The organism is Pseudomonas guariconensis, assembly GCF_900102675.1.
GTDB classification, from domain to species: Bacteria; Pseudomonadota; Gammaproteobacteria; order Pseudomonadales; family Pseudomonadaceae; genus Aquipseudomonas; species Aquipseudomonas guariconensis.
On the sequence record NZ_FMYX01000005.1, the window covers coordinates 279097 to 336173 of the forward strand.

General features: G+C 63.9%; 51 protein-coding genes (2 of these 51 only partly in view). 26 read left to right on the plus strand and 25 right to left on the minus strand.

Going from position 1 to position 57077, the window contains the following annotated elements; translation table 11 throughout:
* Positions 1-104, plus strand: partial view of a DUF2986 domain-containing protein gene (locus BLS27_RS11110; RefSeq protein WP_090344738.1) — the 3' portion only. Its footprint begins 70 nt before the window's first position; the window shows 104 of its 174 coding nt (coding positions 71-174); its start codon lies beyond the left edge, outside the window; its stop codon occupies positions 102-104.
* A 169-nt stretch (positions 105-273) separates the two neighbouring features.
* Here the strand turns inward: BLS27_RS11110 and BLS27_RS11115 are convergent, their stop codons facing one another.
* From BLS27_RS11115 to BLS27_RS11125, 3 genes are all read right to left on the minus strand, one after another.
* Positions 274-1656, minus strand: coding sequence for an APC family permease (locus BLS27_RS11115; RefSeq protein ID WP_090344740.1), 1383 nt, complete (start codon positions 1654-1656; stop codon positions 274-276).
* A gap of 750 nt (positions 1657-2406) precedes the next feature.
* Complete coding sequence (locus BLS27_RS11120) at positions 2407-2967, minus strand: P-loop NTPase family protein (RefSeq protein ID WP_090344742.1); 561 nt, start codon at positions 2965-2967, stop codon at positions 2407-2409.
* Between the two features lie 58 nt (positions 2968-3025).
* Positions 3026-3379 carry a hypothetical protein gene (locus tag BLS27_RS11125; RefSeq protein ID WP_090344744.1) on the minus strand — a complete coding sequence of 118 codons (354 nt, stop codon included), beginning with the start codon at positions 3377-3379 and terminating at the stop codon, positions 3026-3028.
* Positions 3380-3537: 158 nt separating this feature from the next.
* Here BLS27_RS11125 and BLS27_RS11130 point away from each other — a divergent pair, with 158 nt between their 5' ends.
* Positions 3538-3738, plus strand: coding sequence for a DUF1289 domain-containing protein (locus BLS27_RS11130; RefSeq protein ID WP_043207024.1), 201 nt, complete (start codon positions 3538-3540; stop codon positions 3736-3738).
* Positions 3739-3802: 64 nt separating this feature from the next.
* Here the strand turns inward: BLS27_RS11130 and BLS27_RS11135 are convergent, their stop codons facing one another.
* From BLS27_RS11135 to BLS27_RS11155, 5 genes are all read right to left on the minus strand, one after another.
* On the minus strand, positions 3803-5128 hold the full coding sequence (locus BLS27_RS11135) for an MFS transporter (protein ID WP_052352377.1): 1326 nt from the start codon (positions 5126-5128) through the stop codon (positions 3803-3805).
* Positions 5129-5277: 149 nt separating this feature from the next.
* Complete coding sequence (locus tag BLS27_RS11140; RefSeq protein ID WP_043207021.1) at positions 5278-5658, minus strand: RidA family protein; 381 nt, start codon at positions 5656-5658, stop codon at positions 5278-5280.
* A gap of 44 nt (positions 5659-5702) precedes the next feature.
* A complete protein-coding gene (locus BLS27_RS11145) occupies positions 5703-6800 on the minus strand; it encodes a PLP-dependent cysteine synthase family protein (RefSeq protein WP_090344746.1) in 1098 nt (365 codons plus the stop codon).
* A 105-nt stretch (positions 6801-6905) separates the two neighbouring features.
* The gene (locus tag BLS27_RS11150; protein ID WP_090344748.1) at positions 6906-8168 is read right to left on the minus strand and encodes a hydantoinase/carbamoylase family amidase; all 1263 of its coding nucleotides are present in this window, start codon (positions 8166-8168) and stop codon (positions 6906-6908) included.
* On the minus strand, positions 8165-8686 hold the full coding sequence (locus tag BLS27_RS11155) for an L-2-amino-thiazoline-4-carboxylic acid hydrolase (RefSeq protein ID WP_090344749.1): 522 nt from the start codon (positions 8684-8686) through the stop codon (positions 8165-8167). The genes BLS27_RS11150 and BLS27_RS11155 overlap by 4 nt, the downstream gene beginning before the upstream one ends.
* A gap of 169 nt (positions 8687-8855) precedes the next feature.
* Between BLS27_RS11155 and BLS27_RS11160 the strand changes: the two genes are divergently transcribed.
* Positions 8856-9707, plus strand: a complete 852-nt coding sequence (locus tag BLS27_RS11160) for a LysR family transcriptional regulator (RefSeq protein WP_052352375.1) — start codon at positions 8856-8858, stop codon at positions 9705-9707.
* Here BLS27_RS11160 and BLS27_RS11165 read toward each other — a convergent pair.
* Together BLS27_RS11165 and BLS27_RS11170 are read right to left on the minus strand one after the other, a co-directional pair.
* On the minus strand, positions 9704-10450 hold the full coding sequence (locus BLS27_RS11165) for a maleate cis-trans isomerase family protein (RefSeq protein WP_090344751.1): 747 nt from the start codon (positions 10448-10450) through the stop codon (positions 9704-9706). The two genes, BLS27_RS11160 and BLS27_RS11165, sit on opposite strands and share 4 nt — an antisense overlap.
* A gap of 200 nt (positions 10451-10650) precedes the next feature.
* Complete coding sequence (locus BLS27_RS11170; protein WP_090344753.1) at positions 10651-11124, minus strand: hypothetical protein; 474 nt, start codon at positions 11122-11124, stop codon at positions 10651-10653.
* Positions 11125-11297: 173 nt separating this feature from the next.
* Here BLS27_RS11170 and BLS27_RS11175 point away from each other — a divergent pair, with 173 nt between their 5' ends.
* Positions 11298-11732 (plus strand): anti-virulence regulator CigR family protein, encoded by a 435-nt coding sequence (locus BLS27_RS11175; RefSeq protein WP_090344755.1) that lies wholly within the window; start codon positions 11298-11300, stop codon positions 11730-11732.
* A gap of 33 nt (positions 11733-11765) precedes the next feature.
* On the opposite strand, the gene BLS27_RS11180 is transcribed toward BLS27_RS11175, so the two are convergent.
* Positions 11766-12548, minus strand: coding sequence for an AraC family transcriptional regulator (locus BLS27_RS11180; protein ID WP_167358091.1), 783 nt, complete (start codon positions 12546-12548; stop codon positions 11766-11768).
* A 92-nt stretch (positions 12549-12640) separates the two neighbouring features.
* Between BLS27_RS11180 and BLS27_RS11185 the strand changes: the two genes are divergently transcribed.
* Complete coding sequence (locus BLS27_RS11185) at positions 12641-13552, plus strand: ATP-binding protein (protein WP_090344759.1); 912 nt, start codon at positions 12641-12643, stop codon at positions 13550-13552.
* A gap of 18 nt (positions 13553-13570) precedes the next feature.
* Here BLS27_RS11185 and BLS27_RS11190 read toward each other — a convergent pair whose 3' ends face one another.
* Complete coding sequence (locus tag BLS27_RS11190) at positions 13571-13975, minus strand: hypothetical protein (RefSeq protein WP_043207010.1); 405 nt, start codon at positions 13973-13975, stop codon at positions 13571-13573.
* A 209-nt stretch (positions 13976-14184) separates the two neighbouring features.
* On the opposite strand from BLS27_RS11190, the gene BLS27_RS11195 reads away from it, so the two are divergent.
* From BLS27_RS11195 to BLS27_RS11230, 8 genes are all read left to right on the plus strand, one after another.
* Positions 14185-14655: a YMGG-like glycine zipper-containing protein gene (locus BLS27_RS11195; RefSeq protein ID WP_090344761.1), complete on the plus strand. Its 471-nt coding sequence runs from the start codon at positions 14185-14187 to the stop codon at positions 14653-14655.
* Positions 14656-14880: 225 nt separating this feature from the next.
* Positions 14881-16641 (plus strand): monovalent cation:proton antiporter-2 (CPA2) family protein, encoded by a 1761-nt coding sequence (locus BLS27_RS11200; protein ID WP_090344763.1) that lies wholly within the window; start codon positions 14881-14883, stop codon positions 16639-16641.
* A gap of 66 nt (positions 16642-16707) precedes the next feature.
* Complete coding sequence (locus tag BLS27_RS11205; RefSeq protein ID WP_043207007.1) at positions 16708-17805, plus strand: AI-2E family transporter; 1098 nt, start codon at positions 16708-16710, stop codon at positions 17803-17805.
* A gap of 13 nt (positions 17806-17818) precedes the next feature.
* Positions 17819-19336 carry an efflux transporter outer membrane subunit gene (locus BLS27_RS11210; RefSeq protein WP_090344765.1) on the plus strand — a complete coding sequence of 506 codons (1518 nt, stop codon included), beginning with the start codon at positions 17819-17821 and terminating at the stop codon, positions 19334-19336.
* Entirely contained in the window at positions 19333-20433 is a 1101-nt protein-coding gene (locus BLS27_RS11215; protein WP_090344768.1) for an HlyD family secretion protein, read from the plus strand. Before BLS27_RS11210 ends, BLS27_RS11215 begins: the two co-directional genes overlap by 4 nt.
* Positions 20423-21457 carry a DUF2955 domain-containing protein gene (locus BLS27_RS11220; RefSeq protein WP_043207000.1) on the plus strand — a complete coding sequence of 345 codons (1035 nt, stop codon included), beginning with the start codon at positions 20423-20425 and terminating at the stop codon, positions 21455-21457. The genes BLS27_RS11215 and BLS27_RS11220 overlap by 11 nt, the downstream gene beginning before the upstream one ends.
* A 41-nt stretch (positions 21458-21498) precedes the next feature.
* On the plus strand, positions 21499-22887 hold the full coding sequence (locus BLS27_RS11225; protein ID WP_090344770.1) for a DUF3300 domain-containing protein: 1389 nt from the start codon (positions 21499-21501) through the stop codon (positions 22885-22887).
* The gene (locus BLS27_RS11230) at positions 22884-23774 is read left to right on the plus strand and encodes a DUF2950 domain-containing protein (RefSeq protein ID WP_090344772.1); all 891 of its coding nucleotides are present in this window, start codon (positions 22884-22886) and stop codon (positions 23772-23774) included. The genes BLS27_RS11225 and BLS27_RS11230 overlap by 4 nt, the downstream gene beginning before the upstream one ends.
* Positions 23775-23998: 224 nt before the next feature.
* Here the strand turns inward: BLS27_RS11230 and BLS27_RS11235 are convergent, their stop codons facing one another.
* Positions 23999-24730 carry a TorF family putative porin gene (locus BLS27_RS11235; RefSeq protein WP_043206993.1) on the minus strand — a complete coding sequence of 244 codons (732 nt, stop codon included), beginning with the start codon at positions 24728-24730 and terminating at the stop codon, positions 23999-24001.
* A gap of 95 nt (positions 24731-24825) precedes the next feature.
* Entirely contained in the window at positions 24826-26571 is a 1746-nt protein-coding gene (locus tag BLS27_RS11240; RefSeq protein WP_043206992.1) for an amidohydrolase, read from the minus strand.
* A gap of 105 nt (positions 26572-26676) precedes the next feature.
* Between BLS27_RS11240 and BLS27_RS11245 the strand changes: the two genes are divergently transcribed.
* Entirely contained in the window at positions 26677-27594 is a 918-nt protein-coding gene (locus tag BLS27_RS11245; protein WP_090344775.1) for a LysR family transcriptional regulator, read from the plus strand.
* On the opposite strand, the gene BLS27_RS11250 is transcribed toward BLS27_RS11245, so the two are convergent.
* A complete protein-coding gene (locus BLS27_RS11250) occupies positions 27591-28772 on the minus strand; it encodes a GGDEF domain-containing protein (protein WP_090344777.1) in 1182 nt (393 codons plus the stop codon). The two genes, BLS27_RS11245 and BLS27_RS11250, sit on opposite strands and share 4 nt — an antisense overlap.
* A gap of 402 nt (positions 28773-29174) precedes the next feature.
* On the opposite strand from BLS27_RS11250, the gene BLS27_RS11255 reads away from it, so the two are divergent.
* On the plus strand, positions 29175-31373 hold the full coding sequence (locus BLS27_RS11255) for an OsmC domain/YcaO domain-containing protein (RefSeq protein ID WP_090344778.1): 2199 nt from the start codon (positions 29175-29177) through the stop codon (positions 31371-31373).
* Positions 31374-31558: 185 nt separating this feature from the next.
* Here the strand turns inward: BLS27_RS11255 and BLS27_RS11260 are convergent, their stop codons facing one another.
* From BLS27_RS11260 to BLS27_RS11285, 5 genes are all read right to left on the minus strand, one after another.
* Positions 31559-32914 carry a purine-cytosine permease family protein gene (locus BLS27_RS11260; RefSeq protein WP_090344780.1) on the minus strand — a complete coding sequence of 452 codons (1356 nt, stop codon included), beginning with the start codon at positions 32912-32914 and terminating at the stop codon, positions 31559-31561.
* Positions 32915-32930: 16 nt separating this feature from the next.
* A complete protein-coding gene (locus BLS27_RS11265; protein ID WP_070571620.1) occupies positions 32931-33605 on the minus strand; it encodes a cysteine hydrolase family protein in 675 nt (224 codons plus the stop codon).
* Positions 33606-34091: 486 nt separating this feature from the next.
* Positions 34092-34748 (minus strand): cupin domain-containing protein, encoded by a 657-nt coding sequence (locus BLS27_RS11275; RefSeq protein WP_232092083.1) that lies wholly within the window; start codon positions 34746-34748, stop codon positions 34092-34094.
* 93 nt (positions 34749-34841) lie between these two features.
* A complete protein-coding gene (locus tag BLS27_RS11280; RefSeq protein ID WP_090344786.1) occupies positions 34842-35471 on the minus strand; it encodes a hypothetical protein in 630 nt (209 codons plus the stop codon).
* Positions 35472-35563: 92 nt separating this feature from the next.
* Positions 35564-36427 carry a sensor domain-containing diguanylate cyclase gene (locus BLS27_RS11285; RefSeq protein ID WP_043206975.1) on the minus strand — a complete coding sequence of 288 codons (864 nt, stop codon included), beginning with the start codon at positions 36425-36427 and terminating at the stop codon, positions 35564-35566.
* A gap of 397 nt (positions 36428-36824) precedes the next feature.
* Here BLS27_RS11285 and BLS27_RS11290 point away from each other — a divergent pair, with 397 nt between their 5' ends.
* The 6 genes from BLS27_RS11290 (at position 36825) to BLS27_RS11315 (ending at position 43501) form a co-directional block, all read left to right on the plus strand.
* A complete protein-coding gene (locus tag BLS27_RS11290) occupies positions 36825-37124 on the plus strand; it encodes a hypothetical protein (RefSeq protein WP_090344789.1) in 300 nt (99 codons plus the stop codon).
* 246 nt (positions 37125-37370) lie between these two features.
* A complete protein-coding gene (locus BLS27_RS11295) occupies positions 37371-40202 on the plus strand; it encodes a xanthine dehydrogenase family protein molybdopterin-binding subunit (RefSeq protein WP_090344791.1) in 2832 nt (943 codons plus the stop codon).
* Positions 40195-40734, plus strand: coding sequence for a (2Fe-2S)-binding protein (locus tag BLS27_RS11300; protein WP_043206967.1), 540 nt, complete (start codon positions 40195-40197; stop codon positions 40732-40734). The genes BLS27_RS11295 and BLS27_RS11300 overlap by 8 nt, the downstream gene beginning before the upstream one ends.
* Positions 40735-40736: 2 nt before the next feature.
* Complete coding sequence (locus BLS27_RS11305) at positions 40737-41948, plus strand: cytochrome c (RefSeq protein ID WP_043206964.1); 1212 nt, start codon at positions 40737-40739, stop codon at positions 41946-41948.
* Between the two features lie 3 nt (positions 41949-41951).
* The gene (locus BLS27_RS11310; RefSeq protein WP_090344794.1) at positions 41952-42923 is read left to right on the plus strand and encodes an XdhC family protein; all 972 of its coding nucleotides are present in this window, start codon (positions 41952-41954) and stop codon (positions 42921-42923) included.
* The gene (locus tag BLS27_RS11315; protein ID WP_090344796.1) at positions 42920-43501 is read left to right on the plus strand and encodes a nucleotidyltransferase family protein; all 582 of its coding nucleotides are present in this window, start codon (positions 42920-42922) and stop codon (positions 43499-43501) included. The genes BLS27_RS11310 and BLS27_RS11315 overlap by 4 nt, the downstream gene beginning before the upstream one ends.
* Before the next feature lie 163 nt (positions 43502-43664).
* On the opposite strand, the gene BLS27_RS11320 is transcribed toward BLS27_RS11315, so the two are convergent.
* Together BLS27_RS11320 and BLS27_RS11325 are read right to left on the minus strand one after the other, a co-directional pair.
* Positions 43665-44951 (minus strand): Zn-dependent hydrolase, encoded by a 1287-nt coding sequence (locus BLS27_RS11320; RefSeq protein ID WP_090344798.1) that lies wholly within the window; start codon positions 44949-44951, stop codon positions 43665-43667.
* 47 nt (positions 44952-44998) lie between these two features.
* Positions 44999-46489, minus strand: a complete 1491-nt coding sequence (locus BLS27_RS11325; protein WP_090344800.1) for an NCS1 family nucleobase:cation symporter-1 — start codon at positions 46487-46489, stop codon at positions 44999-45001.
* A 540-nt stretch (positions 46490-47029) separates the two neighbouring features.
* On the opposite strand from BLS27_RS11325, the gene hydA reads away from it, so the two are divergent.
* The 3 genes from hydA (at position 47030) to preA (ending at position 51226) form a co-directional block, all read left to right on the plus strand.
* The gene (gene hydA, locus BLS27_RS11330) at positions 47030-48469 is read left to right on the plus strand and encodes a dihydropyrimidinase (protein WP_043206953.1); all 1440 of its coding nucleotides are present in this window, start codon (positions 47030-47032) and stop codon (positions 48467-48469) included.
* 114 nt (positions 48470-48583) lie between these two features.
* On the plus strand, positions 48584-49951 hold the full coding sequence (locus BLS27_RS11335) for an NAD(P)-dependent oxidoreductase (RefSeq protein WP_090344802.1): 1368 nt from the start codon (positions 48584-48586) through the stop codon (positions 49949-49951).
* Positions 49952-51226 carry an NAD-dependent dihydropyrimidine dehydrogenase subunit PreA gene (gene preA / locus BLS27_RS11340; protein WP_043206949.1) on the plus strand — a complete coding sequence of 425 codons (1275 nt, stop codon included), beginning with the start codon at positions 49952-49954 and terminating at the stop codon, positions 51224-51226. It abuts the gene before it with no gap.
* A gap of 145 nt (positions 51227-51371) precedes the next feature.
* Here preA and BLS27_RS11345 read toward each other — a convergent pair whose 3' ends face one another.
* Positions 51372-51992 (minus strand): TetR/AcrR family transcriptional regulator, encoded by a 621-nt coding sequence (locus BLS27_RS11345; protein WP_043206947.1) that lies wholly within the window; start codon positions 51990-51992, stop codon positions 51372-51374.
* A 223-nt stretch (positions 51993-52215) separates the two neighbouring features.
* On the opposite strand from BLS27_RS11345, the gene BLS27_RS11350 reads away from it, so the two are divergent.
* Positions 52216-55008: an amino acid adenylation domain-containing protein gene (locus tag BLS27_RS11350; protein ID WP_090344804.1), complete on the plus strand. Its 2793-nt coding sequence runs from the start codon at positions 52216-52218 to the stop codon at positions 55006-55008.
* A gap of 65 nt (positions 55009-55073) precedes the next feature.
* Positions 55074-55694: a LysE family translocator gene (locus BLS27_RS11355; protein WP_090344807.1), complete on the plus strand. Its 621-nt coding sequence runs from the start codon at positions 55074-55076 to the stop codon at positions 55692-55694.
* 12 nt (positions 55695-55706) lie between these two features.
* On the opposite strand, the gene BLS27_RS11360 is transcribed toward BLS27_RS11355, so the two are convergent.
* Complete coding sequence (locus BLS27_RS11360; protein ID WP_090344811.1) at positions 55707-57041, minus strand: ATP-binding protein; 1335 nt, start codon at positions 57039-57041, stop codon at positions 55707-55709.
* Positions 57038-57077, minus strand: partial view of a response regulator gene (locus tag BLS27_RS11365; protein ID WP_043206941.1) — the end only. 686 nt of this gene lie beyond the right edge of the window; only the last 40 of its 726 coding nucleotides appear in the window; the start codon falls outside the window, past its right edge — the gene reads right to left on this strand; its stop codon occupies positions 57038-57040. The genes BLS27_RS11360 and BLS27_RS11365 overlap by 4 nt, the downstream gene beginning before the upstream one ends.

Below are 57077 nucleotides of genomic sequence, written 5' to 3' on the forward strand. Positions count from 1 at the left end.
CGCGCAGCAACAAGCCCAAGTACATCAGCAAGGCCGAGCGGGAGAAGCTGGCCGCGCAGGCGGCGAGTGAATCAAGCGCAGAGATCGAGCAAGGCGCGCATTGATCACCGCCAGCGCTTCCTATCTTCGCAGCGGCGCCACCGACCGCTGCTGATGGCGAGCCAGGTGTTCAAGGCGACGCAGTGTACTTCCTTGTGGCTGGACCTGTTCGAAAGGCACGCCTCCTGCAGGCAAAGGGGCATCCATAGCCCCTGTGCCTCCATGTCTGCCGAATCAATCAGCCGCGATTTGCAGTTCCGGCAGCTTGACACGAAACGCCCGGGTGACCCCTAGCAGGCAGATGAATCCAAGCCCCATCCAGCCCAGGCCAATCATGAACGACATGCTCGACAGGCTGGTCCACAGCCAGATGGTGCTCAGGAACCCCAGCCCCGGAAGCATGCCGTACAACAGGTAGTTGCGCAGGCCACGCAGCTTCTGGCCGACCAGGTAGTGCTTGACCACCGCCAGGTTCACCGCCGAGAAGGCGAACAGTGCACCGAAGCTGATCATGTTGGCGACGGTATCAAGGGTGATGAACAGCGCGATCAGCGACAGAAGGCTGACCACCATGATGGCTGTGGCCGGCACCCGCTTCTTGGACACCAACTGGCCAAATGCGCGCGGCAGCACGCCGTCCCGGCCCATGGCGAACAGCACCCGTGACACGCTCGCCTGGGACACCATCGCCGAGGCGAAGCAACCTGCCACGTAGGTGGCCGTGAAGGCGCTCACCAGCAGTTCACCGCCCACCCGGCGCATGACGTCCACCGATGCGGAGTCGGGGTCGTGGAAAGTGCTCCACTGCGGAAACACCATCTGGGCACACCAGGACACCACCAGAAACAGCAGGCCACCGATCATTGTCACCGCCATGATCGCCTGGGGGATGCGACGTTGTGGGTTGGGGGTTTCCTCGGCCATGGTCGACACCGCGTCGAAGCCCAGGAACGACAAGCAAAGTACGGCTGCGCCGGTCATGATCAGCGGCACGCTGAAGCCTTCATGGTGGAAAGGCGCCAGCAGCGAAACAGGCCCCGCTTGCTGGTTCAGGTGACTGATCGACAGCGCGATGAAGACCACGATGAACACCAACTGGGCAACGATCAGCACCCAGTTGACACGGGTGATGGACTCGATGCCGATCAGGTTGAGGAAAGTCACCAGAGCGATGGAGCCGAGCGCCCATACCCACGCGGGGACTTCGGGGAAGTATTCGGACATGTAGATGCCGATCAACAGATAGCTCAGCAGCGGCAGGAAGATGTAGTCAAGCAGTAGGGTCCATCCGGCCATGAAGCCGAAGTAGGTGCCGAAGGCCTTGCGGGTGTAGGTGTACACCGAGCCGGAATAGGGGTGGGCCTGGACCATTCGTCCATAGCTGTAGGCAGTGAACAGCATGGCGACGAGCGTCAGTATGTAGGCGGTGGGCAGATGCCCTTGGGTCATTTGGGTGACCAGTCCGTAAGTGGTGAATACCGCCAGCGGCACCATGTAGGCTAAACCGAACAGCACTAGGGCGGTCAGGCTCATGGACTGGCGGAAACGACTTGATGAGGTGCTTTGCGACGGTGAATGGTGGGAGGAGGTATCGGCCGCATTTGTTGTTATATTCATTACTGACTCCTGAAAGTTCAGAGGCAAGGCACTGGCGGTATTTGGGTCGATCGTGACTTTGTGGGTACGTTTGTTATCTTTGTAAAAACCTCGGTGCGGGCACGTGATGACCTGCGTTGAAATAACGCATTCAGCACGTCCAAGAGTCGCTACGTTGAAACTTGCAGCTTCACAAGCGTTTTACGGCATGAGTGGGGCGACCTGCGGGCTCGAATGGCGCCAGGCCATGGCAGCGATATAAAACCGGGCCTTCGGAACGAGAGGAGCCGTAACACTGCAGGTCAATTCCTGTAGTTCATTAAGTAGGTGTAACTACTTAATACTTTCAAGGCCTTTATATTGCCATCGAACGGATATCGGATTTCGAATGACAACAGCGGCAATATTGCTCGATGACCACTAAATGCCTTGATCAAGAAAGCATGACAAGACAATCCCTGTTGGCCCAACGACGATCCTGTTTTCGACTTGGGGATTGAACGAGTCCGTTGTCCAACCAGGACTCAAGCTTCAGACGGTTTTGATCCACCTCTCATGGCCTGTCACTCCACCCCTGGAGTGTCAATTCTTCATATCGTCCGTGCTTGGCTATTTTTCCATGGCTGTGCGGAGGCCACCATCACCCTTTTGTGTGAGCTAGCGCTGGGCAGATACGGTCACAGGAGATACAGATTGAACAGGGCCCAGCACCACACCGCAGCGACTATTAATTGCACGGAAAATGCGCCGAACCTGAGCCCTGCAAGCACACTAGGGACGATCGTGTCGCGTTGGCTCCATCGCTCTCTGCAGGGTCGTGTCATCGAACCTTTCCAAGAAGCGGTCGATCTGCGTCTTGCCGCACAGATGCACGGTTGGAACCTGCGGCGCCACAGTCAGGCGGATGGCTTCAATCTCTGCGCGGTAGCTGTTATCGAACTGCCAGACGAATTTCAAGAACTCCAGAAACGCTTTGTCCAGGCGTTCCTTGCAGCCAACCGGCCGGTCGGCCCGGGGCCTGTCCAGCAGGCTGCGAACGATCACCCGGGCGAGGCAGATGAGTCGCGGGGTATCAAGCCAGATGACCAGGTCGGCTTGGGGCAGGCGCAGGTCGAAGGTGCGCCGTGCATAGTTGCCTTCACAGACCCAGGCGGGCGCGGCAACGGCATGGCGTACCCGTTCGCGAAACTGGTCGGCGTCGGGTTCTTCCCAGTTTGGTTCCCAGAACAACGTATCCAGGTGCACGACGCAAGCGCCGAGGCGTTTGCCCAGCGCCCGGGCCAATGTCGATTTGCCGCTGCCGGCGTTACCGAGTATCACAATCCGTTGCATGGGAAGACTTCCAGTCGCCAAATGAGGGGCGGCGATTTTGCGGATTTTGTGGGTGCTGTCAAGGCGAGAAGGGCCAGGCGCCCACGGCATAACTGGTGCGCGCATCGTTCGAGGCCTCATCGTTCAAGTGGCTGATGGCCGCGCTTTTCGCCTGGGCATCCACGAGCGCGGTCTGTCGATCCGAGAGCTGCTGGTTGGCCGTGAACAGGTTCGCCACCTGTTGCTCCAAGTGGTTCAGTGCATCCACAAGTACCTTCTTTTGCTCAAGCTCATCAGCCAGTTGGTGGGCGAGATCGCTCACCCGAGCGATTTGCTGCTCCTGCTCGGGGGTGACGTTCGCTGGCGAGGCAACGGTGAATCCGCTGAACACCGAAGACAGGCTGCAAAGCGCAATGCCAAAATACTTTTCCATCAGGTATCCAGAGCCTGTCACGGTGATGGGTCATCGATTCACGATGGGACCATGACAGGGCCAGGCGGCCAAGAAGATGAGTCTTAAAAGTGCCTTGGTGGGAACACCGAATGCCGGCGTGTTTGCAGTATCATGCGCGCCCGCGTTCGGAGCAGCCCATGGCCAAAGACATCGACAACCCCTGCGTCTCGCTTTGCCAGCTCAATGGCGAGCTGTGCGTGAGCTGTGGCAGAACCCGCGAAGAGATCCGCAAATGGCGCGGCATGAAGCGGCCGGAGAAGATGGCGACGGTGCAGCGTGCGGCGACGCGGTTGAAGGCCATCGTCAAGAAGGGCGCCAAGCGTCAGGCGCGTGACTGACCGGTGAATACCCTTGAGGGCTGCTCAGGGCAGCCCCAAGGGTATCGCCAGCGCACTTGAGCCTTTATCGCAACGCCTTGCCTTTGGTCTCCGGCGCCCAGGCCACTGTCACCAGCAGGCCCAGTAGCGGGAAGAGCGCCATCATGATCAAGGTCGCCGAGAAGCCGAACGCCTGCAGCAACGAGGGCAGCAGGTAGGTCACGCCTGCTGCCGATATCCGCGAGAAAGCCGCCGAGAAGCCGATCCCGGTCGCACGGACATGGGTGTCGAAAATCTCAGGCGGATAGACGAACTGAATGTTGTTGATCGCAGGCCCGATGAACATGTACGTCGCGAACAAGCCTACGACGACCCAGGTCGGCGCATGGGCGAACAGGCCCAGTGCCAGGAAGATCGCCAGTACCGCGACGAAGGTCCAGATGACGAATCCGCGACGGCTCATCCAGTGCACCAGGAACACCCCAAAGACCACCCCGGCGATCTGAATGGCGTTCAGCGACAGGTCGACCCGGTGATCGCCTTGCAGCCCCAGCGTTTCCAGCACCGGCACCATGAAGGTGAAGATGGCGAAGAAGGGGCCGACCTGACAGAACCAGAACAGGCCGGAGAACAAGGTGTGTTTCCAGGTGTCGCGCTTGAACAGCTCGCCCAGCGAGGCGCCCTTGGGGCTGACATCGACATCGGGAATCGCGTACTCGGCGCCGAAGTGCCGATCGACGATGGCCCGGGCCTCGGCGTCCCGTCCCTGTGCCTTGAGCCACATCGGTGTTTCCGGCAGCAGCAGGCGAAGCAGGTAGATGATGACCGCTGGAATCACACTCGAACCCAACAGCATTCGCCAGTTATCACCGTCGTAGAAGGCGCCGATGATGAAGGCGGCGGTAAAGCCGATTTGCCAGGCGATGGTGAAGCAGCCAAGCAAGGCCCCGCGGTTCTTGCGTCGGGAAAACTCGGCCAGGACCGTGGAGCCGACGGCGTACTCGACGCCGATTGCCAGCCCTAGAAGCAAGCGGATGACCACCAGTTGCCAGATGTCCTGCACGAAGAACTGGCACACCGACAGGACAATGAACGCCGCCAGGTTCCAGGAGAACACTGGTCGACGTCCGTAACGGTCGGCGAAGTTGCCGAACACCAGACCGCCGATGAATACACCGATCAACGCACTGCAGGCAATCAGGCCTTGGCTCGTTGCGGTCAGCAGCAGTTCGTTCTTGGCCAGCGCCAGCGCAGGGCCGACGATTCCCAGGATGTAGCCATCCAGCGCAGCGCCGCCCAGACAGGCGAGCGCGGCGATGACATGGATGGGCATCAGGCGCGCCTCATCCAGCAAACGTTGACCGGACGTGCTGCTTGCTTCGCGTGGACTCGAAGCGATTGGCATACCCATAAAAGCCTCCGCAATCTCTCGTTGTAATTATTGATGTGCGCAGACGGTCCCCCCGCCGTGGCGGGCGCCTGCATGACGCGTGCTGGGTCTATGTGGCGGTGCGATACCGGGGCCGTCGGAAGCAAAGACCTCAGGCCCCGGCAGTGGGACTAGGGAAGGGCGATCACCGCCTCGATCTCGACCTGGGCGCCTTTGGGCAGGGCCTTGACCTCATAACAGGCGCGCGCTGGACAAGGCGCTGAGAAGAACTCGGCATAGGCCCCATTGACCAAGGCGAACGCACTCAGGTCGGTGACAAGCAGCGTCGTCTTGACCGTGTACTTCAAGGAGGTGCCGGCCTCGTGCGCGATGGCGGCAATGTTCTCCAGGCACTGGCGCGTCTGCGCGACGACGTCATCGGAACAGAACTCGCCGGTGGCCGGCACGATGGGCAACTGGCCCGAAACGAACAACAAGTTGCCGATCCGGATGGCCTGGGAGTAAGGGCCTATGGCAAGCGGGGCGTGGGTGCTGGAAACCTGGGTGATCATGTCGATATCCGTTGTCGTGGGAAAGGTGCGTTGCTGTAGTGCGATCAGTCGGTGCTCAAGTGATCCGTCGCGCCGTCCAGGAAGGCTTCGATGCGCGCGTACCAGGGCGCGATGTCGAGGTTGTTGCACGCCAGCCATTGGGCGTTGAAATAGGTATCTGCGTAGCGATCGCCGCTGTCGCAGATCAAGGTCACCAGCGAGCCCTCTTCGCCACGGCGTTTCATTTCGCTGGCAATGCACAGCAGTCCGAAGAAGTTCGTGCCGGTCGAGCCGCCGACGCGGCGGAACAGACGCTCCGACAGCAAATGGGCGGCGGCGATCGAGGCGGCGTCCGGCACCTTGAACATGCGGTCGATCACGCCCGGAATGAACGACGGCTCCACACGCGGGCGACCGATGCCTTCGATCCGCGAAGGGTGTGCACAGGTCGTTGACAGATCCCCGGTCTGCCAGGCTTGGCAGAAGGCGGAGTTCTCCACGTCCACGACGCACAGGCGGGTGTCGAAACCGCGATAACGGATGTAGCGGCCGAGGGTGGCCGAGGTGCCGCCGGTGCCGGCGCTCATCACCACCCACGCTGGGCACGACTGCTCCTCGCACTCCATCTGGTTGAATATGCTTTGTGCGATGTTGTTGTTGCCGCGCCAGTCGGTTGCCCGTTCGGCATAGGTGAACTGGTCCAGGTAGTAGCCGCCTTTTTGTGCCGCGATCTCGGCGGCCACGCGATAGACCTCGCCGGGGTGATCGACGAATTCGCAGACCCCACCGAAACGCCGGATGGCGCCGATCTTCGCTTCGCTGGTGCTTCTGGGCATCACGGCAATGAATGGCAAGCCCAGCAGGTTGGCGAAGTAGGCTTCCGACACGGCCGTGGAACCGGAGGAGGCTTCCACCAAGGTGGTGCCCTGGTTGATTCGCCCGTTGCAGATCCCATAGAGAAACAGCGAGCGGGCCAACCGGTGCTTCAGGCTGCCGGTGGGATGGGTACTCTCGTCCTTGAGGTAGACCGAGAGCTTGCCCAGGCCTGGGAAGGTCGGCTTGATCAGATGGGTGTCGGCCGAGCGATGACCGTCGCCCTCCAACAACCTGACCGCGTTGCGTGACCAATCGATCGCTACGGATTGCGTGGTATCAATGCCCATATCAATGTTCCAAGTTATGCCGATCGTTATGAATTGCGCCCACGACCCTGCGCGGACAGCCTCGAGGGCCGTCCGGGGTGCAATCAATTGCCGTGGGGCAGTGCGTCAGTTGCTGGAGGCGTCGGCCGACAGGCGCTCATCCAGGTCAAGCACCGCATCGAGCAGTACCGTGGCGCCCTTAGCGCATTGCTCGGGTGAGGAGTATTCGCGCACGTTGTGCGAGAGCCCTAGGTACGACGGTATGAAGATCATTGCGCTCGGAGCCAGGCCGGCCACGTGCGCAGCGTCGTGCCCGGCGCCGGAGACCATGCGTCGTGCCGAAAAGCCCAGGGCCTCGGTGCAGGCGGCCACGACATCGACGATGCGTGCGTCGAACCTGACCGGTGGTTTGAGCCATACCCTGCGCACCTGCGCCTCGGGGGAGATGCGCCGGATTTCGGCGGTCAGTTCGGTTTCCAGGGCCGTGAGCCCTGTATCGGTGGGGTGGCGCAGGTCCACCTCCAGCGACACCGAGCCCGGTATGACATTGCGTGAATTGGGCCCGGCACTGATGTAGCCGACCGTGCCCACGCCCGGGCTATGGCGGGCTGCCACGGCCTCGACCGCCAACACGATCTTGGAGGCCGCGACCAGGGCATCCTCGCGCATCGTCATGGGACGGCCACCGGCATGGGCTTCGACGCCGGGCACTTTGATGTCCAGCCAGCAGACCCCCTGTACCGCTTCGACGACACCGATCTCCAGGTTCTGCGCTTCCAGTACCGGCCCTTGCTCGATATGCAGTTCCAGGTAGGCGGCAAACGGCAGGAAGCCAGGCTCACGATCACCGCCATAACCGATGGCGTCCAGGGCCTGTGCCACTGAAACACCGGACTTGTCGCAGGTCGCAGCAACGGTTTCCAGCGAATGGGCGCCGCAATACACGCCCGAGCCCATCATGGCCGGGGCAAAGCGAGAACCCTCTTCGTTGGTCCAGACAATGACGGTGATCGGATGGGCAGGGCGCATCCCGGCATCCTGCAATGCGCGCAACAGCTCGACACCGGCCAGCACCCCGAGGATGCCGTCGAAGCGGCCACCGGCAGGCTGCGTGTCCAAATGGCTGCCCATGGCAATGGGGGCCAGGTTTGGGTCGCGGCCTGGGTAGGTCGCGAAGATATTGCCGATCCGGTCGATGTCGATCGTGCAGCCCAGGGCACGGCACGCGGCCACGAACCAGTCCCGAACCTGACGGTCCTCCTCGCTGAGGGCCAGGCGACGCATGCCGGTTTCGCCCAAGGCGCCGAACCTGGCGGTCGACATCAAGTCCGCCCAGAGACGGTCTTGCTGGATGAGCACTTTGCGCGCCTTGCTGGTCGATACGCTCATTGCTGGCCGTCCTGTTTTTTCACGTAGCGGTATTTGAAGTCGCAGCAGGGCGCGCCTTCCATCAAGGTCTGGGTACGTTCGAGTTCGATGTTCGGGTCGTAGCCTTGCGGGAACATGTAGTCGCGGTTGCACGACAGCAGGTGCCCGATGTGGCCCAGGCCCATTTCCCGGTACATCTCGGCGTAGCGGCAGCGGTGGACGGTGTAGTTGAAGTGCTCGTCGGTGGCCGTGTCGACGGCGATGATCAGCGCATCGTCCTGGGTCCACAGCGACTGTAGCTCCTGGAAGGTACGCAGGCTGGTGCCACCCGGGGTCTTGGCGGCGAAGGCCTGGCCGGCCTCGACGGCGGCCTTGCGGATCGCGGCATCGATGATCGCTTGGGCCATGTCCTCGCCCAGGCGGGCGCAGAGTTCCTGGTAGATCGGTGCGATGACACCGGCTTCGATACGGCGCCGGGCAAGGATGCCGATCTCGCCGTCGGTGGCGGATGCCGGACGGTCACCTGGCTTGTCACTCATGCTGCTTCTCCTTTGCTGGAGTTCTTATGGGTATGTGTCGGCACTATACCCAGCAGCACTTATTGGCTGGTAACGGATTTATCTGATAGTTTGATCGCGATTTGCAATAAATCAGGCGCGCGATCGAGCCTGCGCCCAACGGCCTCAATCCTGTAGAGGAAACACTCCGATGGATACCGTCCTGCTGCGCAGTTTCTACAAAGTGGCCTCGGTGGGGAGCTTCAGCGAGGCAGCGCGTCTGCTCAATGCCAGCCAGTCCACGGTCAGCGGGCATATCGCCAAGCTCGAGGACTACCTGCAGACCCAGCTTTTCCGGCGTACCACCCGCAGTTGCCAGCTGACCACGGCCGGTGACGTGCTGCTCACTCATGTCACCACCTTGCTGCAGGTCATCGACCGGATCGAGGAAGAGTTCTGCCCCGCGCGTATGGGCGGCACGATCAAGCTCGGGCTGCCGGATGAATATCACCTGTTCTCGCGCCTGGCGCCGGTGCTGCAAACCTTCATGGCCATGCGCCCGAAGGTGACCATCAAGGTCACCTCGGGGTTGTCCTACGAGCACAGCCGGGCGCTCGCCGATGGCTTTCTCGATGCTGCGCTGATGCGCGAGCCGTTGCAGGAAGGGCAGGTGGCAGATCTATGCCCCTCCCAGCTGGTGTGGATCGGCCTGCCGGGCTTTGACCTGGACCAGGCCGAGGTCCTGCCGCTGGCGCATATTTCAGGGCATTGCCTGTACTTTCGCGAGGCTTTCACGGCGCTGGACCAGGCGGGTGTGCCGTGGCGTTCGGTGTATGACTGCAACACGCTCGAAGGCATTCGCACGGCGGTGCGCAGTGGCCTTGCCATTGCTGCCATCCCCGAGGAAGACTGCCCTGATGATCTTGTGAAGCTGCATCATCCGCGGTTGCCCAGGCTGCCCATCGTGCATGGGCAGTTCAAGACTGCCCACCGCGAACCGCCGGTCATCGTGCAGCAGTTGCTCGCGACCCTGCGCGAGGCCTTGCAGGCCGATGGAAACTAGCAAAGCAGCTTGCCGAAGCCGGTCATGGAGGGCGTACGGCCCATGCAACGCAGTGCATGCCAGAAGGCTGCCTGGTTCGAGGTGATCACCGGCAGCCCTGTTTGCGCCTCCAGCGGTGCGATCAAGTCCAGCGTGGCAGCGGTGGTGCAGGAGAGGAAAAGTGCATCGGCGGTGGCGATATCCATCTGAGCGATGGCACGTCGATAATGCGCCAGCCCCGGAGTGGCGATCTGCACGTCGCTGGTCAGGCCAAAGCACAGACGATCGGAAAAACCGATACCGGCCTCAGCGAATACCCCGCTGGTGATCTCGGCGACATCCTCGGTATAGGGCGCGATGAATGCGATCTTGCTGCATCCCAGGTACTTCAAAGCTTCCACGGCGGCGGTCGCTGGATTGATGACCGGCACGCCGGGACGCAAGGCAGCGATTTGCCCGGCGATTTTCGCGGGTCCGATGATCGCGGAGCCGGAAGTACAGGCGAAGACGATGGCATCGAGTTGTGCTTCAGGCAGCAGCAAACCCATGGCGTCCGGGATGCCCTCTTCGAGCCGCGCGAGCGTGGTGGGCGTCAGTGGCATCGATTGCGCGATCCGCGTGGTCACGATATCGACCCCGGCCGTCAGGCCCATGCGCCAGAAGTCACGCTCGACCAGCACATCCGACGCCAGCGCGATCAAGCCCAGGCGAGGGCGGCGCTGCGGTGGCTGAGTGAAATCGATACCCGTCTGGTGCTGCTTCATGACCTGATCTCCCGGCAGTCAGTGCTATTTGGTGCCCGGTCCGCATCATAGCGGAGGGACAAACGCAGGACTGACGGTGTGTTTCGGCAGGTCCATCGCGATCTGCGATGAATGAGGGCAAAGGTGGCGCCAGGTACCTGGGCATCGGGCGATGTCCAGGTACCTCGGTGAGCCAGGCGCTCGTCGCGGAGCGAGCCTGATCAGCGATCGTTCTTGGTGGAGGAGTGGACTGCGTTGTCCAAGCCTTTGGTGTTGTGACTACCCGGCGTGGTGTCGGAGATCGCTCGGGCCTTGTCCAGGCCGCGGGTTTCCTTGGAGTGTGCGACTCCGGAGGTCACCGAGCCATGCCCTTCGCTGTCATTTCTGTCCTGGCCGTAATGCTTGCCGCTCACGCCGTGGTCGCGGGTGGCTTTGCCGGCATGCAGACCACCTTCGTTGGCGCCATTGCTGTTGCTGCCATGGTTGCCGCCCAGCCCGCCCTTGCCGCCGCCATGGCCACCGCCGTGACCGCCGCCGCCGCCATGACCGCCGCCACCACCATGACCGCCGCCGCCGCCGCCACCGCCGCCACCCTTGGCATAAACCGAACCAATCGGGGAAAGGTCAGCGGGCAGTATGGCTGTAGCACCAAGCGCGAACGCGCACACTGCTGCAACTACCAGGGTTTTCTTCATGATCGAATCGCCTCCAGGGGCGGGATTGGGATGCCGATATGACATCGTCCAGGCCACTGAGTTCGCGGCCTGGCGACGAAATGCAGGCACGCCGGTGCCAAGTTTTCGCTGTCGGGTTCTGTTGGTGGGCGCTACGCTCAGTAGCGGCATTCTCAAGTAAGGAGACAGATGCAATGTCCAGACTCAACACACTGCTCGCCGCCACGCTGGGGCTGGCCTTGCTGGGCGCGCCCCCAGTGCTGGCCGACCCAGGCAAGGGCAATGGCCACGGCAAAAACATGCAGCACGGTAATCAAGGTCATCAGAATCCGGGCGGCGGCAACGACTGGCGCGGTGGCCCGCAGATAGACATCGGGGGCATTCGGGTCATCCTCGACGATAATCGCGGCTACTGGAGCCCGGGAGCAGACCTGCCGCCTGGCGTGCGGAAGAATCTGGCACGTGGCAAGCCGCTTCCGCCAGGCATCGCCAAGAAGCTCGATGGGCGCCTGATTGGCCGGCTGCCTCACTATGACGGCTATGAGTGGCGCCAGGCGGGCACCGACTTGCTGCTGGTCACGATCGCCACGGGCCTGATCTATGAAGTGCTGACCAACGTGCTGGATTGATCCGCCCTGGCGCTGCCACGCCGCCTTGCAAGCTCAGCGGCGTGGCTGCTGAAAGGTGCGCGGGGGCTGCCCGAATTCCCGTTTGAACATCGCCGTGAACGCGCTAGGCGTGGAATAGCCGGCATCCAGCGAGACGTCGAGAATGTTGTGGCCTTGGGCAAGCCTGTCCAGCGCGATCAATAGCCGCGCCTGTTTGCGCCATGTACCGAAACTCATGCCCACATCCTCATGGAACCAGCGCTGCACAGTCTTGATGTTCAAGCCAAGGAAGCCGGCGCACTCGGCCAGCCCCCAGTCCAGCGTCCTGTTCTGGACAAGGTGTTGGCACAGCGCTTGAAGGCGCTGCCCCTTGGGGCGCGGCAGGTAGATCGCCGAGACTCTGGCGAGCGCCAGTTCATCGAGCAGCAACCCGACCAGGCGGGCATGCCGGCTACCTTTGGCAATCTCCAGGTCCATGCCCGAGGTCTCGATGATCAATTCGCGCACCAGATTGGAGATGGCGTAGACCGCGCACTCGCCAGGCATGCCCGGGGTGCGCTGTGGCGCGAAATAAAGCGTGCGGATACAGGTGGCACCGAGGCTGCGTGTCCAGTGGGCGACCTCGGCGGGAATCCACAATCCGTAATTGCAAGGCACCACCCAGCACCCCTGATGGGTGTTGACCATCAACGTGCCCTGGGTGGTGTAGAGCAACTGCCCATGGGGGTGTCGGTGGGTTTCGATGCAGGTGCCGTCCGCCAGGTCCAGGGCCAGCGTGGCCACTTCCTGGTCAGGTGGGAGGAAATGCTGGGTCGCGATCGGGGTCTTGTTGTCCATTATTCGACGATTTGTGTCCATCAGTCGTTAGACGGGAGCGCGCCAGCTTAGCATCATGGCGCCTCATACCCTCGCCCTGTGTGCCTTCGCTCATGAACACGCCTTTGCCTGACCCGGCCGATTTCTCCCAGCAGGTCCTTGCGCAGCTCAAGCGCATCGCCGATTCCCTGGAACGCGCATTCGCGCCTCCACCCGTGCCCGTCCTGGACCCCGATGCCATCGCCTACCAATGGCAGTACCGGGCCAGCCAGGGCGGCCATCGCGCCACCTTGGTACCGGTCAGGCGGCCCATGCTCATCGGCTTCGATCAACTGCAGAACGTCGACCGGCAAAAGGCGCTGATCTGCCAGAATACCCAGCAGTTTCTCGACGGCAAGCCAGCCAACAATGTGTTGCTGACCGGCTCCAGGGGCACGGGCAAGTCCTCGCTGGTCAAGGCGTGCCTCAACGAGTTCCACTCGCGTGGGCTCAAGCTGGTGGAGATCGACAAGGAAAATATCGGGGACCTGCCCGAGGTCATCGAGATCGTCAGTCACCAGCCTGGATACTTCATCCTGTTCTGCGATGACTTGTCGTTCGAGGAAGGGGATATCGGTTACAAACGTCTGAAGACCGCCCTGGACGGTTCGGTGGCCGAGCATTCGTCGAACGTGCTGATCTACGCCACGTCCAACCGCCGGCACCTGATTGCCGAACGCGCCTCGGACAACCTGTCCATGACCCGCGGCGAGAACGGTGCACTGCACCCAGGGGAAGAGATAGAAGAGAAAGTGTCGCTGTCCGAGCGCTTCGGGCTGTGGATTTCGTTCTACGGCTTCTCGCCGGACGAATACCTGAACGCGGTGAACCAGTGGCTGGCGTTCTACGGTGTGCCTGCGCATGCCATCGAGCAGGCCCATGTGCACGCGGTTCGCTGGGCCACTCAGCGCGGCTCGCGTTCCGGGCGCATCGCCGCGCAGTTTGCCCGGGACTACGCCGGACGCTGGAGCCAGGACACGCCCTGATATCAGGGCGTGAGGCGCTTAACGACGGTAATAGCGCTGATCACGCCCGTAATAGCGTCGGTCGTGATCGTAGTAACGGTGATCGTGTTCGTAACGGGCGCGGTAGTGACGGCGTTCCCACTCGTGACGACGCTCGGCCTCCCGGCGGGCCTGCTCGCGGCGCCATTGGGCACGGCGCCAATCGTCCCGTCTGTCGTGCCAGCGGCCGTCTCGCCAGTAGCGGTCGTCGTGGGCGAGCATCGGGCCTTGTTGCTTATCGGTCAGGCTGGCCAGGCTCGGCCAAGGGTTCTCGACCACCCGAGGGGTCGTGATCGGGGCGGCGGGCGCTGGGCTTGCCGCTTTCATCGGTGAAGCAGATGCCGAGCCCATCGACGCGAACGCGAACAGGCCAAGGAGCACCATTCGTGGGACGTTGATTTTCATGAGCAAAGACAACCTCTGAATGACATTGGGATCGCGGCCATGGGGCTTAAACAGCGGTGAGCCGCGTTTATTGAGCTGAGCTCCCTCACATAGACCGATAAATAGCAAAAAGTTCTAGGCGAGGGCCCGAATGATTTTGCCCACGAACCCAGTGAACTCGCGCGGGCACTATTCTGAAACGTTGGGGCTTTCTTTCGAGGAGGTGTGTCATGCGTGCTTTCACAGGGTGTTGCCTGGGGTTGATGTTGCTCGCAGGGCCCGTCAGCGCCCAGAGCGTCGTGCCGCTCAATGGCCAGAGCAGCCAGCAGATGCAACAGGACATGGACTACTGCAATGGTGTGGCCAACAACGCGGCCAACAGCGCCGGCACCTCGTCCGAGGCCCATGTCGGGGGCCGCGTGCGTGGCGCGGCAGCCGGGGCGGCGGCAGGGGCGGTGGGTGCCGAGGTCCGTGGCCGGCAGCACGAGGAACTCTATGACCGGGCCGGTGACGATGCCAAAGCGCAATACCGACAGAACCGCGCCGGCGAAGTGGCCGCAGCGGGGGCGGCAGTCGGTGGAATGCGCCAGCGTCAGGAGCGCCGGCAGGACCGCCGCAGCCAGAACCAAGCCCAGGACTCCGCCCACGCCAGCGCCTACAGCAGCTGCCTGCAGGGACGTGGCTATCAGGTCAGCCCTTGAGGTCGATGACGCGTCGCAACAGGCCGTGTGGCCTTACATATCGACTGCCCCGAGCAGACAGCGGCAGGGGGGCGATGCGCGTCTGTAAACCCTGCGCGGAAAATAAAAACCTGCGACAAGCAAACGGCCATTAATCACCCATACTCAATTCCATCTTGACTGGCGGGACTCAGGCAATCGACTTCGCGCGGGCGATTGCCTGGCATTCGAGCAAGGGGGAGGGAAATGCCTCATGACGGCAGCCTGTTGCAGGCGACGGTAGTCTTTCTGTTGGCTGTGGTGCTTCTGGTTCCTCTGCTCCAGCGCCTTAAGTTGGGCGCCGTACCTGGTTATCTGCTCGCAGGTATCGTGATCGGCCCTTCGGTGTTGGGGTTGATCGACAATCCCCACAACGTCGCACGGCTCTCGGAGATGGGCGTGGTGATGCTGTTGTTCATCATCGGCCTTGAATTGTCGCCGCGTAAATTGTGGACGATGCGCAAGTCGCTGTTCGGCGTCGGCTCGTTGCAGGTGGGCCTCACTGCGCTGGTTCTGGGAGGGCTCGCCTTTGTGCTGTTCGACCAGTCGCCTGCGGCGGCGGTGGTACTCGGCGTGGGCCTTGCATTGTCGTCCACCGCGTTCGGCCTTCAGGTACTGGCCGAGCGCAAGGACCTGAACAAGCCACATGGGCGCTTGGCCGTGGGGATCCTGTTGTTCCAAGACATCGCCGCCATCCCCTTGATTGCCGTGGTGCCGTTGCTCGCCGGTGGCGCGACGACTACGGCCGAGGGCACCCGGCCATTGCTGGCGGTGGCGATTGGTATCGGCATCGTGATCATCGGAGGGCGTTACCTGCTGCGGCCGGTGTTTCTCTGGGTGGCCAAGTCGGGGCTGCACGAGCTTTCCACCGCCACGGCGCTGCTGGTGGTGTTGGGGACGGCCTGGGTGATGGAGCACGTGGGCGTATCGATGGCGCTGGGTGCATTTTTGGCCGGTGTGCTGATGGCTGAGTCTCCCTTTCGTCACGAGCTCGAATCCCAGATCGAGCCGCTCAAGGGGCTGCTGCTGGGGCTGTTCTTCGTCGGCGTCGGCATGACCGCCGACCTGCGATTGCTGCTGGGTTTCCCCCTGCAAGTGCTGGGGCTGACCCTGTTGCTGGTGGGCATCAAGCTGCCTGTGCTGTTTGGCCTGGGACGTTGGGCCGGCGGCCTGAGCCGTGCCCAGGCGCTGTGCCTGGCGGTGGTGCTGGCATCGGGGGGCGAGTTCGCCTTCGTGGTGTTCAAGCTGGCGCTGGATCATCAATTGCTGGCGCAACAGGTGCACGACCTGCTGGTGCTGGCCATCACCTTGTCGATGGCGGTGGTGCCGCTGGTGATGATGGCGCTGGCGCGTCAGTTGCGTGAAGAGCGGCCGGTATTGGAGGCCCCGGACACGCTGCCGGCAGTGGATGAAGCGCCGCAGGTGGTGGTGGCCGGCATGGGCCGCATGGGGCGCGCCATCGCCAGGATGCTGCACGCCGAAGGTGTACGCCTGGTAGCCCTGGATACCTCGGTCGAAACCTTCGGACGCCAAGCCGACAAACAAGGCCCGCCGGTGTTCTATGGCGACCCGTCGCGCTCGCAGATCCTGCGCGCGGCCAAGGTCGGCGAGGCCGAACTGGTGATCGTCGCCACCGACGATCCGCAGGTCAATCTCAAGACCGTGGACCTGCTCGCCCAGCAGTACCCGCATACCCCAGTCATCGCCTCTGTACGCGATCATCGGGATGTCCTGCATCTGCTCGAGCTGGGCGCGAGCCCGGTCCGCGAAACCTTCCATTCCAGCCTTGAAATGGCGCGTCGCGCCTTCATCGCCCTGGGCCAGGACGAAGCCCAGGCCGCTGCCTGGGTGCGGCGCTACCAGCACCAGGAGCAGCGATGGCTGCTGGAGCTTTACCAACGACGCGCGTCCAGTGAAAGGCTCGAGGACGATGACGGTTCGGCAGACGACCACCGACCGCAGGATTGACGACCAACATCGCGCCAATCGGCGCACCGACTGTTCGACCCGCCCACGGCGGCCCGGAGGTGATTCATGCAGCCGAGTTTCAAACTGGACAGCGCCCTGTCGCGGGGATTGCTGGATGTGCTCATCAAGGCGGGGTTGGTGGCAGGCTTGGTGATTTTCGCCTTCCAGGTGTTCCAGCCATTTCTCGAACTGATGCTCTGGGCAGTGATCCTGGCGGTCACGCTGTACCCGTTGCAGCAACGGATCAAGCGTGCCAGCGGCTTGAAGGACGGCCATGCGGCGACACTGGTGGTGCTGTTGGTCCTGCTGGTGCTCCTGGTGCCGATTTACTTGGTGGTGGTGTCCCTCGGCGAGTCGGTCGAGAGCCTGGTGACACTGCTCAAGAGCGGCGCCTGGAGCGTGCCGGCGCCGCCAGAGTCGGTCGCCACCTGGCCATTGGTGGGGCCACGGGTGTATGCCCTCTGGCTGTCGGCCTCCGAAAGCCTGAGCGGGGTGCTGAACAACCTGATGCCGTACCTCAAGGATGCCGGCCGGTTGCTGCTCGGGGCCATCGCCAGTGCTGGCGGCGCGTTCTTGCTGTTTATTGCGGCGATCATCATCTCAGGGGTGATCATGGCCTTTGGCGAGCGCGGTGAATGGGCGGCGCAACGCATCGCCATGCGGGTCTCAGGCGAAGCTCAGGGCAAGCCCATCGCCAAGCTGTGCACCGCCACCATCCGTGCGGTGGCCCAAGGCGTGATCGGCATCGCGTTCATCCAGATGCTGCTGATCGGTGTCGGCTTCGTGATCAAGGGGGTGCCAGGCGCAGGCATCCTGGCCATCGCCATCCTCATGCTGGGTATTGCCCAGGCGCCTGCGACGCTGATCACGCTGCCGGTGATCGCCTACGTCTTGAGCACCGAAGGTTTCACGGTCGGCACCATCGTGTTCGCCATCTACACCTTCGTCGCCGGCCTTGCCGACAACGTGCTCAAGCCCTTGTTGCTGGGGCGTGGCGTGGACGTGCCGATGCCGGTGGTGCTGATCGGTGCGCTGGGTGGCATGGTGGTCAAGGGCATCATTGGCCTGTTCATCGGCCCGGTGATCCTGGCTGTGACCTACAACCTGTTCTGGCAGTGGGTCGCGCAGCAAGTGCCCGAAACGCCCGTCGACAAGACGTATTGAACCAGGGCTTGCCATGGTCAAACGTGTCTTTTGCTGTGCACTGAGCCTGGCCGCCTTGGGCGGTTGCACCCAGGTCGGCCCGGATTTCAAACCCGTGCCGACACCCTGGCTGGACACCTGGAATACCCCCTTGCTGGAGCAGGCCACCCACCCGGCGGCATCGCCGGACCTGCGCCAGTGGTGGGCGGTATTCGCCGACCCGATGCTCGATGCGCTGATCGCCGAAGCCGATGCACATAACACCGACCTGCGCGTGGCCGGCCTGCGCATCGCTGAGGCGCGCGCGCAGTTGGCCATCGCCCAGACCGGGCGCTACCCCCAGGTGCAGCAGCTGCGTGGCGAGAGCCTTTACCTCAAACAGGACCAGTCCGGTACCCCCACGGCCCGGGACTCGGTGTTCTGGCAATCCAGCCTGGGCTTCGACATTGCCTGGGAAGTGGACTTCTGGGGGCGCTTCAGCCGCGCCATCGAGTCGGCCGACGCGCTGTATTTTGCCTCCCAGGCCAACTACGCCGATGCCATGGTGCTGTTGCGGGCGCAGGTGGCCGATACCTATTTCAGCCTGCGTACCGTCGAGGCCCGCCTGGACATCGCCCAGGAGAACGCCCAGCGCCAGGCGCGCAGCTTGCAGATCACCGAACGGCTGTTCCGCCATGGCGAGAACGATGAACTCGACTGGCAGCAAGCCCGCACCCAGTTCCTGGCCACCCAGGCCAGCATTCCGGAGCTGGAAAACCAGCTCAACGCCCTGCGTAACGTGCTGTGCGCATTGCTGGGCCGACCACCTGGGCCATTGCCTGAATTGGCGAGCGGCCACGGGCAGTTGCCGCTGCCTGACCGGGCGATCCTGCAGGACGTGCCGGCGAGCCTACTGCAGCGCCGCCCGGACATCCGCGCTGCCGAACAGGCGGTGGCGGCGCAATCGGCGCTGGTGGGCGTGGCCGAGGCCGACTTGTACCCATCGCTGAGCCTGTTGGGCAGCATTGGCTGGACGTTCGTCTCGGCCAGCCATCTGCCCGACAGCTTCCAGCTCGCCGCCGGCCCCAGCCTGATCTGGAACCCGTTCGACTATGGCCGGCGCAAGAACGCCGTGCGCGTGGAAGATGCGCGCCTTCAGCAGTTGATCGAGTTGTACCAGCGCGATGTGCGCGAGGCCGCTCGCGAGGCCGACGATGCGGCCAGCGGGCTGGTGCGCTCGCTGCAAAGTGCCGAGGTTCGCCAGCAGGCCTCCCAGGCCGCGCAACGCTCGTTGGAACTGGCCACGTCCCAGTACCGTGAGGGCTTTGCCGATTTCCAGCGGGTGCTCGATGCCCAGCAACTGTTGCTGCAACAGCAGGACAGCTACCTGGTGAGCCGTGGCAATGCGGTCGGCAGCCTGGTGGCCCTGTACAAAGCCCTCGGTGGCGGCTGGGATCCGCACCGTGCGCCCATCGCCCCCGACACCCGCCAACACATGCAGCAACGCACCGACTGGGGGGATCTGCTCGACAACCCCACCCCAGCGCGCAACGACACAGGTGAGCCGAAATGAGCGATGCCCCAGCCCCTTCGCCGACACCCGCCAAGCCCGACCGGGGCATGCGCTGGGTCTTGCTGCTGATTCTCGTGAGCCTACTCTGGTATGTGCTCGCCGACCGTTTCACACCCTATACCCAGCAGGCACGGCTGCAGGCCTATGTGGTGCCGGTCAGTGCCGAGGTGGCCGGGCAGGTGAAGCGGGTGGCGGTGGGCAACAACCAGGAAGTGCGCAAGGGCGAGGTGCTGTTCGAACTGGACCAGGCGCAATACCGCATCGCCCTGGCGCGGGCCGAGGCCGAGCTCGACACGGTGCGCCGGCAGATCGGCGCCCATACGGCCGGCATCGACGCCGCCCAGGCTTCGCTGGCTGCCGCCCAGGCCAACGAGCGCAAGGCCCGCCAGGACGCCGAGCGCCTGGCACGCCTGTATCGGGAAGACCCGGGCACGGTGTCCGTGCGACGCCTGGAGGGCGCCCAGGCCAGCCGCGAGCAGGCCAGCAGCCAAGTGGCCGCAGCCCGCGCCGAAGTCGAGCGCGCCCGCGAGCAGCAGGGCGGACAAGAGGCGGACAACGCCCAGGTGCGCAGCGCGGTGGCCAACGTCGAAAAGGCTCGGTTGGACCTGGCACGCACCGCAGTGCGGGCCGACTCCGATGGATTGATCACCGACCTGCGCACCGATGTCGGCCATTATGTCGGCGCCGGCAGCCCGGTGATGACCTTGATCGCCATCCACGACCTGTGGATCAGCGCCGACATGACCGAGAACAACCTGGGCCACCTGCGCCCGGGCACCCCGGTGCTGGTGGTGCTCGATGCCTTGCCCGGCGAGTTGCTGCACGGACGGGTACGCAGCATCGGCTATGGCGTAAGCGTCGGCCAGAGCCCGCCGCCAGGTTCGCTGCCCCAGGTGCAGAACAGCCGCGAGTGGCTGCGTTCGGCGCAGCGCTTCCCGGTGATCGTCGAGCTGGAGCGCGATGGGCGGCTGAACGTGAGCAACCTGCGGGTCGGTGGCCAGGCCGAGATCATGGCGCTGCCAGGGGAGGGCAACCCACTCAACCTGCTGGGCCGGGTGTTCATGTGGCTGATGAGCTGGTTGTCCTATGCCTATTGAACTGCGTCGCCTGCGGGCGCTGCGCCTGGCCTGGGGCACGGCACTGTGCCTGGCGGCGAGCTTCGGCCTGGACATGCCGGTGCCGATCCTGGCGCCGGTGTTCGCCGTGCTGTTGCTGGCCATGCGCAGCCAGGCACTGGGGCTGCGTGCGGCGCCGGTGCTGGCGCTGATGGTGTTGCTCAGCTGTGGAAGTGGCCTGTTGCTGATTCCGCTGCTGCGCCATGCGCCGCTGAGCGGCGTCCTGCTGGTGGGTGTTGGTTTGTTCGCGGTGTTCCGCTACGCCTTGCGCGGCGGCAACGGGCTGCTGGCGAACCTGCTGGTGATCGGCTTGACCATGATCGCCGCGGCAGGGACCAGCGATTTCACCCTGGCGTTGTCGGTGGTCGAGGCACTGGCCAAGGGCATGCTGCTAGCGGTCATCGGCTGTGCGGTGGCCCATGTGCTGTTCCCCGAGCCGGCCGACGTGGCGGCTGCGCCAGTGCCGCCGCGCTTGGGCCCCGATGAGGCGAGCTGGATCGCCCTGCGCGCGACGCTGATTGTCATGCCGGCGTTCGTGCTGGCGCTGATCGCACCGGACCGCTTCATGCCGCTGATCATGAAGGCGGTCAGCCTCGGCCAACAGGCAGACCAGACCGATGCCCGCCAGGCCGCCCGCGAACTGATTGGCTCGACGTTGCTGGCCGGGCTGCTGGCGATTGTGCTGTGGGGTGCGCTCAGCTTGTTCGTCCATCTGTGGATGTTCTTTCTGTGGGGGCTGCTGTTTGCCCTGTGGCAGGCCCGGCGGCTGTATGCGGTGATCGGCAGCCGGCATGGACCGGCGTTCTGGGTCAGTTGCCTGACGACCATGCTGATCTTGCTCGGGCAGTCGGTGCAGGACAGCGTGGCAGGCCAGGACGTGTACCGTGCGTTTGCGGTGCGCATGGCGTTGTTCCTGGCGGTTTCGCTGTATGCCAGCGCCATGCTGGTGTGGATCGACAGCCGGCGTGCGCGACGTGGTAAATCGCAGGTGCAGCGCTACCCTTAACGCACAGTCATTTCAGGCGATAGGCCTTTGCGGGAGGTGCAATGCGCGTTCCAATGCTAGGCGTCATCACAATGATGTTGTGCCTAGGCGGCACGGCGAGCCTCGCCCAGACGGCGACGACAGCGCCTGCCCCGGCTGGCGAGCCGGCGCCGAGCACGGGCGCCGCCAAGACGGCCGTGTTCACCCAGGAGCAGTTGGATCAGATGCTCGCGCCCATCGCGCTGTACCCCGATGCGCTGCTGGCACAGGTGCTCATGGCGGCCACCTACCCGGGCGAGGTCGCCGAGGCGGTGACCTGGTCCAAGGCCAACAGCACGCTCAAGGGCGACGAGGCGGTCAAGCAGGTGGCCGGGCAGACCTGGGACCCCAGCGTGCAGGCGCTGGTGGCCTTTCCGCAGGTGCTGGTGACCTTGGGCCAAGACCCGGTCTGGGTGCAGCGTCTGGGAGATGCCTTCCTGGCCCAGCCCGACGACGTCATGAACAGCGTGCAGCGCCTGCGTCACCAAGCTCAGGCAGCCGGCAACCTGCAGAGCAACCAGTACCAGAACGTGACCGTGCAGGCCGCGCCCGCGCCGTCCTCCGCCGGCGGTACCGGCCAGAGCGCAGCGGCCGGCAACACCACCATCATCATCGAGCCGGCCGACCCGCAAGTGGTCTACGTGCCCAGCTACAACCTCAACACCACCTACGGCACGTGGCAGTACCCCGCCTCTGCGCCGGTGTACTACCCACCGCCGCCGGCCTATTACGCAGGTTCAGCGCTGGTGGCGGGGTTGGCCTTCGGCACTGGCGTGGCGATCATCAATTCGCTGTGGGGCGACTGCGACTGGGACGATCACGACATCGATATCGATGTCGATCGCTACAACAACATCAACAACATCGAAAACCGCATCGACAACAGCCAGAACAAGTGGCAGCACAACGCCGTGCATCGCGATGGTGTGCCCTATCGCGATGCCAGGAGCCGCGAGCAATACGGCCGGCAACTGGACGGCGCCCGCCAGCGCGCCGCGTATCGGGGTGACGATGCCCAGCGCGCCGAGGCCCGAGAACGCGCCCGGGCTTCGATGGACCGGCACGGCATCGAACGTCCGGCCACCACCAACCGCGAGGCCCGTGAACGGGCACGCGAAGCCCAGGCTGGCCATCGCCTGCAAGGTGCGACGAACGCACCCCGGGTAGCCGACCGTCGCCAAGGCGATGGCCAGCTCCGCCAGGCTGCGCACAAGCGGCCTACGGCCTCGGCCGGGCGGGCCCGCAACAATGCTTTCGATGGCGTTCGCTCGCCGTCGCGAGCCAACGTGCAGGCCAACCGTGGACGGTTGAGCCAGTCGTTCGCCCAGCGGCCCGGTTCCGCGCGGGCGGCGGGACGTCCGGTGTCCAGACCGGTCAGTGCGCCGATGCGCAGGGGAGGAGGGCGGCGATGAACCTCAAGTTGCTTATGGGACTATGGGCCACAGGCCTTGCCTGGTCGTGCATCGCCTCGGCCCAGCAGGCCTTCCCGACGCCGGAAAAAGCCGTCGAGGCCTTCGTCCAGGCCCTGGGTGTGGAGCACCCCGACGAAGCGCGCCTGGCGCAGCTGCTCGGCGAAGACTGGCGTAACTACATTCCCCGCGGGGGCGTGCAGCGCAGCGACGTGGATGCGTTCTTGCAGCAGTACCGCGAACGACACCGCATCGAGCCAGACGGCGAGCGCAAGGCGATTCTGGCAGTGGGCAACGCCCCCTGGACCTTGCCGATCCCGCTGGTCAAAGGCAATGGCGGTTGGCGCTTCGATCTGAAGGCCGGCAGCGCCGAGATCCGTGCGCGGCGCATTGGCCGCAATGAGCTGGCGGCTTTGCAGTCGGTGCTGGCGTATCACGACGCGCAGATGGACTACGCCACCCAGGATCGCAACGGCAACGGTGCGCTCGAGTACGCCCAGAAAATCTTCAGCAGCCCAGGCAAGCACGACGGCCTCTACTGGGCGGACGGAGGCGACGGCCAGATCAGCCCGCTGGGCCCGCTGTTCGGTCAGGACGTAGTCGGCGATGACTGGTATGGCTACCACTTTCGCATTCTCGATGGCCAGGGCCCGTCGGCACCTGGCGGCGCGTACAGCTACCTGATCGGCGACCAGATGAGCCGAGGCTTTGCGCTTATCGCCTGGCCTGCCAAGTACAACGAGACGGGGGTGATGAGCTTCATGATCAGCCATGACGGCCAGGTGTTCGACAAGGACCTGGGGCCTGATGGCGAGAAGGTCGCCAAGGCGATGAAGCGCTTCGACCCGGACGACAGCTGGCAGGTGGTGAAGGTAGACCCAGCCGAGTGAGGGCTGGCACTGAAAGCGCAGGCTGAGCCCTGGGCCGAGCTGTGCAGCGATACGTCGGCAATTGCCGAAGCCCACTTCTTGGCCTGGCTATTTTTTTCGAAGCGCCGGCGTATCTACAGTCGCAGGCGAGAGGCAGGCCTCTGTGCGGCTGCGGGCTCACCGGCGAAAGTGTCCCTACAGGCAACGCAACGACAGGGTGCCGGGGCTGCCTGTGCAGTCCTGATTCAGAACTTCTTGCTCGCACTTCCTACCCAGGTCGCCGAACACAGGTCATCGAACCCATAGCTGCTGGCGCACTCGGTCTTGGACAGGTCGGTGTCGATGTACGACAAACTCCAGGTCAGCCCAGCCAGTTCACGGGTCAGCTTCACTTCCCATTCGTGGTGGTCGGACGATGTCTTGCCATCGCCGGCCGTGTACATCGGATCCTTGAAGTCCATGCGCCCGTAACGCAGCTGCAAGCCGATCTCCAGCGGCAGGGCGGTTTCGTAGGCCACGTAGCTGTAGAGGGTGTCCTGGTCATCGCCCAGGGCGCTGCCGGTGTCGTTGGAGTAGTTCGCTCCCAGGGTCACGCCGTAGACGGTGAGGGCGGCGTAGTAGTCGCTGAGGTTGTACAGGCTCGACTTGGGGTAGGTGTACTTGAGGTAGCCCACATCCAGGCTGACTTCATCGGTGGCCTGCCAGTACCAGCCGGCGTAGTAGTCCACCTCCTGGCGGGTCTGGGTGCCGAAGCCAAAGTCCACATTGGAGGTCCAGGCGCCGAGGTACAGGCCGCTGGTGTGCTGCAGGGTGATGGCGAGTTGGGCGGCGGGGTCGTTCTGGGTCTGGGAGATGCCGCGGGTACGGTAATCGCTGACCAGAGCGGGTTCGATCTCCAGGTAGAAGTCATCACTCAGGGATACGGCTTGGCTGGTCAAGGGGGCCAGGGTCGAGGCAATGAGCAGGATGCGGCGCATGAAGGTACCTGTTTGTTGTGATTGTTCTGGCAGGTGCGGGCAAAGCGCGGCCTGGCTCCCGGGTAGCCCGGGAGCTTGGCGTGGTGCAGAGGGAGTCAGTGTTCGGCTTTGTAGACTTCGCGGCCGCCGAACCAGGTCTGCAGGACGCGGGTGTCGGCCAGGTCATTGTCGGCGACGGTGAGCACATCGCGGTCGAGCACGATGAAGTCGGCTTGCTTGCCGGGCGTGAGCGAGCCGATCTGCTTGTCCAGGCCAATGGTGCGTGCGGCGTTGAGGGTGTAGGCCTGGAACATGGTCTGGCGGTCGATGCGCTCCTTTGGGTTAAGCACGCCCTTGGGGCCTTCGCGGGTGATGGCCTGGTGAATGGCCAGCCACGGGTTGGGCGAGGAAACCGACCAGTCGCTGGCCCCGGCGATGGTGGCGCCGTGGCTGAGCAGCGAATGGGCAGGGTACTGGTAGGGGAAGACATGGGGGCTGACGTAGGGCTTGACCATGTCCAAGGTGTATTCGTCGCCCGAGGCCCAGAGCAGCTGCATCGAGGCGATCACGTTCAAGGGCTTGAAGCGGGCGAACTCGGTGGGGTTCACCAGTTGCAGATGAGTGATGGAGTGGGTGACGCCACTCTGGCGGTCCTTGCGCGCTTGGGCGATGCCGTTGAGCGATTCGCGTACCGCCCGGTCACCGATGGCGTGGATATGTACCAGCCAGCCTCGGGCGTCGGCGGCGCTGACCAGCTCGCCGAAATGCGTCGGGTCGATCAAGAGCTCTCCGGTTTTGTGGGAATTGCTGTAGGGCTCGAGCATCGCCGCGCTTTGCGCCGGGTATTCCACCACGCCGTCGGCGAATATCTTGATGCCGGGCAGTGTCAGGTTGGGGATGCCCTGGAACTGCTGGCGAACTTTGTCCAAGGTGTCGAGATCGGCCGGCAGGCTCTTGGGGTTGGCCACCAGCAGCGCAGCGACATGGGCATTCAACTGGCCTTTCTCGGCCAGGGCCTTGTAGGCCGGCAGTACGCCGATGGATTTTTCCGTGGGCTGGAGGCTGAACACCGACTCCCCAGGTGCGGCGTTGGCGGCCGGGTCCATCCAGGCGGTGATGCCGAAGGCGTTGTTGTATTTCACCGCAGCGTCGGCGGCGTGCAGCAGGGCGTCGGCGCTGGGGGAGGGCATGGCGGCGCTGATGCGGTCCCAGCCTGCATCCACGGCAAAGCCATTGGGTGTGCCGTCTTGTTTCTTGCCCAGGGTGTCGCGTTCGGCGGCGGGCAGGGTGGCCAGGAGCCTGGCGTCGATACCGGCGCGGTCGAGCATGGCCTGGTTGGCCCAGGCGGTGTGGTGGTCGCTGCCAATGAACACCACCGGGACCTTTGCCCACTCGCCGTGGTTGAAGGTCGCGCCCAGCTCCTCGGCCTTGGCCCAGTAGGTGGAGCTCACCCCGACCACGGTCAGCACATCGCCTTGGCGGGCTGTGCCGTCGTCACGCCAGGCGCGCAAGCGTTTTTCCAGCTCCGCGGTGGGCACGTTCTCCTCATCGGCCAGGCTGGCTGCCGACAGCTCCAGGCCACCGAAGATGGCGTGGGAGTGGCTGTCGATCATCCCCGGCATGACCCGCTTTCCGCCCAGGTCGATGACTTGGGTCGTGCTGCCGGCCAGAGCCTTGATCTGGGCATCGGTGCCTACTTTGAGCACTTTGCCGTCCTGTACGGCCATGGCCTGTGCAGACGGGTGGGCGGGGTCGGCGGTGTACAGCTTGCCATTGAGCAGCACCAGATCCACAGCGGCCATCGAATCCATCGAGGCAAAGGCCAGCGCCACGGACAGCAACGTAGGCGTGAAACGTCTCATTGCAAAACCTCTTGTTTTTTGGGGGCTGTTGGCGAGACTAACGGCTGGCCCGGGCAGGCAGAACGCCCGAAATGCGCAAAAGCTTTTTTCCTGAATGGAAAAACCATGGACAAGTTCGCCGCCATCACCATGTTCGTCGCCACTGCCGAGCACGGCAGTTTCAGCCGCGCCGCCGAGCAATTGGGCAAGACCCCGTCGGCCCTGACCAAAGCCGTGAGCCATCTGGAGGATGACCTGGGCGTGCGGCTGTTCGAGCGCAGCACGCGGCGCACGGTGCTGACCGAAGCCGGCAAGGTCTACCTGGAAACCGCGCGCCAGGTGCTCATGCGCATGCATGAAGTCGGCGAAGTGGTGGGGCAGATGCAACATGGCTTGCATGGGATCCTGCGGCTGACGGCGCCGCTGGCCTATGGGCGGGCCTTTCTGGACCAGGTGTGCTCACAGTTTCTGCGCGACTATCCGCAGATCCGCCTGCGCGTGGACCTCTCCGATGACTTCGTCGACCTGGTGGAAAGCGGCTACGACCTGGCCCTGCGCGAAGGGCACAATGACTTGCCCGGGTTGATCGCCAGGGAGGTCGGCCGCAACCGCCTGACGCTGTGCGCGAGCCCCGACTACCTGGCGCGCAACCCGATACCGGTCACACCCCAGACCCTCGATCAGCACGACTGGCTGTTGTATCGCCATGCCGCCCTGAGCCGCACCTACTGGTGGGTAGAGAAGGACGGCGAACGTCTGAGCCTGCTGCAGCCCACCCATGCTCGACTGGAAAGCGACAACTACGACCTGCTGCTGGCCAGCGCGCTGGCCGGTGGCGGGTTGTTTCATGTGCCGCTGTGGAGTGGCGCGCCCTATCTGGCCGATGGGCGCCTGGTGCGCTTGATGGAAGACTACGCGATCGACCCCGACGCCTTCGGGCCGAAGATCCTGGCGGTGTACCCCAGCCATCGGCGAGCGACGGGGAAGGTGCTGGCGTTCATCGAGTACCTGGCGGCATACCTGGAGCGCACGGGGTTGGCCTAGCCTTCGATGGCCGGCTCGTTGGCTGCGCTGTGCTCGAACACATGGACACGGTTGCGTCCCGCGGCCTTGGCCGCATACAGCGCGTCGTCCGCCAGCGCCAGCAGGCGCGAGAGTTCGTAGCCTGCGGCCTCGCTGGTGACGACGCCGATGCTGACGCTCAGACTCCCTGGCGTGGGCAGTGCAGCGCTGTGAAAGCGCTGACGAATGTTCTGCGCGACCAGGGTCGCGATCTGCTCCCCCGCACCGGGCAGAAGGCAGGCGAATTCCTCGCCGCCGATCCGGCCGAACACATCGCCGTGGCGCAGGTTGCGGGTCGCCAGCTGACTGAAGGCGATCAACGCCTGGTCGCCTGCCTGGTGACCGAGGCTGTCATTGAGGCGCTTGAAATGGTCCAGGTCGAACAGCAGCAGGGTGATGGGGGTGTGGGTGCGTTTGGCCTCGGCCAGGATCTGCTCACCTTGGGTGATGAATGCCCGGCGGTTGCCGATGCCCGTCAACTCGTCGGTGTTGGCGGCCGTTTTATACTTCTTCTCGGCCTGCTCCTTGACCATTGCCAGGGTGATATAAGCGATGCCGGTGGCATAGAGCATCGACTCGAACAGCATGACGGCAAAGAACCGTGCGCCATCGCCACTGCCGGACAAGGCGTTTTCCAGCGAGAGGCCTTCATCGACGATGAGGCGCACGATGTAGAAGATGGTGTGCATGCCCAGGATCAACAGGGCCGGCAGGTACGCCATGTCCAGGCGATTGCGGCTGCGCCACAGCTCGACGATGCCCAGGCCCGAGTAGGCCGCGGCAAGGGTCGAATACACCGTGATGCGCAGTGACAGCGAGTCGTAGAACACCGGCGTGAAGCAGAACAGCAGCCACACCACCACACCCATGGCAATGCCGGGCAAGTAGGGCGCGCGCCCGGCCAGGGTGCGCATGGCTGTCCAGCCCAGTGCGGCTGACAACAACAGCACGATATTGCCCAGCACCAGGGGAACGAGGTCGTAGCCGCGCTCGCGCAGGCTGATCAAGGCGACGCCCACCGAGGCCAGCAACAACATCGCGCCCAGATAACCCAGCGGCCGCTCACGTCTGCCACGCGCCCAGGTGTGCAGGGTGAGTGTGCCCATCAGACCGAGCAGGAAGACGGTGACGAGAATGAGGGTGGGAATACTCAAGAGCACGGGAAGTCCTTTGGGCTCGGCGGCAGGTCCATCAGTTTTGCCATGTTAAGCGCCAGCGTGGCAGTTTGCCAATGTGCGGAAAGTTATTAAATTCGCTATGGGTGGGGCTGTCGTTAATGTCGCAAGAATAAGCTCACGGATGGCGTACTCTCGGGAAAAAGTTTTTTTAAACAATCTGTTAATTCTTCGGGAAAGCATTATGCCGGGCCGGTTGGTCGGGTTTGCGCAGGTGACCAAGCACGGTGCATGCAGGCCCGGGAGCGAGCCTGAACAAGCCGGGAGGCGCCCTGCGCCTGGCCTGCCGGGCGCCGCGCCCACGGCCGAAAAGCACAAGACTTTCGCGGGGAAAAACCGGATAATGGCCGCCATTTTCGTTTTGCTCGTTATCACGGTATCCCCCGCATGGAAATCAAGGTCAACTTTCTCGACAACCTTCGACTTGAAGCCAAGTTTGATGACTTCACGGTCGTGGCCGACCAGCCGATTCGCTATAAGGGCGATGGTTCGGCACCGGGGCCGTTCGATTATTTCCTGGCCTCTTCGGCCTTGTGTGCGGCGTACTTTGTAAAGTTGTACTGCAATACACGAAACATTCCGACCGATAATATTCGTCTGTCTCAGAATAATATTGTCGATCCGGAAAACCGCTATAAACAGATCTTCAAGATCCAAGTGGAACTGCCGGCGGACATCAGCGAAAAAGACCGCCAGGGCATCTTGCGTTCGATCGAGCGATGCACGGTGAAGAAGGTCGTGCAGACCGGTCCTGAGTTCGTCATCGAAGAGGTGGAGAACCTCGATGCCGATGCCCAGGCATTGCTGATGGTGGACACCGACCCGAGCGCGAGCACCTATATCCCAGGCAAGGACCTGCCACTGGAGCAGACCATCGCCAACATGTCGCAGATCCTGGCCGGTCTGGGCATGAAGATCGAGATCGCCTCCTGGCGCAACATCGTGCCCAACGTATGGTCGCTGCACATCCGCGATGCCCACTCGCCGATGTGCTTCACCAACGGCAAGGGCGCGACCAAGGAGAGCGCCCTGGCGTCGGCCCTGGGCGAGTTCATCGAACGCCTGAACTGCAACTTCTTCTACAACGATCAGTTCTGGGGCGAGGACATCGCCAACGCGCCGTTCGTGCATTACCCGGACGAGCGCTGGTTCAAGCCGGGCCGCAAAGACGCGCTGCCAGCGGAGATCCTCGACCCGTACTGCCTGGAAATCTACAACCCTGAAGGCGAGCTGCGTGGCTCGCACCTTTACGACACCAACTCTGGCAACGTCGAGCGTGGCATTTGCTCGCTGCCCTATGTGCGTCAGTCCGACGGCCAGGTGGTGTATTTCCCGTCCAACCTGGTCGAGAACCTGTTCCTGAGCAACGGCATGAGCGCCGGCAATACCCTGGCTGAAGCGCAGGTGCAGTGCCTGTCGGAAATCTTCGAGCGGGCGGTCAAGCGCGAAATCCTCGAAGGCGAGCTGGCATTGCCGGATGTGCCGCAGGAAGTACTGGCCAAATACCCCGCTATCCTGGCCGGTATCCAGGGGCTCGAGGAGCAGGGTTTCCCGGTGCTGGTCAAGGACGCCTCGCTCGGCGGTGAATTCCCGGTGATGTGCGTCACCTTGATGAACCCGCGTACTGGCGGTGTGTTCGCGTCCTTCGGTGCACACCCAAGCTTCGAAGTGGCGCTGGAGCGCAGTCTGACCGAGCTGTTGCAGGGGCGCAGCTTCGAGGGCCTGAACGACCTGCCTCAACCGACCTTCTCCAGCCATGCGGTGACCGAGCCGAACAACTTCGTCGAGCACTTCATCGATTCGAGCGGTGTGGTGTCCTGGCGCTTCTTCAGCGCCAAGGCCGACTTCGAATTCGTCGAGTGGGACTTCTCCGGCCACGGCGAGGATTCCAACGCCGAGGAGGCCGCCACGTTGTTCGGCATTCTCGAGGGCATGGGCAAAGAGGTGTACATGGCGGTGTACGAGCACCTCGGTGCAACTGCCTGCCGCATCCTGGTGCCGGGCTACTCGGAAATCTATCCGTTGGATGACCTGATCTGGGACAACACCAACAAGGCCCTGTTGTTCCGTGCCGACATCCTCAACTTGCACAGCCTGGACGATGACGCCCTGGCGGCGCTGGTCGAGCGGCTGGAAGAGAGCGAGCTGGACGACTACACCGACATCACCACCTTGATCGGCGTCGAGTTCGACGACAACACGGTCTGGGGGCAGTTGACCATCCTGGAGCTCAAGCTGCTGATCTACCTCGCCCTGGAGCAGTTCGAGGCGGCGAAGGAACTGGTGGAGACCTTCCTGCAGTTCAACGACAACACCGTCGAGCGCGGGCTGTTCTACCAGGCCTTGAACGTGGTGCTGGAAGTGGAACTGGACGAGGACTTGGAGCTGGCCGATTACGAAGCCAACTTCCGCCGCATGTTCGGCGATGCGCGCATGGATGCGGTACTGGGTTCGGTCGATGGCAGCGTACGTTTCCATGGCCTGACACCGACGAGCATGAAGCTCGAAGGCCTCGACCGCCACCTGCGCTTGATCGACAGCTACAAGAAGCTGCACAGCGCCCGGGCCAAGGTGACCCTGCGCTAAGCCAGTCGCCAGCCCTGGTGGCTACCGGGGGCGCGGTGCGCCCCTTTTCGCGGCCCTTCGCCGCTCCCGCAGACGCCGTAGTCCTCCTCGCACAGTTTTTGCGGATGAACCCGCTCCCATCGGATCGGCACCGATCCTGTGGGAGTGGGTTACCCGCGCAGAACACGCTGCACAAAGGCTTGGCTTTATGCGCAGGCGCCGGCCAGCGCCTTGCGTCTGCCCATCAGCCAGTAATAGGTCAGCGCTGGGAAAATCAGGCCGACTGCCCAGGCCAGGTCAACCCCTTGCAGGTGGGTGGCGATGGGCCCGGCGTACATCGAAGTGTTCATGAACGGCACCTCGAGCACGATGGTGACCAGGAATACGCCGATCGCGACGCCATTCACCCGTCCATAGATCCCGCTCGGCCGGAAGATGTCTTCGATGCGGTATACCCCTTTGCGCACGACGTAGTAGTCGACCAGGTTGATGGCCGTCCACGGGATCAGGAAGTAGCTCATGAAGAAGATGAAGTTCAGGAAGAACGCAATGAAGTCATCCTGGGCAAGCGTGCACAACCCTGTAGCCGCAGCGGCAATCACCAGCAGCAACCCTGCCCGCACCCACGCGGTGACCTTGAGTGCGGTGAAGGGTTCGATCACGGTCACTGTCGACATGAATGCTCCGTACAGGTTGAAGACGTTGATGGCGATCTGACCGTAGAGCACGAAGGCGAACATCAACACCGTGCTGCCGCCGAGCAATCCCACCAGGTTCAAGCCAACGTTGTCTCCGAACCCGGCCATCGCCTTGGCCAGCACCGCACCCAGCAGCATCATCCAGCTCCCGCCGATCACCGTGCCCAGGTAGCTGTACCAGAACACCTGCTGCGTCGGGGTTTCGGTAGGCAAGTAGCGGGAGTAGTCGGCCACGTAGGGCGCATAGGAAAGTTGCCAGGTGACCGCGATGCTCACCGAGGCGAGGAAGGTCGGCAGGCTGAAGCCCTCGAGCGACCATTGCCCGGCGGGCACCGGCAGGCTCAGTGCCAGCCAGGTCGCGATGCCGAACACCGCGAGCGAAGCCAGCGTCAGCAGCTTTTGCAGGCGATGGATCAGTTGGTAGCCGAACAGCGCGACCAGGAAGCACACCGCACCCAGCACCACGATGTTGCCGCCATTGCCGATCGGGCTGGCGCTGGCGACGGCCTGGGCGGCGAGCAAGGTATTGCTGACGAAGAAGCCCAGGTAGATGAGCATGACGAACAACAACGGCACGATCGCGCCATAGACGCCGAACTGGGCCCGACTCTGGATCATCTGTGGGATGCCCAGCTTGGGCCCTTGGGCAGAATGTGACGCCATGAAGAGGGCACCGATCATCGAGCCCAAAAGAATCGACAGCGCACTCCAGAACAGGTTGAGGCCCAGGCTGATGGGCAAGACGCCGGCCGCGACCGTGGTGATGTTGGCATTGGCGCCGAACCACACGAAGAACAGCGAACGCGCCTGGCCGTAGCGCTCGCCCTCAGGGATGAAATCGATGCTGCGATTTTCAACTTTCATCAGGATCTCTCCACACTCAGCAATCATGGGCAAGGCGGTGTTCGAAGCGTTGGATCGCGTCGACGAATGCCTCGGGGTGGAAGGCGAGGTGGTCGGGCGTATCGGTGCGCACCGAGCCTGCCGGCTGCTGCTGCCAATGGCGCAGCAGCTGTGACGTGGAGAAGATCTCCAGCCCGTAGATCCAGTTGGAGAGGATCATCAGGGCTGAATAGTGCGCACCCAGCGTCGTGGCCGTGCAGGCATCGGCGACCAGGCTCAGGGTGAAGCCGTGCTGGTAGGCATCGAACACGCTGGTCATGACGCACACATCGGTCAGCACGCCGAACACCACCAGATGCTCGATCCCCTGGCTTCGAAGCCGCTGCGCCAGGTCGGTGCCATGGAAGGCGCTGTAACGGTGCTTGTCCAACACCTGGTCGCCGGCGTGTGGCGCCAGGGCGTCGAGGACCTCCACCGCCGAGGTGCCGGCGCGGTAGCTGGTCGGTTGGCCATGCTCGTCCACCGGCTCCCCGTGCGCCAGGTCGTGGCCTTGGGCGTTGTTCACGTGGCGGGTGTAGATCACGGGGATGGCAAGGCGGCGGGCTGCGCCGATGAGGGCGCCGGCGTTGCCGACGACTTGGTCGAAACGCTCCAGGGGGAAGCCGTCCTCCTGTTGCAGGTCGATCACGAGAAGTGCGCTGGTACAGGTCATGGTAAATCACTCGGGTACAGTGCCCCTGGCGCCGTCGCAGGAGGCGCCTTGAGGGCGAACGAACAGTCGCAGCGTCCAGGCGAGCCGGGCGCTTGTGGGAAGGTCGAGACGACGCTCGAAGGGAACTTACGCGACTATTTGCCAGAACCCGTTCTGTTTGGCTGCCACGCAGGCAGGCAGGCGTGGCAGGGTGACCTGGGCGGGCGCGCGCCCATGGCGAAGGAAGCCTTGCATGGCACTGGGCAGGTCATGTCTGTCAACGCCTGCCCTGCAGAGGGCAGCGTGACGACGATTGCCTGTGAGAGTGAAAAAAGTGCCCATGTGAGGTGCGCCTTGGAACGTTTGAGCAGGAGCAAAGCAAACGTCGGGCCATTATTGGCGTTTTGGCCGTAAGGCGCATTGCAGGGGCATTTGGGGTGCTTAGCGGGGGCGTGTTTCTAGGTATACCGTAATACGGTGATACCAAAAGTAGCGATTTGCGCTGAATCAACAGGCCGTGAGGTCCAGCGCGGCATCCTTGATCCAGATCCGCGCCCCGGCATCGCCTGCCACCGCCTGAACCGCAGCCCCCGGCGGTCGGCGCATCCAGCTCCAAGGCCGCAACGCGAAGTCGTCACCTTGTAACTGGCCGTCGAGTACGAACAGCTCCAGACCTCGCGGGTTGGCAATGTTCAGTGTCTGTCCGGGCTGGGCCTGCTGCACCCAAACCCGTTCATGGATGCTTTGCCACAGTAGCTGGTCACCCTGCTCGGGCACCTGTGCGACCACGCGTTCATGGTCCTCGGGATGGAACTGGCGCAAGTGCACGAAGATGACGCAGCCCTGGGCAGACCCCGGCGAGTGCTGGCTGCCGGGTGGGTTGCGTATGTAGCTGCCAACTGGATACTGACCCTGTTCGTCCTCGAAGACCCCCTCCAGCACCAAGAACTCCTCACCCCCCGGATGGGCGTGGGCATTGAACCGACTGCCAGGCGCATAGCGCACCAGCGAAGTGGCGCGGGCCTGCTCCTGTCCGATGCGGAACAACAGGCGTCGCTCCACCCCGGCTTGCGGGCTGGGAATCCAGGGCAGGGCATGTCCCTGCACGATCACCGTTTGCCGCAGGTCGGCATTGATCAGGGCCGGCATTACCATCGAAGTCATCTCCACACATCCGACCGACTGATGATCCACCGCCATGGCCCGAAAATCGAGCGTAAAAAAAGCCCAGCGCTGGCGCTGGGCTTGGGCGTCTCCTTACTGCACGACGCCGTTGTACACCACCGTCGCGACGCCATCCTTCTTGATCGTCAGCTTGTTGCCCTCGGCCAGCGACTCGACCACTTCGGAGCAGCCATCGACTTCCTGTTTGCCGTCCACGTACTCGCCCTTGGCGTCGAAGCTGAAAACATAGGTGGACGCGGGGCAGGCGTTACCACCTTCACCGGTGGACACCACCACGACGTACTTGCTGGGACCGAACGAATAGGCCTTCTCGATGGTGACATAGCCGGTGGCTTCGACATCTTCGACGACCGACTCCATGACGTTCACGACGCCGGCCCGCGACGGGTACATCAGCGCGGTCCCCAGTTCCATGCGCTGGATGCTGAAGGGACCTGCGCTGTCGCCGCTGACCAGCAGCGTTTCGTAGGCCATGGTCGGTGCAGCGGGGGCCAGTTCCGGCGCCACCGGGGGCTTGGCGGCGAGGGCTTGCGGGGTCTGCGGGCTGACGCACTGGCCGCTTTCGCAGATGCGATCGCCTTTGCAGTCGATGTCCTTGGCGCATTGTCCGGCGGGTACGGTGGCCTGGGCGTTGTTCTGCTCGGTTTTGTCACAACCGGCCAGGGCCAGTGCGACCAGGGTGCAGGCAAACAGACGCTTCATGGGGTGAAGTCCTTTTCCAGAAAAAAAGTGGTGGCACAATAGTATCGCGCAATCGCGCCAGGTTGTCTCAAACGCTTGATTTCAGGCGCGTATCAGCGTGTGCCCGAACGCTGTCGCTTGATCCGGTACATGTCGTGATCGGCATGGCTGAGCAGCGCGTCGGCATCCTCGCCGTCCGCCGGGTAGCAGGCCACGCCGATGCTGCAGGAAGGCATCTCGACCTCGCCGAACTCGGCGCCCAACGGCTCGGCCATGGCCGCGAGGATCTGCGCGATCTTTTCGGCCACCGCGCTGTGCGACGGGATGTCGGTCAACAGCACGATGAACTCATCACCGCCCATGCGTGCCACGGTGTCGGTCTTGCCTACGCAGGCTTCGAGCCGTCGGGCGACCGTGCACAGCACGCGGTCGCCCGCCGCATGGCCATGGACATCATTGATGCCCTTGAAGTCGTTGATGTCCACGAACAGCAGCGCCAGTGCGCTCTGTTGGCGGTGCGCCGTGCGCAGGGCCGATTCCAGCCGGTCATTGAACAGCGAGCGGTTGGCCAGCTGGGTCAGCGGGTCGTGGTGGGCGAGGAAGCGCAGCTCCTTCTCGGCCTGGGCCAGGGCCGTGACGTTGCGCGCCACGCCGATGCGAGCCCCGACCTCATCGGACCAGAAGGCCGCCCACAGGATGTGCACCACGCCGCCATCCTTGCGGATGTAACGGTTGCGAAAATCCACATGGGGCTGGCCATTCATGATGCGGATGATCGAGGCGCGGGTGGCTTCCAGGTCGTCGGGGTGCATGTAGTGGGTGATCGGGGTGCCGACCAACTCGCTGGCTCGATAGCCGAGCAGGGTTTCGCAGGCGTCACTCACGAAGACGATTTCGTTGTCCCGGTCGACCACAAAGACCGTGTCCAGCATCAGGTGGATCAACTTGGGGTAAAGCGCTTGGAGGTCGACGGCCATAGGTCAGCGGAGTCCGGTGCAGAAGGGCGTTCGCGGCGCAGGACAGCATACAAGGCTCATGCCTGCGTCACTACTGGGGCGGGCAAGAAAACCCTCGCTGGCGATGGCCGGCAAGTCGTTCAAGTTCTTCTAGAATTTCGCTAATGCGGGCACCGCTCTGTCGGGAGCCTGATCCTGGTCTCGGCGGTGCTGCTGTTGCTCAATGTCAGCTATACGCTGCACCGCTTGGCCAAGTTGCCTTAGCACACGGTGCTGCAGGTGGTGTTGTGCGTGCTTTAACTGGTTCTGGCTTTACGGGTGGTCGAAATCGTCTGGAGTTTCACGGGCCAATAGTCGCGGTTGAAATCTTCAGGCAGACCGGCCAGGCTCTGCAGCTTTTGATTCTGGAGTCCTCCAAATGTGGGGAAAACCTGCGCGCCAGAGCCCGCCATGGGCCTTGTGCACCTTGCTCGCCATCAATCTCGCCCTGGCCGCCGGCTGCAGCAGCAAAGCCAGCACGGCTCAGTATGCCGCAGCGACGGCGGGGTCTAACTGCTATGCCAAGGCCCTGCCGACAGCGGGCGAGGGCGGTCTGGCCTGGGGGGCGAGCATGAGCATTGCCCGGCAAAAGTCCCTTCACAACTGCATGCGCTACGCAAGCCGCTCCGGCGGTACACCGCATACCTGTCAGGTGGTGTTGGCCAAGTGCAAGCGCTGATGGCCCGAGCCCTGTGACCGAAAAACCTTCATCTTTAATGCCTGTGGCGAAAGTTCGTACATCGGCGCGACAAGTTGTCTGCTTGACTTTGCCAGGGGCGCGGTCGTTGCGCTAAACTTGACGCCAAGGTCAGTTTTTGTGATTTCCACTCCGACCTTGCTTTCGGAACGTCAGTGATTCCGCCCTCCGAGCTATCAAGTACCAGAATACGTCATGGGCAGGCGCGCTCTGCCCAGAGGATGAAGCATGACCCACCGTGATATTTCCCGGCGCGCCTTCCTGCAAGGCGGCGTGATTGCGGGCGTAGGGGTGACCCTCGCACCGCTCGGCAGCCCGGCCTTCGCCGCCCTGATGGAAAACAGTGTCACCACTTCCCCGCAGAAGTGGATGAGCCATGACGGCAAGACACGTTTTCGCAACGATGCGCTGTCCAAGGTGTGCGGCAACAAGGTGTTCGCCCGCGACATCCGCGCCAAGGACATGCCCGGCTGGCCGCAGCAGCAAGGCCACGCCCTGTTGCTCAAGACCATCAAGGCCGACCGCATCTATGCAGGCCTGGACCTTGCCTGGCTGGGCGCCGACCTGCAGCCGGACCGCGTCGTCACCGCCGAGGACCTGCACAAGGATGGCATCGCCTGGCCTGAGGCCCACTCGCCGGACCCGCTGCTGCCACCTGGCAAGGTGCCGATGTTCATCGGCCACCCGGTGGCGATCCTGATCTGGAACGACTTCGAGCGTTACCGCCAGGCCAAGCTCAAGCTGCAATTCAACGACAAGGCCATCCGCTACGGCGCCCAGGCGCCGCTGTATCAAGGCGACCCCTATGGCAGCTTCCGTTTCGTGCGGGTGGCGGGCAAGACGCCGTTCGAGGAGGACGAGTTCTCCAGCCTGAAGAACTCCATGCTGTTCCCCACCATCCTCAACCGCAAACCGGTCTGGACCAACGAGCCCAAGCAGCACGGCACCCTCACCGAGCAAGGGTTGTTCTATGCCAATCGCATGGCCGAGCAGCTCAAGCAGGCCCCTGAGGACTGGTTGGTGTTCGACGAGCGCTACAAGACGCCCTCGATCGAACCGGCAGCGCTCGAGCCGGACAACGGCAACGGCTGGTACGACCCGCAAAGCGGCACCCTGCATTTCGTGGTGGCGACGCAGTGCCCCTTCGAGGTGGCACAGGAATGCGTGCACATGATCAAACCGTCGCGCTTTGCCCTCAAGACGCTGAACATGCACCCCGGCTACACGGTCGGCTACGGCTCCAAGGACAACAACATCTTCGTGTTCTACGCTGCCGTCGCGGCCCTGTACGGCAACGGTGTGCCCGTGCGCCTGGCCAACGACCGCTACGAGCAGTTCCAGAGCGGCATCAAGCGCCATCCGTTCGACATCCACTACCAACTGGCGGTGGACAAGAAAGACATGTCGTTCAAGATCTTCCGTGCCGACATGAGTGTCGACGGTGGCGGACGCGCCAACTACAGCTCCTCGGTGGCCGCCGTGGGCGCGACCGCGGCGCAGTCGATCTACTACATGCCTCAGAGCGATCTGGCCGTGACCGCCTACCACTCCCGCGGTGTCGAGGCCGGTTCCATGCGGGGTTATGGCACCCTGCAGACCATGGCCGCGACCGAGATGATGGTCGACGAGATCGCCGGTCGCCTGGGTGTGGATGCCATCGAGCTGCGCCGGGTCAATGCCCTGAAGTCGGGCATGAAGAACACCCAGGGCGCCGTACCCGCCGGGGCCTTGCGCCTGCATGAAATCCTCGACAAGGCCAGCGCCCACGAACTGTGGAAGAACCGCGACGCCTACAAGAAGGCTATGGAAGCCAAGGACGCCGACAACTGGTACGGCGTGGGCTTTGCCATCTGCCAGAAGGACTTCGGCACGGGTGCCGAAGCGCCCATGGCGAGCATCGAATTCACGGCCGACGGGCGTATCAGCCTGCGTCATATCGGCACCGAACTGGGCACTGGCATGTCGACCTCCCAGGCGTTCGTGGTCAGCGACTTCCTGGGGCGTCCGGCCGATGAAGTGAAAACCGCCGAGACCGAGTGGCCGGAGCTGCAACTGGCCACCCACGGCAACCCCTATCTGATGAGCCAGGCCGAGCAGGACGCTGCCCTGCGTGACCCGCGCTGGGTCGGCAAGCTGGCCTCGCCATCCTCGGCGACCAACTCGGCCTTCTACTTTAGCCACGCCACGCGCGAAGCCGCTCGGGTGTTGTTCAACCATGGCCTGTGGCCGGCGGCGTTGTCGCTGTGGCGCCAGGGCCCGTTCGGTGGGCAGGCCAACCCGCTGGTGGTGCGCCGCGAGAACGCGGTCTGGGTCAACGGTGAACTCACCGGCAATGGCCTGGCCCCGATCCCGTTCGCCGAGCTGGCCAAGAAAGCCCATGAGATGGGGCTGGTGACCGGCGTCAGCGTCCACGCATTCAACCGCTGGAGCTGGGCTGAATCCGATTTCGTCATCGATGGCGTGCGTGAGCGCCTGCCGCTCGATGCGATGGCGGTCAAGTACGGCGACGGTGCGCCGAACGTCAAGAAAGCGCAGATGAACAGCGCCAGCTACCACCTGCTGGACCGCCAGAACGCCGCCTATCCGGCCACCCAGCTGAACAACGCCATGGTGACTTACTACAGCCCGGTGGCGACCCTGGTGCAGGTGAAGGTGAACAAAGGCAGCGGCCAGGTGCAGGTACTCAACCACCACAGCTGGGTGGAGTGTGGCCGTGTACTGGTACCGGAACTGGTCAAGGGCCAGCTCGAAGGCGGTATCGCCATGGGCATCGGCCATGCACTGACCGAAGAAATGCCGCTGTACGAAGGCGGCCCGGGCGAGGGCGACTGGAACTTCAACCGCTATCGCCTGCCAATGGCCAAGGACGTGGCAGTGTGGCAGCAGACATCGGAGATCCTGCCGCCACTGTCACCGACCGACCCCTCCAAGGGCATCGCCGAAGTGGTGATGATCCCGGTGGTCGGCGCGATCGGTAACGCCGTGGCCCATGCCATCGGCAAGCGTGTTCGCGACCTGCCTATCACCCCCGCCCGCGTCAAGGAGGCCCTCAATGGCTAACCGCCCGCTTCAAATGACCTTGAATGGTCAAACCGTCGGTCCGGCCGAAGTGCCTGAAGACCTGGCAATGATCGACTACCTGCACGAATACCAGAACCTCACCGGCTCCCGCCTGGGCTGTGGCCAGGGCATCTGCCACGCCTGCGTGGTGATCGTCGACAACCCTGACGGCACCAGCGAGGAAGTGCGCACCTGCATCACCGGCGCGCATTACTTCGAAGGCAAGAAGGTGCGCACCATCGAGGGCCATGCCAAGCATGACGAGGCGGGCAACCTCAGTGAGCTGAACCCGATCCAGCAGAAGTTCGTCGACCGCTTCGCCTTCCAGTGCAGCTACTGCGCACCCGGCTTCGTCAATGCCGCCACCGTGCTGGTGGAAAAGGCCCAGCGCCAGCCGCTGAAAAAGAGCGAGCTCGAAGGGGCCATCGAGGCCAGTCTCGGCCATCACATCTGCCGCTGCACCGGGTATGTGCGTTACTACGACGCCACTCGCGAAGTGCTCAGTGACCTCGGCCTGGTCAAGGAGGGTTGAGCATGAGGCACGTTCTTTCGGGCCTGGCGCTGGCCATGGGGGCGGCGCTGTCGCTCGGTGTACAGGCAGCCGACCAGGCGCAGGTCAAGCGTGGCGAATACCTGGCCCGCGCGGCCGACTGCATGGCCTGCCACACGGCCGAAGGCGGTGCGCCGTTCGCCGGCGGCCTGCCGATCCATTCTCCGTTCGGCACTATCTACGGCACCAACATCACCTCGGACAAGCAGTTCGGTATCGGTGACTACAGCCGCGACGAATTCTTCGCCGCCCTCACCGAGGGCAAGCGCAAGGACGGCGCCAACCTGTATCCGGCGATGCCCTACACCTCGTACCACTTGATCAAGCGCGAGGATGCCGACGCCATCCACGCGTACTTGATGACCGTGCCGCCGATCAACCGGCCCGCGCCTGAAACCAGCTTGAGCTTCCCGTTCAACGTGCGCATGGGCCTGGCCGGCTGGAACATGCTGTATGGCAAGAGCGTGCAGTTGCAGGCCACCGAGGGCAAGAGCGAGGCTTGGCAGCGCGGGCAGTACATGGTGGAGGTACTCGGCCACTGCGGCGAATGCCACACCCCGCGTAACCGCATCGGCGCCCTGGAGCAGGACAAGCGCTTGACCGGCGGCCTGTTGGCCGGCTACCTGGCACCCAGCCTGCTGGCCCAGGACCTGGCCGAGCGCGGCTGGACCCAGCCGGACCTGACCACGTTCCTCAAGCACGGCATCAGTGCCCAGGGCAGCATGTTCAACGAGATGTTCCCGGTGGTGCACCACAGCACCCAGCATCTGGAAGACGCCGACCTGGCCGCGATGGCGACCTATCTGCTGGGTGACCAGCCACCGAAGGCCAAGGTCGTGCAGGCCGTGCCGGTGGACCAGCTCGGCGAGAGCGCCCAGCGTGGCCGCCAGCAGTACCTCAACGTCTGCGCCGGCTGTCATGGCGTCGAGGGTGAGGGCAAGCCGCACATCGCGGTCGCCATGCAGGGCAACACCGTGCTACGCCAGGCCGACTCGCGCAACCTGGCCAAGGTGATCCTCGAAGGCATCCGCGAGCAGCAGTTCACTGGCTTCGAGCGCATGCAGCCCATGCCGGGCTTTGCCGACAAGCTCGACGACGGGCAAGTCACCGACCTGGTCAACTACCTGCGTGAAGCATGGGGCGGGCTGCCGGGGGACTTGAGTACCCAGCAGCTGGCGAACCTGAAGACGGAGTGAGCCGTGCAGCATCTTGATCTGCAAGTGGTACGACAGGCGCTGCAATGGTCCTGCCAGGGCCAGCGTGTGTGGCTGTGCACCGTGCTCTTCACCTACGGCTCGGCGCCCCGTGCGCCGGGCTCGCTGTTGGCGGTCAATGAGCGCGGGCAGTGGGTGGGGTCGCTTTCTGGCGGCTGCGTCGAGGAAGACTTCCTGGCGCGGGTCGGCGAAGGCGAGTTTGCAGGGCCGGTCGCGGTTGTGCGCTATGGCGATGGTAGCGACAGCCGCTCGAATATTCGGCTTCCGTGCGGCGGTGTGCTCGATGTCCTGGTGGAGAACCTGCCAGCGGATTGCGACGTGCAGGCGCACTTGCGCGAGCTGGAGTCGGCCTTGCTCGGCCAGCGTCGGCTGTTACGCCAGGTGAGCCTGCACGATGGCCAGCGCCGGTTGAGCGACGATATCGAGCAGGGGCCTCGGGTGGCCTACGACGAGGCCGCCGTCCATCTGCGGGTGGGCGCGGCCCAGCGTTTGCTGCTGGCAGGGTATTCCAGCGTCGCGCACTTCTGCGCGGAGTTCGGCAAGGGGCTTGGTTTTGAAGTCATCCTCTGCGAACCCCGCGAAGAGGTGCTCGACGGGGTGGAGCTCGACGGCATCGAGATTCGTCGCGAGCTGCCGTCGGTGTTCATTGCCAATGGCGGCTGCCACCGCGACACGGCGGTCGTGGCCCTGACCCACGATCCCAAGATCGATGATCTGGCCATGCTCGAAGCGGTACGCACCGAGGCGTTCTACATTGGGGTGATGGGTTCGCGCACCACCTCAGAGAAACGCCGCGAACGCCTCCAGCGCATCGGCAAGCTGGATGAGCAGGCGCTGGGGCGGATTCACGCTCCCATCGGCCTGAACCTGGGCAGCAAGACACCTGCGGAAATCGCCTTGGCAGTGCTTGCGGATGTGCTGCGTACCCGCAGCGGCATCGCCCGCGAGGCGCTGTGACGGTCGTTGCGCTGGTACTGGCCGCCGGACGCAGTGCGCGTTTCGGCAGCGACAAGCGCCGTGCGCCTCTGGCTGACGGGCGTAGCCTGTTGGCGCACAGTGTCGAGCAGGCCTTGGCCGTGTTCGACGAGGTGCGGGTGGTGCTGCGTGAGGGGGAAGGCATGCAGGAGTTGGGACTGCCTGCCGGCTGCCGCGTGGTCCCCAGCCCGGATGCTGCCTTGGGCATGGGCCACAGCCTCGCGGCGGGCGTGGCCTCGCTTCAGGACGGCAATGCCCACGCGGTCGCCATCTTGTTGGGGGACATGCCCTGGATCTTGCCGGACACCTTGCGGCGAATGGCGCAGGCCGCTTCGGCATCCAGCATCCTGTTGCCCTCGCATGGGGGGCGACAGGGGCATCCTGTGGTGTTCGGCCGTACCTTTTGGCCGGAACTGATGCGCCTTACTGGCGACGAAGGTGCGCGCTCGGTGCTGCGCTCACACCGGGATTGCTGCGTGCTGCTCGAGGTGGACGACGCCGGCGTATTGCGTGATGTGGATACGCCGGACGCGTTGGCGGCAAGGGCCTCGCCCCTGTAAGAGCGGGTTCACTCGCGAACACCGGCCACCGCTGCACGGTCTGCTTCGCGGCGGTTCGACGCTTAGATAACCCCCCATCCACAGGCTCAGTGGTGCTGTCCTTGTGGGTGGGGGGCTTGTCCTGCGCTGGGCTGCGCAGCAGCCTCGATGGTCTGCCGTCTGGCTAGGCCGCCAGGCGCCCACTGGCAATCGCCTGCGAAGCCGCCAGCATGGCGCGCAGCAACACCGCGCAGCCGGCCGCCAGGTCCTCTGGCGTGGCATTCTCGATTTCGTTGTGGCTGATGCCGCCTTCGCAGGGTACGAAGATCATCCCTGCAGGGCCAAGCTCGGCGAGGAAGATCGCGTCGTGCCCCGCACCGCTGACGATGTCCATGTGCGCCAGGCCCAGGTTGCGCGCCGAGTCGCGCACGGCTTCGACGCAACCTGTGTCGAAGTACAGGGCAGGGAAGTCCGCGGTCGGTGTCAGCGTGTAGCTCAGGCCATGCCGCTGGCAGGTGCTGTCGATCACCTGGCGGACCTCAGCGATCATCGCATCCAGCTGCTCACCCTCCAGGTGACGAAAATCGAGGGTCATGCGCACTTCGCCGGGGATGACGTTGCGCGAGCCAGGGTAGGCTTGCAGGCAGCCCACGGTGCCGCAGGCGTGCGGTTGATGGCTCAGTGCGGCGCGGTTGACCGCGGCCACCACGTCGGCGGCGCCCACCAGGGCGTCCTTGCGCAGGTGCATCGGCGTTGGACCGGCATGGGCCTCGACGCCGCGCAGGGTCAGGTCGAACCACTTCTGGCCCAAGGCGCCCAGCACCACGCCGATGGTCTTGGCTTGGTCCTCGAGGATCGGCCCTTGCTCGATGTGCGCCTCGAAGTAGGCACCCACCGGGTGACCGAGCACGGCCCGTTGACCGGCATAGCCGATGGCATCGAGCGCCTCGCCGACGGTCACGCCCTGGGCATCGACTTTGGCCAAGGTTTCTTCGAGGGTGAACTTACCGGCGAACACGCCTGAGCCCATCATGCACGGGGCAAAGCGCGAGCCTTCCTCGTTGGTCCATACCACCACTTCCAATGGCGCCTCCGTCTCTACGCCCAAGTCATTGAGGGTGCGGATCACTTCCAGGCCGGCCATGACCCCGAAGCAGCCATCGAACTTGCCCCCGGTGGGCTGGGTGTCGATGTGGCTGCCGGTCATCACCGGTGGCAGCTTCGGATTGCGTCCTGGCCGGCGGGCGAAAATGTTACCGACTGCATCGATGCTGACGTCGCAACCGGCGGCCTCGCTCCATTGCACGAACAGGTCGCGCGCCTGGCGGTCGAGGTCGGTCAGGGCCAGGCGGCAGACGCCACCCTTGGCGGTGGCGCCGAGGCGCGCCAGGTCCATCAGGGATTGCCACAGGCGCGCACTGTCGATATGGCGCTCGCTCGATTGCAGGACATGCTGGGCGGGAGTGCTCATGGGTATCTCCTCAGGCTGTTGTTATCCGGTTGGGCGCAGGTCTTGCGTCACGGTATTGGTTTGGCCAGTCGGCTGGGTTTGCGCAGCGCCACGCTGCCCAGGGCGTAATAGAGCGTGCCGCCGAGCACCGAGCCTGTGAACCAGCCGTAGTCGTAGAACCAGCTGAAGCGGTCGTTGCCGATGGCGATGATCGTCAGCGCCACGGGCAGGGCAAAGGCGGCGAAGCCCGCCCAGTTCCAGGCGGGGTAAACGTCGTCACGGTACAGACCAGCCAGGTCCAGGCGTTGCCGGCGGACCAGGAAGTAGTCCACCACCATGATTCCGGCAATCGGCCCGAGCAGGCTGGAGTAGCCCAGCAGCCAATTGGAATAGACACTCTCAAGGCTCAGGTCCGAGACGATCCAGCCAAGCTTTTTCAACAGCTCGTGAGCCATCAGGGCCAGGCCGATGAAACCGGTGAGCCACACGGCGCGGCTACGGCCGATCAGCCGTGGGGCGATGTTCTGGAAGTCGTTGGTGGGCGAGACGATGTTCGCCGCCGTGTTGGTCGACAGCGTGGCAATGATGATCAGCGCCATGGCCAGTGCCACCCAGCCTGGGCTCTGGATGTGACCGATCAGGCTGACAGGGTCCGACACTGTCTCACCGACCAGGGACGCCGAGGCCGCCGTCATGATCACGCCCAGGGAGGCGAACAGGAACATGGTCAGCGGCAAGCCGAAGATCTGCCCGAGGATCTGGTCTTTCTGGCTCCTGGCGTAACGGCTGAAATCCGGGATGTTCAGCGACAGCGTCGCCCAGAACCCCACCATGGCCGTGAGCCCCGCGCAGAAGTAGCCCACCACGCTGGCGCCTTCCGGACGCTTGGGCGGCTGGGCCAGCAACTCAGTCATCGACATGTGCGGCAGCGCCCACATCAGCAGGCCGAAGCCCACCGCCACGAGCAGTGGGGCCGACAGGGTCTCGAGCCATTTGATCGACTCCGCACCGCGCAGCACCACCCACAAGTTGAGCGACCAGAACACCATGAAACCGATCACCTCGCCGGTGCCGCCCAACGACTTCCAGCCCTCGAACAGCGACCCGAGGAACAGGTGAATGGCCAGGCCACCGAACATTGTCTGGATGCCGAACCAGCCGCAGGCGACCACTGCGCGGATCAGGCAGGGCACGTTGGAGCCCAGGATGCCGAAGGAGGCGCGTAGCAGGACGGGGAAGGGGATGCCGTACTGGGTGCCGGGAAAGGCATTGAGCGTCAAGGGAATCAACACGATCAGGTTGGCCAGCAGGATCGCCAGCAACGCCTCGCCGACGCTCAGACCGAAATAGGCGGTGAGCACGCCACCGAGTGTGTAGGTGGGTACACAGATGGACATCCCCACCCACAGGGCGGTGATGTGCCATTTGTTCCAGGTCCGTTGATGCACCTTGGTCGGTGCGATGTCGTGGTTGTAGCGCGGGCTGTCCAGGACATCGCTGCCGGCGGACAGCTCAAACAGCCCGTCCTGCTCGATCACTTGCGATCTGCTCTGTTGCATGGGGCTCTCCAGGTTTTTCTTGTAGTTGTTCGCTCATCGGGCTGATGCGATGGCCGGAGTACACACACCACCAGTACTGCACCTTCGGTCCGGCCAGGCGGTTGGGGCCGCACTCAACAAACGTGCCGGGTTGGCCCTGGACCTTCCCGGATGGCCGCCGCCGACCGAAGGTAATGCGCTGCAAAGCATTTCTCGACAACAACAGCGGGCGCGGCACCTGCCGCGCCCGCTGTTTTCGTGTTGTACGGACCAGATTTCAAACAGCTGAATTTGCATGGAAAATCTCGACCAATTTCGCTTCTTGTCAAGTGAGTCAAGCTGGTTCGAGGTCCGCTGTTTTTCCTGTTTTTTATAAAAAACTAATAAAAACAAGATGTTAATGATTGACGATTTTGCCAATTAATTTTTTGACCAAACCCGGATCAGCAACTAGATTCCAATCTTGTCAGGTCTGACAGGATTGCATGTTCCTTTCCAGGCCTAGGCCACATAACAATTTCAAGAACCGGCCCTGACCGGTCAGCCTGCGAGGAAAACGGCATGTCCCTGTTGATCCGTGGCGCCACCGTGGTTACGCATGAAGAACACTATCGCGCAGATGTCCTGTGCGCCGATGGCCTGATCCGCGCCATCGGGGAAAACCTCGACCCACCGGCCGACTGCGAGATTCTCGACGGCAGCGGCCAATACCTGATGCCAGGCGGCATCGACCCCCACACTCACATGCAGTTGCCGTTCATGGGCACGGTAGCCAGCGAGGACTTCTTCAGCGGCACGGCCGCAGGCCTTGCCGGTGGCACCACGTCGATCATCGACTTCGTCATCCCCAACCCGCAGCAATCGCTGCTGGAGGCTTTCCACACCTGGCGTGGCTGGGCGCAGAAATCCGCCGCCGACTATGGTTTTCATGTCGCCATTACCTGGTGGAGCGAGCAGGTGGCCGAAGAAATGGGCGAACTGGTCGCCCACCACGGGGTGAACAGCTTCAAGCACTTCATGGCCTACAAGAACGCCATCATGGCGGCCGACGACACCCTGGTGGCCAGCTTCGAACGTTGCCTGCAACTGGGGGCGGTGCCCACGGTGCATGCCGAGAACGGCGAGCTGGTGTTCCACTTGCAGCAGAAGTTGCTTGCCCAAGGCCTGACCGGGCCAGAAGCGCATCCGCTGTCGCGTCCCTCCCAGGTCGAGGGCGAAGCCGCCAGCCGCGCCATTCGCATCGCCGAGACGCTCGGGACACCGCTGTACCTGGTGCATGTCTCCAGCCGCGAAGCCCTGGATGAGATCACCTACGCCCGGGCCAAGGGCCAGCCGGTGTACGGCGAGGTGCTGCCGGGCCATTTGCTGATCGACGACAGCGTCTACCGCGACCCTGACTGGGCCACGGCCGCAGGCTACGTGATGAGCCCGCCGTTCCGCCCGCGCGAACATCAGCAAGCGCTGTGGCGTGGGCTGCAATCGGGCAGTCTGCATACCACCGCGACAGACCATTGCTGCTTCTGCGCCGAGCAGAAGGCCATGGGCCGCAACGACTTCAGCCGCATTCCCAATGGCACCGCCGGCATCGAGGACCGCATGGCGGTGCTGTGGGACGCCGGCGTGAACAGCGGGCGCCTGTCGATGCACGAGTTCGTCGCGCTGACCTCCACCAACACCGCGAAGATCTTCAACCTGTTCCCGCGCAAGGGCGCCATTCGCGTTGGGGCCGATGCCGACCTGGTGCTCTGGGACCCCCAAGGCACACGCACGATTTCCGCCCAGACCCATCACCAGCGAGTGGACTTCAACATCTTCGAGGGGCGCACGGTCCGTGGCGTGCCCAGCCACACCATCAGCCAGGGCCGCGTGTGCTGGGCCGATGGCGATTTGCGCGCCGAGCCCGGGGCAGGGCGCTATGTGGAGCGTCCGGCCTACCCAGCGGTGTACGAAGTGCTGGGCCGACGTGCCGAGCAGCAGCGGCCGACGCCCGTCAGCCGCTGAGCCTGAGGGCTGCGCTGGCAGCCCTTCAGACACCACGAACTGCCGTTGACTGCCATCCCGAGAACGCCGGGCGGGTGACCGCCGCCCGGCCAATAAGAAAGAGAGGCTACAACCGTGATCGATGCCCTGAACCACTTGCCCAAGCCCCGGGCCAGCCGTGAGCAGCTGGCCGAGGCGTTCACCGATCTTGCACCTGCGCTGACGGCGCGCCAGGCTGCCGTGGAAAGCGCACGCTGCCTTTACTGCTACGACGCGCCTTGCGTCAATGCCTGTCCCAGCGAGATCGACATCCCCTCGTTCATCCGTCGCATTGCCGACGAGAACCTGCAGGGCGCTGCCGAGCGCATCCTTTCGGCCAACATCCTCGGTGGCAGCTGCGCCCGCGTCTGTCCGACCGAGATCCTCTGCCAGCAGGCCTGCGTACGCAACAACGCCCAGGAGTGCGCGCCAGTGCTGATCGGCCAGTTGCAGCGCTACGCGCTGGACAATGCAGGCTTCACCGGGCATCCGTTCCAGCGCTCACCGGCTACCGGCAAGCGCATTGCCGTGGTCGGCGCAGGGCCGGCCGGGCTTTCCTGCGCCCATCGCCTGGCCATGCAGGGCCACGATGTGGTGATCTTCGAAGCGCGGGAGAAGGCCGGTGGCCTCAATGAGTACGGCATCGCCCGCTACAAGCTGGTGGATGACTACGCCCAGCGCGAGGTCGAGTTCCTGCTCGGTATCGGCGGTATCGAAATCCGCCATGGCCAGGCGCTGGGAGCCAACCTCACCTTGACGGAGCTGCGTGGGCAGTACGATGCAGTGTTCCTCGGCCTGGGCCTTGGGGCCGTGCGCCAACTGGGCTTGCAGGATGAAGAGGCCCCAGGCGTGCTTGGCGCTACTGCATACATCCGCGAGTTGCGCCAGGCCAGCGATCTGACGCAACTGCCCGTGGCCGACCGCTGCCTGGTCATCGGTGCAGGCAACACCGCCATCGACATGGCGGTGCAGATGAGCCGCCTGGGCGCGCGGGACGTGAATCTGGTGTATCGCCGCGGCCAGGCCGACATGGGCGCGACCGGGCATGAGCAGGACATCGCCAAGGCCAACCAGGTGCGCCTGCACACCTGGGCCCGCCCCGACGTGGTGCTGCTCGATGACTGCGGCCGGGTGCGCGGCATGCGCTTTGCCCGCACGGCGCTGGTCGATGGGCGACTGACCGACACGGGCGAGACATTCGAACTGGCCGCCGATGCCATCTTCAAGGCCATTGGCCAACGCTTCGACGATGCAAGCCTGGCCGATCCGCTGGCGGCGCAGCTGGAGCGCGACGGCGAGCGCATCCGCGTCGATGCGCAGATGCGCACCAGCCTGCCAGGCGTCTATGCCGGTGGCGACTGCACCGCGCTGGGCCAGGACTTGACTGTCCAGGCCGTGCAACATGGCAAACTGGCTGCCCAAGCCATCCATGCCGAACTCATGCTCAACGTGGAGGCTGCGTAAATGGCCGACTTGTCTATCGTCTTCGCCGGCATCAAGGCGCCTAATCCTTTCTGGCTGGCCTCCGCGCCGCCCACCGACAAGGCCTACAACGTGGTGCGCGCCTTCGAGGCCGGTTGGGGCGGGGTGGTATGGAAGACCCTCGGCGAGGACCCTGCGGCGGTCAACGTGTCGTCGCGCTACTCCGCGCACTACGGCCCCAACCGCCAGGTGCAGGGCATCAATAACATCGAGCTGATCACCGACCGCTCGCTGGAGATCAACTTGCGCGAGATCACTCAGGTGAAGAAAGACTGGCCTGACCGCGCATTGATCGTGTCGCTGATGGTGCCCTGCGTGGAGGAGTCCTGGAAATTCATCCTGCCGCTGGTGGAGGCCACGGGCGCCGACGGTATCGAGCTGAACTTCGGTTGCCCCCATGGCATGCCGGAACGGGGCATGGGTGCGGCGGTCGGCCAAGTGCCGGAGTACGTGGAGATGGTCACCCGCTGGTGCAAGACCCATTGCTCGCTGCCGGTGATCGTCAAGCTCACGCCCAACATCACCGACATACGCCAGTCAGCCCGCGCCGCCCATCGTGGCGGAGCGGACGCGGTGTCGCTGATCAACACTATCAACTCCATCACCAGTGTCGACCTTGATCGGATGGTCGCGCATCCGATCGTGGGCGAGCAGAGCACCCATGGCGGTTACTGCGGTTCGGCGGTCAAGCCGATTGCGTTGAACATGGTGGCCGAGATCGCGCGGGATCCGCAGACGCGCGGCCTGCCGATCTGCGGCATCGGCGGTATCGGCAACTGGCGGGACGCCGCGGAGTTCGTCGCCTTGGGCTGTGGCGCGGTGCAGGTGTGCACGGCAGCGATGCTGCACGGTTTCCGTATTGTCGAGGACATGAAAGATGGCCTGTCGCGTTGGATGGATCAGCACGGCCATCACAGCCTGGAGGCCTTCCGCGGTCTGGCGGTGGGGCACACGACCGACTGGAAGTACCTGGACATGAATTACCAGGTTGTGGCCCACATCGACCAGCAGGCCTGCATCGGCTGCGGTCGCTGCCACATCGCCTGCGAGGACACCTCGCACCAGGCCATCGCCAGCACCCTCAAGGCCGACGGCACCCATGCCTACAGCGTGATCGACAAGGAATGCGTAGGCTGCAACCTGTGCCAGATCACTTGCCCGGTGGAGGGCTGCATCGACATGGTGGCGCAGGACACCGGCAAGCCCTACCTCAACTGGACCCAGGATCCGCGCAATCCCTATCGCGAGGCCAGTTGATCCCTGGCCGGCCGGACGTGAGCTTGGGGCTGCTGCGCAGCCCATCGCAGGCTGTCGCCAGTTCCCACGGTTAAACAGCAAGATCTGTGGGCGCTGGCGACAGCCTGCGATGGGGCGCGTATCGGCACCAGGGGCAGCAATGGGATCAGGGCTCCAGGCCGATGCCGCGCAGGATCACGCAGGTCACGGTCTGCACGGCCCGCTCGAAGGCCGGGTCTGACAGCGGCTCGCCGCCATTGAGCAGCGTCACCTGATAGCCGAAGTCGGCGTAGTGCTGGGTCGCGGCCCAGATCATGTACAGCAGTGCCGAAGGCTCCACCGGCAGGATACGTTTTTCCTCCACCCAGCGTCGGATCTTGGCTTCCTTCATCAGCGCCCAGGGCACCAAGTCGTCGTCCAGGCTGGCGCCGAGCAGGGGCGCGCCATGCAGGATCTCTTCGGCCCAGACCTTCGAGCCCAGCGGCCGCGAGCGCGAATGACCCATCTTTGCGCGAATGTAGCTGGTCAGTACCACCCGCGGATCCTCGAAGCGCTCGAAGCACAGGGCGTCCTGCTTCCACACTTCCAGCAGATCGCGCAGCACCGCCTGGTACAGCTCGTCCTTGGTGCTGAAGTAGTAGTGCAGGTTGGAGCGGGGCAGTTCGGCTTGCTCGGCGATATCGCCCATGGAGGTGCCGGCGTAGCCTTTTTCGGCAAATACCTTTTCGGCGGCCTGCAGGATCTTTTCGACGTTGCGTCGACGGATCTCGATCTTGTGGTTGGTCATAGCCTGTCCATTGCAACCTTCGCCCGCCAAGGCTAACAGCTTTACAGGGCACGGCCCAAAGCGAATGCACGACCTGCAAGCCTCTGGTTGGCATCTATGGCCACTGTGCACTACCGTTCAAGCAACGGGGCCTGCGCCATTTATCGCTTTCTTTGATGCCCAGACCACGAATCAACGTTGTCAGGACGACGTCACTCGTTTGGCTTACGGAGTAGACAAGCAAATGCAGGATGTCCGTCCGAACCCGCGTCTTCCCTTGGCCCACGATGCTGGGCAGCCGATCTTCATGGACTTTTTGCAGCAGGCTCAGCGCTCGCCGCAGGCGCCTGCCATTGTTTCCGAGCATGGCATCTGTACTTTTCTTGAGCTTGAGGCGATCAGCCGGGGTATTGCAGCGTTGCTGATCGAAAGCGGGGTGCATCAAGGCGATCGCGTCGTGATCGTTTCGAGCCGGTGCGCGGGGCTGGTCTACGCCATGCTCGGTGCCTCGCGGGCGGGCGCGATCTTCACGGTGGCCGACACGGCCTACCCGAAGGCGCGTATCGCTCAGATCCTGCATACGCTGCAACCTGCCTTCGTCTTGTTGGCCGGGGCGGCGCAGCTTGACCTCGATGACGCGTCCATTCGGGTGGAACGGGTGCCGGAGCCGGCAGCTGAGGCCCTGGCGCGCTTTGCCCATCACCAACAGCAGTTGCCGTTGGTCGATCCTGATCAACCGGCCTATATCACCTTTACGTCCGGCAGCACTGGCGAGCCCAAGGGCGTGGTGACGACCCACGCGCCATTGGTGCACTTCATCGGCTGGCATGTTCGCCAGCATGGATTTTCCCAAGAAGACTGCTTCTCGCTGCTCTCCGGGCTGGGCCATGACCCGGTGTACCGGGATGTGTTCACGCCGCTGTCCATCGGTGCCAGGGTTGCGATCCCTGCACAGACCACAGTGATCGACCCGACTGCACTGGCGGCCTGGCTGCAGGCCCAGGCGGTCTCGGTGGTTCACCTCACACCGCCCCTGGGCAAGCTGATCGAGACCGGCGCCAGGCTCGGCGGCATCAGGCTCGATGCGCTGCGCTACCTGTTCTGGGGCGGCGAAGCGCTGGGCAGCGCCCTGTATGGGCAAATACGCGAAATCGCCCCCAACGCCTGCTGCGTCAACTTCTACGGCACCACCGAAACGCCCCAGGCCATGGCGTACCACCGGATCGATCCGGGCGCCGACCACAGCAGGATCCCCCTGGGCAAAGGCATCGATGGCGCGCAGCTGCTGGTCGTGGATGACGCTAACCAACTGGCCGGGCAAGGGCAGGTTGGCGAGATCCTGATCCGCAGCCCCTATCTGTCCCAGGGGTACTGGGGCGATACGGTCCAGACCCGCCAACGCTATGTGCCCAACCCCTTCACCCAGGCCGAAGACGACCTGTGCTACCGCACCGGTGACCTGGGCAGTTACGGTGCCGACGGCAGCGTCACGTTCCTTGGCCGTGGAGACAGCCAGGTCAAGATACGTGGGCACCGGATCGAACTGGCGGAGATCGAAGCGGTGTTGGCCCGGCACCCGCAGCTCAGGCAATGCGTGGTGCTGGCCGACACCGAAGGCCCCAGTACCAAGCTGGTGGCCTATTGCGTTGCCAACGACGCAGCGTCCTCCCAGGCGCTGCGCGAGTACGCTGCCAGCCAATTGCCGGACTACATGGTGCCGGCGTTGTTCGTGATGCTCCAGGCGATTCCGATCACGCCGAACGGCAAGGTCGACAAGCGTGCCTTGCAGGCGCTGCGCGGCGACATCGAGGCGAGCACCGTGCAGGCAAACCAGGCGCTGTCGCCGGTGGCGCAAAAGCTGGTCAGCGCCTGGTCAGAAATCCTGCAGACGCCTGAGATCGACCCGAACCTGTCATTCGTCGAACTGGGCGGCGATTCACTGTCGTTCGTCCAGGCCTCGATGGTGCTGGAGACGCTTATCGGCCCGCTACCGGCGCAATGGGAGCTCAAGCCGATCCATGAGCTGTGTCAGCTAAGTGCCACGCGGCCAGCGGCCAGGCCTATGATCCGCGCCGTGGAGATCCCGGTGCTGTTGCGGGTGCTGTCGATCCTGCTGATCGTCATCGGGCATTTTCACGGTGGCTCGGGTTGGCCGATCGTGGGCGAAACGTCGGTGTTGTTCGCGGTGTCCGGGCTTGCCCTGGCGCGGTTTCAACTCAAGGCCATCGACGACTATGGCAGCGTGCGCACGCTGATTCGCTCGATCGCCGTCATCGTGGTGCCGACCCTGCTCTATACGCTGTTGACCCAGGTCGTGTTCGGCAACGTGCACTGGCAGGCTTTCTTGCTGATCGCGAACTGGTACCCGCCAGCGGTCACCGGAGGTTTTTCGTATTGGTACATCGAGCTGCTGGTGCAGATGCTGGCGATCATGGCGGTGGTGCTGTCGTTCGCCCGGGTCAGGGCGCTGATCATGGCGGCGCCGTTTCGCGTGCTGCTGGCCGGTGCCTGCGCGGCGGCCGTGGCGGGCCTGTTGATCGATGCCTATATCTTCGATGCAAGTGCGCTCTACAACCGCGTGCCCCAGCATTACCTTGCGGTCCTGGTGCTGGGCATGGCGATTCAATTTGCCCGGACCACGCCGCAGAAATGGCTGGCCAGCGCGGTGGTGGTGCTCGTGCTGGGCGGGCAGCGTGTGGTGGATGTGCTGGCGCATGGGGTGGACTTCAGCCAATACGTCGATGTGGCCATCCCGGCGGTGCTGACGATGATTTGGTGGCGCGCCGTTCCCCTGCCTGACCTCATTGCCCGTGGGGCTGCCTTGATCGCATCCTCGACGCTGTTCATCTACCTGACCCACTATCAGTTCCAGTCCGTCGCGCGCCGTCTGGGCGATGTGCCGGGGCTCGATGTGGTTCTGGCCATCGTCGGCGGGATCGCTGTGGCTTATGCCTGGAACAAAGCCGTCCGCTTCGTCTCGATGCGCTGGAGTGGCGGCGCCAAGCGCAGCGCGGAAAAGTTCGAGCGCGTCCTGTGACGGGGCTGTGCGGGGGCTGACTGGCCTGCTAACGTGCCCACTTGCACCTGCACAGGCCTCGCCCCATGCCCGTCGTCGACAACCTGATCGCCTTCACCTTCGCCGCCACGGTGCTGACCCTCACGCCGGGCCTGGACACCGCATTGATTTTGCGTACAGCCACGGTGGAGAGCCGCACCCAAGCCATGCGCGCCGCCTTGGGCATCAACGCAGGCTGCCTGCTGTGGGGCGCTGCGGTGGCATTCGGGCTCGGGGCCCTGATTGCGGTCTCGGAGCTGGCCTACAACCTGCTGAAATACTGCGGCGCGGCCTACCTGGCTTACCTGGGGCTGAACATGCTGTTGCGCCCGCGCCAGGCCTTGTCGGCTGCCGGCGAGCAGGCCAGGCCTGTGGCCAACTGGTTTCTCAAGGGCATGATGGGCAACCTGCTCAACCCCAAGGTCGGCATCTTCTATGTGTCCTTCTTGCCTCAGTTCATCCCCCAAGGCGAGCCGCTGGTGGCCTGGACCTTCGGCCTGGTCGGGATCCATGTGGTGCTGGGGCTGCTCTGGGCGAGCGCCCTGATCGCCGCGACCCAGCCGCTGGCGACGGTGCTGCGCCGGGGCCCGGTGATCCAATGGATGGACCGCACCACCGGGCTGATCTTCGTTGCCTTCGCCGCGCGTCTGGTCTTGAGCAGGCGCTGAGCAGCACGCAGTTCAGCGGCGCACGGGAAGCACCACCTGCGCAAGCAATCCGCCGCTGTCGCGATTGCGCAGGGTCAGCTCGCCGCCCTGTTCGCGAACGATCGCCCGCGCCGCCGAAAGCCCCAGGCCAACGCCACCGGTGTCACGGTTGCGCGAGGCCTCCAGGCGAAAGAACGGGGCGAACACCTGCTCCAGCGCGGCCTCGGGAATCCCTGGCCCTTCGTCGCTGACATCGATGCGCACCGCCTGATCGTCCTGGGTCAGGGTAATGGCCGGGTTTCGTCCGTACTTGAGGGCGTTTTCCAGCAGGTTGACGACCACCCGCTTGATGCCCAGCGGACGCCCCAGGTACACCAGGTGGGCGGGGCCCGTGAAGTCGACGGCGATGTCCTGGTCGCGGTAGTCGTCGACGATGGTGTGCAAAAGCTCGGAGAGATCGAACGCGGTGCTGGGCTCGCGCTGGGTGTCTTCGCGAAAGAACGCCAAAGCGGCGTTGATCATCGACTGCATTTCCTCGACATCGCGGATGAGCTTGCGCTGGTGATCCAGGTCTTCCATGAACTCGCTGCGCAGGCGCATGCGTGTGAGCGGGGCGCGCAGGTCGTGGGAGATCGAGGCGAGCATGTGGGTGCGTTCGGCGACGAAATGCTGGATCTGCGCCTGCATGGTATTGAAGGCGATGATCGCCTGGCGGATTTCCTCGGGGCCTTGCACCTCGATGGGCGGGGCGCGCAGGTCATCGCCGAAGCGCCGCGCCGCGCTGGCGAAGCGCTGCAAGGGACCTGCCAGCTGGCGCGTGGCGATCCAGGCCACCAGCAGGGTGGCCACCAGGCCGAGGGCGATGATCACGGCGATGCGCACGTTAGCGCGCAAGCCCCAGCTGCGTTCGGGCGGGGTGAAGGACAGCCAGCTGCGGTCCTGAAGCTGAACCAGCGCCACGTAACGGGCCTGAGGGCTATCGCCGGGCCAGTCGTCGGGGGTGAAGATGTCGATTTCCCGGCCATCGCCCAGCAATCGGTGCAGCACCGGCACCTGGCCTGCATCGAGCCGTGCGCCGTCGCTGGGCAGCTGGAAGTCGGCGCGCTGCGCATTCCAGGCCACCCGCAGCATGGGGTTGCTGGCGGCGCTTGCCAATTGCGCTCGCAGCGGCGCAGGCGCAGCTTCGATCACCCGGGTGGTCGAGGCGATCTGCTCCAGCAGGCCGGTGCGTTCGATGGGCGGGCGCGCCCAGGTGCCGGCGACCTGGACGAACAGGGCGTTGAGGGCCAGCGAGGCGAGCATCGCGGCGACGATGGTCAGGGCGATGCGGCGCCTGAGGGTGTCGCGACGCAGCAGTGGCTCGATCATGAGCGGGTGACCTTGGCCGTGAACAGGTAGCCACCG

Bases quoted from the DNA above. Each gene is read 5' to 3' on its own strand.
- BLS27_RS11355 (WP_090344807.1), top strand. From the start codon at position 55,074: ATGCCCGTCGTCGACAACCTGATCGCCTTCACCTTCGCCGCCACGGTG.
- BLS27_RS11130 (WP_043207024.1), top strand. From the start codon at position 3,538: ATGGCCAAAGACATCGACAACCCCTGCGTCTCGCTTTGCCAGCTCAAT.
- BLS27_RS11190 (WP_043207010.1), bottom strand. From the start codon at position 13,975: ATGAAAATCAACGTCCCACGAATGGTGCTCCTTGGCCTGTTCGCGTTC.
- BLS27_RS11230 (WP_090344772.1), top strand. From the start codon at position 22,884: ATGAACCTCAAGTTGCTTATGGGACTATGGGCCACAGGCCTTGCCTGG.
- BLS27_RS11170 (WP_090344753.1), bottom strand. From the start codon at position 11,124: ATGAAGAAAACCCTGGTAGTTGCAGCAGTGTGCGCGTTCGCGCTTGGT.
- BLS27_RS11175 (WP_090344755.1), top strand. From the start codon at position 11,298: ATGTCCAGACTCAACACACTGCTCGCCGCCACGCTGGGGCTGGCCTTG.
- BLS27_RS11320 (WP_090344798.1), bottom strand. From the start codon at position 44,951: ATGAGCACTCCCGCCCAGCATGTCCTGCAATCGAGCGAGCGCCATATC.
- BLS27_RS11360 (WP_090344811.1), bottom strand. From the start codon at position 57,041: ATGATCGAGCCACTGCTGCGTCGCGACACCCTCAGGCGCCGCATCGCC.
- BLS27_RS11205 (WP_043207007.1), top strand. From the start codon at position 16,708: ATGCAGCCGAGTTTCAAACTGGACAGCGCCCTGTCGCGGGGATTGCTG.
- BLS27_RS11125 (WP_090344744.1), bottom strand. From the start codon at position 3,379: ATGGAAAAGTATTTTGGCATTGCGCTTTGCAGCCTGTCTTCGGTGTTC.
- BLS27_RS11305 (WP_043206964.1), top strand. From the start codon at position 40,737: ATGAGGCACGTTCTTTCGGGCCTGGCGCTGGCCATGGGGGCGGCGCTG.
- hydA (WP_043206953.1), top strand. From the start codon at position 47,030: ATGTCCCTGTTGATCCGTGGCGCCACCGTGGTTACGCATGAAGAACAC.
- BLS27_RS11180 (WP_167358091.1), bottom strand. From the start codon at position 12,548: ATGGACAACAAGACCCCGATCGCGACCCAGCATTTCCTCCCACCTGAC.
- BLS27_RS11285 (WP_043206975.1), bottom strand. From the start codon at position 36,427: ATGGCCGTCGACCTCCAAGCGCTTTACCCCAAGTTGATCCACCTGATG.
- preA (WP_043206949.1), top strand. From the start codon at position 49,952: ATGGCCGACTTGTCTATCGTCTTCGCCGGCATCAAGGCGCCTAATCCT.
- BLS27_RS11265 (WP_070571620.1), bottom strand. From the start codon at position 33,605: ATGACCTGTACCAGCGCACTTCTCGTGATCGACCTGCAACAGGAGGAC.
- BLS27_RS11280 (WP_090344786.1), bottom strand. From the start codon at position 35,471: ATGAAGCGTCTGTTTGCCTGCACCCTGGTCGCACTGGCCCTGGCCGGT.
- BLS27_RS11345 (WP_043206947.1), bottom strand. From the start codon at position 51,992: ATGACCAACCACAAGATCGAGATCCGTCGACGCAACGTCGAAAAGATC.
- BLS27_RS11240 (WP_043206992.1), bottom strand. From the start codon at position 26,571: ATGAGACGTTTCACGCCTACGTTGCTGTCCGTGGCGCTGGCCTTTGCC.
- BLS27_RS11140 (WP_043207021.1), bottom strand. From the start codon at position 5,658: ATGATCACCCAGGTTTCCAGCACCCACGCCCCGCTTGCCATAGGCCCT.
- BLS27_RS11150 (WP_090344748.1), bottom strand. From the start codon at position 8,168: ATGAGCGTATCGACCAGCAAGGCGCGCAAAGTGCTCATCCAGCAAGAC.
- BLS27_RS11165 (WP_090344751.1), bottom strand. From the start codon at position 10,450: ATGAAGCAGCACCAGACGGGTATCGATTTCACTCAGCCACCGCAGCGC.
- BLS27_RS11215 (WP_090344768.1), top strand. From the start codon at position 19,333: ATGAGCGATGCCCCAGCCCCTTCGCCGACACCCGCCAAGCCCGACCGG.
- BLS27_RS11135 (WP_052352377.1), bottom strand. From the start codon at position 5,128: ATGGGTATGCCAATCGCTTCGAGTCCACGCGAAGCAAGCAGCACGTCC.
- BLS27_RS11195 (WP_090344761.1), top strand. From the start codon at position 14,185: ATGCGTGCTTTCACAGGGTGTTGCCTGGGGTTGATGTTGCTCGCAGGG.
- BLS27_RS11290 (WP_090344789.1), top strand. From the start codon at position 36,825: ATGTGGGGAAAACCTGCGCGCCAGAGCCCGCCATGGGCCTTGTGCACC.
- BLS27_RS11260 (WP_090344780.1), bottom strand. From the start codon at position 32,914: ATGAAAGTTGAAAATCGCAGCATCGATTTCATCCCTGAGGGCGAGCGC.
- BLS27_RS11210 (WP_090344765.1), top strand. From the start codon at position 17,819: ATGGTCAAACGTGTCTTTTGCTGTGCACTGAGCCTGGCCGCCTTGGGC.
- BLS27_RS11350 (WP_090344804.1), top strand. From the start codon at position 52,216: ATGCAGGATGTCCGTCCGAACCCGCGTCTTCCCTTGGCCCACGATGCT.
- BLS27_RS11145 (WP_090344746.1), bottom strand. From the start codon at position 6,800: ATGGGCATTGATACCACGCAATCCGTAGCGATCGATTGGTCACGCAAC.
- BLS27_RS11295 (WP_090344791.1), top strand. From the start codon at position 37,371: ATGACCCACCGTGATATTTCCCGGCGCGCCTTCCTGCAAGGCGGCGTG.
- BLS27_RS11220 (WP_043207000.1), top strand. From the start codon at position 20,423: ATGCCTATTGAACTGCGTCGCCTGCGGGCGCTGCGCCTGGCCTGGGGC.
- BLS27_RS11255 (WP_090344778.1), top strand. From the start codon at position 29,175: ATGGAAATCAAGGTCAACTTTCTCGACAACCTTCGACTTGAAGCCAAG.
- BLS27_RS11155 (WP_090344749.1), bottom strand. From the start codon at position 8,686: ATGAGTGACAAGCCAGGTGACCGTCCGGCATCCGCCACCGACGGCGAG.
- BLS27_RS11225 (WP_090344770.1), top strand. From the start codon at position 21,499: ATGCGCGTTCCAATGCTAGGCGTCATCACAATGATGTTGTGCCTAGGC.
- BLS27_RS11275 (WP_232092083.1), bottom strand. From the start codon at position 34,748: ATGACTTCGATGGTAATGCCGGCCCTGATCAATGCCGACCTGCGGCAA.
- BLS27_RS11200 (WP_090344763.1), top strand. From the start codon at position 14,881: ATGCCTCATGACGGCAGCCTGTTGCAGGCGACGGTAGTCTTTCTGTTG.
- BLS27_RS11300 (WP_043206967.1), top strand. From the start codon at position 40,195: ATGGCTAACCGCCCGCTTCAAATGACCTTGAATGGTCAAACCGTCGGT.
- BLS27_RS11120 (WP_090344742.1), bottom strand. From the start codon at position 2,967: ATGCAACGGATTGTGATACTCGGTAACGCCGGCAGCGGCAAATCGACA.
- BLS27_RS11245 (WP_090344775.1), top strand. From the start codon at position 26,677: ATGGACAAGTTCGCCGCCATCACCATGTTCGTCGCCACTGCCGAGCAC.
- BLS27_RS11115 (WP_090344740.1), bottom strand. From the start codon at position 1,656: ATGAATATAACAACAAATGCGGCCGATACCTCCTCCCACCATTCACCG.
- BLS27_RS11160 (WP_052352375.1), top strand. From the start codon at position 8,856: ATGGATACCGTCCTGCTGCGCAGTTTCTACAAAGTGGCCTCGGTGGGG.
- BLS27_RS11325 (WP_090344800.1), bottom strand. From the start codon at position 46,489: ATGCAACAGAGCAGATCGCAAGTGATCGAGCAGGACGGGCTGTTTGAG.
- BLS27_RS11185 (WP_090344759.1), top strand. From the start codon at position 12,641: ATGAACACGCCTTTGCCTGACCCGGCCGATTTCTCCCAGCAGGTCCTT.
- BLS27_RS11235 (WP_043206993.1), bottom strand. From the start codon at position 24,730: ATGCGCCGCATCCTGCTCATTGCCTCGACCCTGGCCCCCTTGACCAGC.